Genomic DNA, 57671 nt, shown 5'->3' on the forward strand with positions numbered 1-57671 from the left:
GCTGGGCGGCCAAGTATTGGGGCTTGGTTAAATTATGGTTTAGGTACAGATAACAATAATTTACCCGGTTTTATTGTTATGGTCAGCACCAATGGGGGCGGCCAGCCGCTATATTCACGTTTATGGGGCAATGGCTTTTTGCCATCCATCCATCAGGGTGTACAGTTTAGAGGTGGTAAAGAACCAGTGCTGTATCTGAACAACCCAAAAGGGCTGAGTATGGATTTGCGCAGTGAGTTGATGCAGCATTTACGTAAACTCAATGAAGCCGAATATGCGCATTGGCACGATCAAGAAATTAAATCACGCATTGCGCAAATGGAAATGGCTGAGCGCATGCAATCATCGGTTCCGGATGTGACCGACTTTTCTGATGAACCCGACTGGGTTTTTGAGATGTATGGGCCAGATTCACGCAAACCTGGTACTTATGCGGCTAACTGTTTGTTAGCGCGCCGGTTAGCCGAGCGCAATGTTAAATTCACTCAGTTGTATCATCAAGGTTGGGACCAACATGATTATTTACCGGGTGGTATTAAAAATCAGTGTAAAAAAACGGATCAGGCGTCAGCCGCACTGGTCACGGATTTAAAACAACGTGGTTTATTAGAGGATACCCTAGTTGTTTGGGGCGGTGAGTTTGGCCGCACCAACTATTCGCAAGGTAAATTAACCGCCACTAACTATGGTCGCGATCATCATCCGGGCTGTTTTACCATGTGGATGGCAGGTGGTGGGGTCAAACCTGGCATGAGTTACGGAGAAACCGATGAGTTTGGCTATAACATAACTAAAAATCCTGTTCATGTGCATGATTTTCAAGCGACGCTTCTGCATTTAATGGGCATAGACCACGAAAAGCTAACCTATAAATACCAAGGCCGTCGTTTTCGATTAACCGATGTTCACGGCAAAATCATCAAAGATATCTTAGCTTAAATATGTTGCCGTCAGCCCAAGTTTTGCGTGGCGCTGGCGGCCAAGAAAGATTAATTATTTGTTGTGATTTGTATCTAAAATGTATATTCTATATATAAATTTATCCATTTAAAAATAAATGATATAGAGAATAAAATGCAGATAAAATCAAAATTGGCTGTGACCTTATTGGCTTTCTGGTTGCCGCTCACTGTGGTTGCCGCAAGTCAGGATAAACCCAATATTGTTTTAGTGATGACAGATGATCAGGGCGCAGGCGATATCGGCTTTAATCAAAATCCAATTATCGAAACCCCGAATTTAGATCAATTGGCTCAGCAATCCACCCGATTGACTAATTTTCATGTAGACCCGACCTGTTCGCCCACTCGAGCTGCGCTATTAACCGGTAAACATTCACTTAAGGCTGGGGTTTGGCATACGATTTTAGGACGCTATATGTTAGGGCCTGAGCACCAAACATTAGCCGAAGCTTTAAAACAAGCGGGTTATTCAACTGCTATTTTTGGTAAATGGCATTTAGGCGATAACTATCCATACCGACCGCAAGATCAAGGTTTTGATCAAGCCGTGATCCATGGCGGCGGTGGTGTTGGGCAAACGCCTGACTATTGGGGGAACACCCAGTTTGATGATGTTTATTATCGCAATGGTGAACCTGAATTTTTTTCAGGTTATGCAACCAAAGTTTGGTTTGATGAAGCGATAAAATATATTAGTCAAAAAAGACAACAACCGCATTTTGCATACATAGCATTGAATGCGCCGCATGGGCCATATCGCGCGCCTGAACCTTATATTAAACGCTATCAAGACAAAGGCTTACATTATGATGATGCTGCTTTTTACGGCATGATCAGCTACATAGATGAACAAGTCGCTCGCCTGCGTCAAACAATCAAAAACAATGGACAAGAAGATAATACTATCTTTATTTATATGACAGATAACGGCAGCTCAATGCGTGCACTGCGGGGACAAAAATTGACCACAAGGGCTGAAAAAATGCAACAGCAATATCCAAATTGGGTCCCAAACAATGGTCGCCGTGGTTTTAAAGGTGAAGTATATGAGGGCGGTCACCGGGTACCCTTTTTAATTTTTTATCCAAATGGCCAGTTGGCGGGTGGTGAAATTGATGCGTTAACCGCGCACTATGACGTGCTGCCCACTCTATTAGACATGGTTGGCGGCCCGTCCCCTGCGGCAGATGTAGATGGCCGCAGCTTAAAAACCTTGTTGCAAAAAGGACAAGATGAAAAGTTGCAAGGTCGATCTGTTATTGTGACCAATCAAAGGGTTTACCATCCGGATATCAAACGACCGACAGTGGTGATGCGTGATCAGTGGCGTTATATTGCTTTTAATAATAAAAAAGCCCTATACGATATTCAAAGTGATCCTAAGCAGCAGGTAAATTTATTAGAATCTAATGATGCAAACATTAAAGCGATTGCTGGTGAGCTTAATTATGAGCAGCAAAACTGGTTTGCGCAGTTAGCTAAACTAGGATTTAAAGACAGATATATACATGTTGGAAATTCAGCAGAAGATCCAGTGCGACTCAACGCAATGGATTGGATGGAAGTACCAGATAAACAGCCGGTTCCTTGGTTTATTGGTCATCAGCCGAATGTGCCTGAATATGACTATGTTCATTGGTTGGGCAAAGAAGATAAATTTTCGGCGCTGCCTTGGTATATCAATATTGAGCAAGCGGGTGAGTATAAAATACGTGCTTATTATCACGACAAACCGGCTGCAACCCCAGTCAATACCAGATACTGTGTCATAAAACTCGCTGACAAAGTATATTCAAGCCCTATTTATGGTCGTGCTTCATATTGTGAGGTAAAAATCAACGCCAAGGCAGGTAAACAAAAGGTAACAGCTTGGTTTACTAATGATTTAGCAACGCAAAAAGAAGAAAAAGCCGCTTTTTATTTATACCTTGATTATCAAGGTAAATAATAAATTATGTAACTTTTATAGCAACGTTAATTTGTCTGTGTTATATTTTTGTTGTTCACTGTAAACAATTTGAGGCAGGCAATGAATCTATCTAATATAAAAGTTTCGCTGTTGATCGCTGCGTTATGTGCGGGCTCTGCGGTCGCGCCAGTTAACGCAGCACCAGAGCGATCGGTTTTCCCACATAAGGTACCAACCGAAAAACCAGATATTCCATTAAGTGCGGCAATGGAGCGAATGTTTGAATATGATGCGCCTAGGCCGCAAGATAGTGAGTTTTATACCCAGTTCAAATACAGCCGTTTGCAGGGGTTTGATTATAACGGCGGTGACGGTACTATCACGCGCAGAGATCCATCTAGACCTATTTTAGTAGATGGTAAATATTATATTTATTATACCAAGCGCCATACCAAAGTTCCGCCAGTTGGGGCTGCGAATGCGGCGCAAGCGACCGATGAAATTCCGAGTACTGATTGGGATCTGGCCGACTTGTGGTATGCAACTAGTACCGATGGAGTCACTTGGGCAGAGCAGGGGGTCGCTGTACCTCGCCCAGCCAAACCGCATCCGGGCCATCGCTCGGTTGCAACGCCTGATATCTTGATCTGGAAAGGCAAGTACTATCTATATTACCAAGCGTTTAATGAGCCTAGTGGTTTAAAAGGCGACCACAGTGTGGTGACGGTTTCTTGGGCTGACTCGCCAGAGGGGCCCTGGACACCTCTTAACAAAGCAGTCATCACGCCGGGACAAAAAGGGGATTGGGATCAAAGTTTAATTCATGATCCAATGCCAATTGTTTATAACGACCAAATATATGTTTATTTTAAATCCACTTATAATAAATGGCCGGACAACCGCAAAAACTATCATGTTGCACATGGTTTGGCGATTTCTGATGATCCGCTAAAAACCTTTAAAAAACATCCATTAAACCCTGTCATTAATTCAGGTCATGAAACTTTTTATTTTCCATTTAAAAGCGGGGTTGCTGGGGTAATTATCCGAGACGGTATCGAGCGCAATACCGTTCAGTACGCAGAAGATGGAGTTAACTTTAAAATTCAGGCGAATATTTCATTGCCGCCTATCGCTGGAGGCCCCTATACACCTGATGCTTTTACCAATACAGATAATGGCCGTGGTGTAACTTGGGGGATCAGTCATTTTATTAATTTTGGTCCTAAACGCCACTCAGAGTTGTTACGTTTTGATTGTGATTTGAGCTTGGATATGCATGACCCGGCCTTTAAATCACCTAATATTTGGTTTAAACCTGAGGTTTATTTTAACTCACTCGGTTTATCTAAAAAACAATTAGAAGCACGCAAAGCAAAGGCTAAAAACGTCGCTCAAGACTCCAACCATTAACCCAAGTCATTTTTAATGATTAGCAGCTTAGGCAGTTTTGCTTAAGTTGCTGAATGCCAACCCACACCTATCTTTACCGCGCTTGCGCAAAACCCATTTGAGTTTTTTAGTCATTAATCTATCAATTTTATGTGTAATTTATTGTTGACAATTAACCGTCAATATAAGAATGTATAATAATTGTTAGTGTTGATGTTAAATTGTTAGGGTTTGAGTCGCATCAGTTATTAGTCTTTGCGAGATGTTTAAGCAACCACGATTGAAGATACAACAAGGAGCCAATGTTTTATGAAGTTTTTTAGCATAGCCACACTTAATAAAATAGCCGGGGTCACCAGTGTGGTGGCGGCCCTTGTTGTTTTTAATAGTTTTGCCAAGTCGCCAGACACCCTTTTAAAACGATTTTCAACTCAAGCGTTAATGAAAAGTTTAATTGCCGAAAACGCCGACATTCGTGTGACAGATGATGGCACTATTCGAATAAATATGCGATCAAAAACAGCGTACCAATCAGGTTTTAGTTTTAAGCCAAAACAGCCTTGGAATTGGCAGCATGATCAAGCTTTTGCCTTTGCGCTAAATATTAAAAATAATAAAGATGAGTCTATTCATTTTTATGTAACTGCCAAAGATACCAGAGGTCAAACCCATAACCGCAGTTTTGCAGTACCAGCCCAATCTGATAATGGCTATTACATGCTGTTAAAAGGCCCATCGCTTAATGTTAATACCGGCATACGCTCGGACCCGCAAGCATGGAAGACAGATTTAACTCCAATTATCTGGCGTCATGGCAGCAAAAATATTGATTTAAGCAATATCGAATCGATCACTTTTAATGTCAGGGGAGTGCCGAATGATAAAAGCATTGAGATCAAAGATGTACGCCTAATCGCTATGACAGAGCCAGATCCGGCCTATTTAAAACAATTGCTTGATAAATTTGGCCAAAACAACAAACAAGAGTTTGCCAATAAAGTCTCATCGGTTGAGCAATTGCAAAAGCTAGGTATAGATGAGCAATCTCAATTGCGCGATCAGCCTATTGCAGGGCGGTCAAAGTTTGGCGGTTGGAAAAAAGGCCCTAAACTTAAAGCAAGCGGCTATTTTAGAACAGAAAAAGTGAATGGCCAATGGTGGCTCGTTGACCCAGAAGGATATCTGTTTTTTTCTAATGGCATTGCGAATATCCGTATGGCCAATACATCAACAATTACAGGTTATGATTATGATGCTAAATATATCAAACCTAGAACGCCAGGCGATTATACACCAGAAGATTCTTTAGGTTTGAATCCTGCCCCAGCCAGCGCTTGGCCTAGCCGCTATATAAGTTCAAAGTTGCGTGCTGATATGTTTGTCGACTTACCCGAGTTGAACGATCCCTTTTCGGCCTATTATGGTTACCGACGTGAGGTGCACACAGGCGCAGTTGAAAAAGGCGAAACCTATAGCTTTTATCGTGCCAATCTGGCACGCAAATATGGTACCCATTCAGCTGAAAAAATAGACCAAATGTGGCGAAAAAACACCATAGACCGCATGCTGACATGGGGTTTTACCTCGTTTGGCAACTGGGTTGATCCCATGTTTTATCAAAGCAATCGTTTACCTTATTTTGCCAATGGATGGATCATAGGAGATTTTAAAAAGGTTAGTAGTGGCAACGACTATTGGAGCCCACTGCCAGATCCTTTTGATCCAGTTTTTGCACAAAGAGCAGCAGTCACGGTTAAACAAATTGCTGCAGAAGTTAAAAATAATCCATGGTGTATAGGGGTATTTATTGATAACGAAAAAAGTTGGGGCAAAGCAGGTCAACCAGAATCCGAATACGGTGTTGTGATCAATACACTCTCTTATAACGCAACCGAGAGTCCTACCAAAGCTGCGTTTATGCAGTATTTAAAATCAGAATATTTAACTATCGAGGCGTTAAATACGGCTTGGGACAGACAATTTGTTAGTTGGGACAAGTTGGCACTGGGTGTGCGGCTAACTGATTTTAATCAAACTATGTTAAAAGATTTTTCAGCATTAATGAGTCTGTATGCAGAAAAATATTTTGCTGTGGTTAGGGCTCAAGTGCAGCGTTTTATGCCAAATCACCTATATATGGGCGCTCGCTTTGCGGATTGGGGGATGACAGAGGAAGTGCGACGAGCGGCCGCTAAGTATGCGGATGTTGTCAGCTATAACTTTTATAAAGAAAGTATTCATGATGGTTTTTGGGGATTTTTAAAAGATTTGGATAAAGCATCGATTATTGGCGAGTTTCACAATGGCGCGTTAGATTCTGGCTTGTTAAATGCTGGGCTGATCCATGCCGAAAGTCAGGCTGATAGGGGAGCCAAATACCAAGACTATTTAAATAGTGTGTTAGATAACCCCTATTTAGTAGGTGCCCACTGGTTTCAATACATAGATTCACCGTTAACCGGACGAGCTTATGATGGAGAAAACTATAATGTTGGCTTTGTTAGTGTTACCGACATTCCTTATCGCCCCCTAGTTGAGGCAGCGAAAGAGATCAATACAAATTTATACTCACAACGTTTTGTAAAAGGAGAGACGCATGACTAGGTTATCGCTATATACAGCTGCGATATGTTCCATGGGGCTTTTAGTGGGCTGCTCTGCGCCTGAGTCTGAAGGCGCGTATAAAGATGGTTTAAAATCTCTGCTTGCTCATCAAGCGGATCTATTAGTGGATATAATGGATTTTGAGCAAGATAACGAACAAATAAAATTATTAGCACAAGGGGCTAGGTACGAATATAGCCCAGCATTTAATGGCTCTAAAGGTTCGCTAACCATTCACTTTTCGGCTGATCATTACCGCTCAATCGTTAAACTGCAACCTCAGGTGCCTTGGGATTGGAGTAGTTACCCCGAAGCCCATATTGCCTTTGAGGCCGAAAATCTTTCTGATCAATCTATCCAGCTTTATTTATCTCTTGCCGACTCGCAAGCCGTGGTGAAAGCGGATGATTTGACTGGTAGTCGAGCCTACACAGCAAACCGCAGTATTAACTTGGCAGCCGGTGAAAGAGGCCGCTATTTTGCCATTATTAAAGGTAAGTTTACGCAAACGGACGCTGGTATCCGTGAAAAACCCAAACCTTGGTCAACTGACGCAGAAATGTTTACCTGGAGAACAGGTAAAACCGATTTGGATTATCGCCAAATTACCGAGCTAGCTTTATACACGCGAGGTAACTTACAAGATAAAAGCATCCGGATTGATAACTTGAGGTTATTAAAAAATCCAACTTACCAAGATGATTATTTAGTTGGTTTGGTGGATCAGTTTGGCCAAAATGCTAAACAAGATTTTCCAATTAAAATCAGTTCGGCAGACGAGCTAAAAACAGTTGCCGAAGCCGAACTTAAGCAACTTGCTGCCGAAGGACAAATGGCAGACAGAAGCCGTTTTGGCGGCTGGAAATCTGGGCCTAAATTAGCAGCAACAGGTTATTTTAGAACTGAAAAAGTAAATGGCAAATGGTGGATGGTGGATCCTGAGGGGCATTTATTTTTTTCGCACGGGGTTGCCAATGTTCGCATGGCCAACCTAACAACACTAACTGGTGTTGATTTTAAAGATCCCAATATTCGCCAAATTGATGCTGATGAGGTGACGCCGGAAGATTCCATTGGCATTGTCCAAGTGTCTGAGCAAACACGTAAAACAAGGTACATAGCGTCTGGGTTACGCCATAAGATGTTTAATTGGCTTCCTGACTATAATGATCCGCTTGCCGACCATTATAGTTACCGGCGAAAAGTGCTTAAAGGTCCATTAACCTCAGGCGAAACTTACAGTTTTTATCGCGCCAATTTGGAGCGTAAATATGGTCAGCAATATCCAGAATCATATATAGATAAATGGCGTCAGGTGACCTTAGATCGAATGCAAAATTGGGGTTTTACTTCGTTTGGTAATTGGGTTGACCCAGGGTTTTATAATAATAAACAAGTGCCTTATTTTGCTAATGGCTGGATTATTGGAAATTATAAAACTTTAGCCTCTGAACACGATGTTTGGGCACCGATGCCAGATCCTTTTGATGCTGAATTTAAGCGCCGCGCAGAGGTCACCATTTCGGTTATCGCCGACGAAATTAAAGAGTCACCTTGGTGTGTGGGTATTTTTATTGATAACGAAAAAAGCTGGGGCATGCCAGAAGGAAATGTTGAGGAGCGATATGGCGTTATTTTAGGTGCGCTTGCAAACAATGCAGTGGATAGTCCGGCAAAAGCGGCTTTTAGTCGACAGCTTAAAAATCAATACGGGAAGATCGCGGCGCTGAATAGCGCATGGCAAAGTGACTTTGCTGATTGGTCTGAATTTGAGCAGGGCTTTCATTTAAATGCCTATTCTGATGCGGCAGTGGCCGATATTTCTAATCTGTTAGAAATGTTATCAGAGCAATATTTTAAAGTGGTGCATGATACATTAGGAACCTATTTACCCAACCATTTATATATGGGCGCTCGTATGGCTAATTTTGGTATGCCAAAAGAAACCATTAAAGCTTCAGTAAAGTATTCGGATGTACTAAGTTTTAATATATATGAAGAAGGTATGCAGAGTCACCAGTGGGACTTTTTAAAAGCGGTAGATTTACCAACAGTCATAGGTGAGTTTCATATTGGCGCAACCAGAGAAACGGGACTCTTTCATTCAGGTTTAGTGCAAGCTGATAACCAAAAAGATAGAGCACAAATGTATTATGATTATATGCAAAGTGTTGCAGGCAAAGATTATATGGTGGGGGCTCATTGGTTTCAGTATATAGATTCACCTATTACTGGCCGTGCCTTTGATGGCGAACCTTACAACGTGGGTTTCGTCTCGACCACAGATATTCCGTATCCTGAAATGGTGGCTGCCGCCAAGCGTTTTAATCGCCATTTATATCAAAACAGATTCAATCGGTAAGCCCGCCAAGGTTTAATAGCGGCAGCCAAATTCGGCTGCCTTAATTCGTGTTAAGGATTTTTTAAAGGTTAAAATAGAGATGATTTGACTGCTGGGAAATCAATCTTACCAGGCCTGGGTTTAATTTGTTCTATTCATCAGTAAATTGGGATTTATACATTTGTGCTTGTGAGTCCCAAAAAACTTTAAAGGGTCCATTAGTCGCTTTTAGCATATTCGGCTCCCCATCCTGTACTATTTGGCCCTGATCTAACACAATAACTCTGTTAGTTAAATTTACAGCCCCCATCCGGTGTGTAATGGTGAAGCATAATTTATCTTTTGATAGGGCACTAAACATTTTGTAAATTTCCGCTTCATTTTGAGGGTCAATTGACGAAGTCGGTTCATCGAGAATAATCATAGATGAATTCTTGAAAAAACATCTGCCGATAGCCGTTTTTTGCCAATTACCACCTGATAGCTCTTGACCGCCAAATAATTTTCCCAGCAGGGTGTTAGTGCTTAAATTTGGTTTTAAATCTATTTTTTTAACGATATCTAACACTTCGGTGTCATCATAATTCTCTGATAATGTAATGTTTTCACCTAGAGTAAAGTTGAATCGAGTATGATTTTGGGGAACGCTGCTAATGCACTTTCGCAATTGAATTGGGTCAAACTGTTTAATATCCGTCCCATTTATTTTTATCTGTCCTTTTGTGGCATCCCAAAATCTTGTTAACAAATAAGTTATAGTTGATTTACCAGCTCCATTATGTCCTACAATAGATACAGACTCACCTTTTGTTACTTTGAAAGATATATTTTTAAGAGTATATTTTTGCTCGTGTGGGTACTTAAAGTATACATTCTTAAACTCGACGGAATTAATAGAGTTTATTGATTGAGTCCCAATTTCAACCTTCTCTCGATAATCAATGTAAGCAAAATATTTGTTAAAATATGGCATTATTTCAGTCAATAAGTTTCCATATTGTACGATAGACTCCAACCTTCCGTGCATTAAAACCAAAGCATTGAATATGATCACAATTGAAGCGACATCCAATGCTGAAGTTTGCATGGCAATAAATATCCCGTATAAGATTATTGAAATTGTTGAAATCATTAATAATTGAAAGGGAATAGGTTTACTGAAAACTTTGATACTTGAATTGAACAATTTGGTTTGAATAATGGAAAAGGCCTTTTCGTATTTTCTTAAAATCAATTTATCAGCATTATAGATTTTAATATCCTTTTGGGTTTCTTTACTTAAGTTAAGGCTGGATAAATATTCTAACATTCTTGAGTGCTCTCCAACGCTGACTAAAGCTTTCCAGCTGTAGGACGCAACCTTTAAGTTTATCCAAGATAGAGGGATAGCTGCTAGGAACATCAGAAATGGAGCCCACCAAATTAAATTACCAAGCATAAATGTTAAAGTGATGACGACCGTGATTTCTCTTATTAAGGTAACCAAGGTTACTATGAAATTTGTTGGACGAAATTTAGACTCTTTGTTCAATGTATTAATGTCGTTCTGAAATTTGGTGTCCTCAAAAATGCTGATACCAACGAAAGATGCGGATTTTTTCATTAACTTTGTGGTCAAGCTGTATGAAAGATATTGATTAATGTTGCTTTGCAAAAAGGCTATGAGTGGATTTAGTATGGATGGGATTAATAACGCTAAACCCCAAAAGAAAAGGTGCTCGCTGATGGAAGCATCCAGACTATTAGATTCGAATAAAGATATTATTTCGGCAGTTAAATAAAGATTGATGGAAGGCATAAATCCCAGCACGATCAATACTATAATGATGCTGATTGAGTACTTAGGGCATGCAACTACTGTTTCCTTTATTGTCCTCAGTAATATATTAACTTTCATTTTTTATAATTCCATAAATAAAATAGGAGAAATATTATTGTTTTTGGCTTGCGTTAAATAATTGATTCCGCCTATCTCATTTTAGGCCCGCCGTTTTTCAAGTTAGTTGTCATCTTTAAAGCGCTTTCGGCTACTTTGTTTACTCTCTTCACGCATCTACTATGTTGGGTTCAGCGTGCTTGCTCCTAATGGTTCGCTGTTACTAACTTTACGTGCCTTTTTTAAGCAATACTGGTTTACTTCAAGCTCGCTAAATGAAGCCATTTTAATGGCAACAGCAAGTTTTGGTTATGCAAGCCACTGTTTAGATGTTATTTTTCTAGACTCCAGTGTTGCTTTGTTTTATCCGCCAAGTATACAAGGTCTTATGGCTAATGCATTCGATCTGTGCAAATTTGGCTACAGTCATCTTTATCGGTGTTAAGTATTTTTTTAAATTCACAAAACCCTTACTTTAAATGTAAAATAAATGTGTCATAATTAAGCCAAAAAGGAAAACCTAAATAAAAAGGATGCTAAATGTCCGATCCCTGTAAACCTCATCAATCTAACGGACTAATTTGCCAAAGTGTTTTATTAGATACTGCCGAAGGCATTGAAATCGAGTTTCAACCCGCCGGATTAGGCATACGTTCAATTGCATTTGTTATTGACCTCGGCGTGCGCCTTGTTATTTTTATTCTATTAGCTTTATTAGTCGGATTTTTCGGCGATTTTGGCACAGGTTTAATGTTAATTGGTGTATTTTTATTAGAGTGGTTTTACCCAATTATATTTGAATATTATTGGGGCGCGACACCGGGTAAAAAGCTCACTGGCCTTAAAGTTATTTATGCGAACGGATTGCCGTTAACTTTGCCTGGGGCTATGACTCGGAATCTTTTTAGAACGATAGATTTTTTACCCTTTGCGTATTGTCTGGGTGCAATCAGTATGCTGACTAGCAAACAGTTTCAGCGTATTGGTGATTGGGTCGCAGGGACCATGGTGGTCTACCAAAACGAAAACAAAACATATCACCCAGCAGAAAGTCAGCAGCAATTTAGCTCTGATTTTGTCCTTTCAACCGAAGAACAAGTCGCTGTGATACGTTTTGCAGAGCGCGAACCCTTATTATCAAAAAGCCGCAGTAAGGAACTCGCCGCTATTTTATCGCCGCTTTTCAAATCTAATTTGTCTGCCAGCGAATGCCTTAAAGCAATGGCCAACCGTTACTTAGGTAAATAATGAAACAAACTCAATTTATCTCAATTCGGCAAGCCCATTGGCAAAAGTTAGAAGCTTTTTTTAATGGTGAGGCGTCAGCCGAAAAACTTGATTTACCGGCTTTATTGCGTGCAGTGACCCATGATCTGGCCGTGGCTAAAAGCCGCGGATATAGTCCAGCCATTATAGACCGCTTAAATACTTTGATTACAAGCGCACAAGCTCATATGTATCGCCCTAAACAGCGTATTGGATATCAATTAATTCGATTTTTGCGGTTGGGTTTTCCGCTTTCTGTGCAAAATTTAAAACAGGCCTGTGTTATTAATCATATATTATTTTATGGTTTTGCATTGCTTGCCGCTGGCCTTGTTGCCTATCAACCACAAATGATTTATTCCTTTGTTGATAATGCTCAATTGCGCACTATGGAGCATATGTACAATCCAGACGCCAATTGGCGACAGATCGAAAGAGCCTCATCAGGCGATTTCCAAATGTTTGGCTTTTACATATTTAACAATATAAAAATTGCCTTTCAGACATTTGCCGGTGGTTTGTTGTTGGGTGTTGGAGCTTTGTTTTATTTGTTGTTTAACGGTTTTTATTTTGGTGCGCTTAGTGCTCATATGGTGAATATAGGGTATCAGTCGACTTTTTTTTCGTTTGTGATCACTCACGGTGCATTTGAGTTAACTGCCATCGTTTTATCAGCCGCGGCCGGCACGCATATCGGCTATAGCTTATTAAATCCAGGTCGATTAAGCCGCCACATTGCCGTTAAACAAGCTGCGTTAAGGGCCTTTCCTGTTTTATTGGGAGCCTTTGTATTTTTAGTGATTGCCGCGTTTATTGAAGCATTTTGGTCTTCCAGCCAAGCTTTGCCACAGGGTGTTAAATACGCAGTAGGCACCTTATGTTGGATTGGTGTGGCTATTTATTTTTGCCGGGGCCTTAAATATGCAACTAGATAAGTTAAGGATAGAATTACGGCCCCGAACGGGATGGCAAGCAGTAGATTTGGGCTGCCGCATGGCGGTGTTTTGGTTCCGACCGCTATTTTTTATTTGGCTGCTGGTGAGTTTACCTATTTTTATTGCCATTGTTTGGCTATCCCCGCTTTGGGCGATTATTTTAGTTTGGTTATTAAAACCTTTGTTTGAGCGAGCTCAGCTTTATTATTTAAGTCGGGCGGTATTTTCGGCTGAACCTAGTGTAACAGAAACACTTAAAAATTGGCCGGGTCAGTGTAAAAACGGCGGGCTGTCCAGCTGCACTTTAACGCGAATTTTATTTTCTCGCAGCTATCGGCTGGCGGTTTTTCAATTAGAGCAGCTAAAAGGTTCCGCGCGTAAAAATCGCTTGCGGATATTCCACAGAGACAACGACGACCAGTCCGCTTGGTGGGGCGTGGTGTGTTATATATGGGAGTGGATACTCTTTGCGGGTTTACTGTCGCTGTTTGGCTGGTTAACCCCGCAAGGAGTCGCGCCATTTGATTTTTATCAATTGTTTTATTCTGAATATTGGCAGTTGATTTCGGCGACGCTTATCTATGTTTGTTTTGCGTTGGTTTCTCCTTTTTATTTAGCTGGTGGCTTTAGCCTTTATTTAAACCGGCGAGTCATGCTTGAAGCTTGGGATATTGAGTTAGCTTTTAAAAAAATACGTCAACGCCTAGTCTCAAAAGTCAGTGTGTTTGTGATGTGTGCGTTTTGTTTTACCGGTGTTTCTACAACTTTTTCTCCGGTGCATGCGAACCCACCAAAAGTAAATATAAACCTCAGTGCGCCCAAAGGGGTTAAAAACACTGATGTTGCAGAGCAAACCAAACGGATGCAAACAAAGCTTGCGAATACGCAAAAATTAATCGATCAGGTTTATCAAAAAGAGCCGTTTAAAAATGTAAAAACCACTAAACATTTAGTTTGGGTGGGGCCAGATTTAAGTGTTTCTAGCGATTTTGATTTAAGTTTTTTGGCCGAGTTTATTAAGTCTATTAGCTTGTTTATTGAAATAATGCTCTGGGCAATTTTTATTATTGGTTTTTTTGCCTTGGTATTTTATCTCCGCAAACATCTCTTTTTTTGGCGCAAATTTAAAAAAGTAGATCTGGCTGAAAAAGTGCAAATGCCTGATTTTATTGTCGATGATAGATCTGAATATGCCATAACTAATTGTCACCAGTTTATCCAGTTAGTTGAAACAGCGATAGCAAATGCCGATTTTAGATTCGCTCTGTCGTTAATTATCCGTTTTAGTTTGCACCAAATGAGTCAAGCTTATCGCGTTCGTTTGAGTCGCTCGATGACGGAGCAAGAGTGCCTAAATAGTCTTAAACAAGAGGTCCCCACAGCGATTTATGAACATATAGCGGCGGTTTTTAAGCTATGGATACAACTCGCTTGGGCGCATAGATCCGCGCAGCATGACGAAGTGCAATCGCTTTATCAAAAAAGTATCGAGCTCTTTGTGCATTCAAAAAAAGCGGAGGCAAAATAATGCGGATACTAGCCCATTGGCGTTGGTTCATCAGTGTATTTTTGCTCTTGCTGATTGCCTGGTTTTGTTATCAAAACTTTGTTTGGAAACAAAAAAAAATCGTTTTAGGGCTCCCCGACGATGTGATGCAGCAGCCATTTTTGGCATTACAAGGTTTTGCCGAGTTAAATAATCAAGATTTGCTCGTGTCGACTGAGTATCCGCTACTTTTTTCTCAGCAAGCCGAAAGACAGCTAGTACCGAACAAAAATGGCGTTTTAATCATAGGGCATAGTGACCAGTTGATCACAGCTCGGCAAGCTGAGGCTATTTTAGCTTGGGTCGAACAGGGCGGCCATTTAATTTTTGCCACCGATGCGGCTATGTATCGACAATTAAGAGATATTTATGACCCGCTTTGGTTAAAATTCCAGATCAGGCTGAGTTTTCCTACATCGGCTGAATTTCAGCGCAGACAGGAGAATAAGCAACTTGAAACAAAAGAAACACTCGAGCCACAAGATAACACAGAAGCAGAGCAAAAAAATGAAGCAGAAGCGAACAGTGAAGTTGTAAAATCACCTGAATACCAAAGCCAAATAAACACAGCTGATGGCCAAGTCTTTTACGTAAACTTGAACAAAAGTTACCGCATTCAGATCCCACAAGAGACAGAAATCATAAATTACAGTGCTGATCGACATGGTTATACTTTTGTTCAATTCAAACGCCAACAAGGTTTGGTTAGTTTGCTGACCCATATAGATCTTTGGAACAATATCCAGCTAGCGGACGCCAATAATGGTTATTTTTATCAATGGTTAACAACGTCATCAACAGATATTTTATTGATGCATTCGGTTGCCAAAGAGACTTGGTTAGTCCGTTTGAGTAAATGGTCGCCCATGTTAATCGCCTGTCTTATCCTTTACATTTTATTTTTTGTTTGGCGGCAAGCTGTGCGTTTTGGACCCGCTTACCAGCTGGATGAAACCAGTGTTCAATTTTTTAATCAACATATTGAAGCGGCCGGTGATTATTATTGGCAACATGGGCAAAGCGATCGTTTAATAGATGCCCTGCAAAGCGAAGTGTTAGAGTTGGCTCAGCGGCGCTGGCCGGGGTTTGCAAGTTGGCCCGAACAAACACGTATTTTGCATTTGCATGAGCAAACTGAATTACCGCAAGCTGATATTCAGGCGGCACTCAATACAGCTAAACACAAAAGTGAAGATAGCTTTACGCTACAGGTGCAAGTGCTACAAAAAATAAGGAAAATAATATGAATGAAACCGCATTAAGTGAATCTGATCTCGCGCAGGCAAGTGAATGGATAACACAATTAAAGCAGTCAGTCACACGCACCTTAATTGGCCAAGAAGCTGTGGTCGATCAAGTGATAAAATGTTTATTGGCGGGCGGGCACTTGTTATTAGAAGGTGTGCCGGGTTTAGGTAAAACCCTGTTGGTGCGTGCACTCGCTCAATCTATATCGGTGAATCATCATAGGATCCAGTTTACGCCCGACTTAATGCCTGCCGATGTCACTGGTCATTCGTTATTAGATATGAAATCTGGCCAATATCAAGTGCGTAAAGGGCCCGCTTTTACTAATTTATTGTTGGCTGATGAGATCAACCGAGCGCCAGCAAAAACGCAAGCCGCACTGTTAGAAGTCATGCAAGAGCAGCAAATCACCATTGATGGAAATAGTTATGTTTTGCCGTCTCCGTTTATGGTGTTAGCAACACAAAACCCAATTGATAACGAAGGGACCTATCCGTTGCCAGAAGCCGAACTTGACCGTTTTATGATGAAAGTAGTCATAACTTATCCGAGTTTAGCAGACGAAATCAGGCTATCGTTAATGAACACCGGCTTGCAAAAAAATACCAGTTTTAGCAAAAAGATTGATCCTGTCTTAACGGGTGAACAAGTTCAAACGCTAAAACATTGGGCGAGCCAAGTGATTGCCGATGACAAAATTGTAGAGTACGCCGTGGCTATCGTGCGGGCAACGCGTCAATGGAATGGCTTTGAATTTGGTGCAGGGGTTAGAGCCAGCATTGCACTGATAAAAGCAGCTAAGGTCAATGCGTTAGCACGCGGGCAAAATTTTGTTAGCCCAGATGAAGTGAAACAAAGTGTTATTGATGTGCTACGCCATAGAGTTAGGGTTTCGGCTGAACGGGAAATCGAAGGGGTTACCGCTGAACAATTGCTGCATGAGCTAATAAGCAGCATAGAAGTGCCAAGACAATGAAGTTAATCAGTGTTCGTCCTACTTGCCAGGCCCTTATTTGGATCTCAGTTTTAATTGGTTACGCAATTGTTTGGCCAATACTGCAAGAGGCTCAGATCATTCAAGGGGACGATGCAATTTATTATGCGGTGTTTGTCATTTTTATTTTGTTATTTTGCATTGATGTCATGCTTGCTTTAAAACGCCCGCCTGCCATTTGCATAAGTCGAGCGCACGAAACCAATATTTCTTTGGGTGTTGAGCAGGTTATTCAATTAACCGTTGAAAATAAATCAGATACTTTTATAACCCTTGATTTGGTTGATGATGTTCCGCCGCTTTGGCGGCAGCTCGGCCGTCAGTTGACGGTTAAAATAGCGGCTCAAAGTAGCGCACGAATAGGGTATAAGGTGTTAGCGACCAGACGCGGTCGGTATACGCTAGATGCCACTTTTGTCCGATTAGATTCAAAGTTTAGTTTTGTTCAAATATGTTGGCGTTATCCGCTTAAAACTGAGGTTAAGGTCTTTCCAAACTTTTCTGCAATCGCCCATGTAGAGGGGTTAAATGGGCGTCTAAATTTAACTCAGGCCGGCCTTAAAAAGTTTAATAAACGCGGCAGTGGCATGGATTTTCACCAACTAAGAGAATACCGCCAAGGTGATACCTTACGGCAATTAGATTGGGCCGCGACGGGGCGCTTTAATAAATTGATCTCGCGCGAATATCAGGAAGAAAAAAATCAAAATATTAGCATTTTGTTAGATGCGGGCAAACGCATGTGTGTTAAAGATGGACAAATGAGTTATTTTGATCGCGCACTTAACGCCTTGATCTTATTAAGTTATACGGTTTTAAAAAATAGCGATCAATTAAGTTTTATGAGTTTTGGCGAATCAACCCGCTGGCTTGGTAAAATAAAAGGGGTGAAACAAGTCAGCCAGATTCTAAATCACTTTTTTGATTTGTATCCGAGTTCTGCCGCGAGTGATTATTTAATGGCAGCGCAAGCTTTGCTAAATAAGCAGCACAAACGCAGTTTAGTGTTATTGGTGACCTGTTTACGGGATGAAGATTTTTCCGACCTCAGTGAAGCTTGTCGGCTGTTGCAGAAAAAGCATATGGTTGCCGTGATCAGTGTTCGTGAAACCCTTTATCAAGAGATGCGAGCAGCGCCTGTCGCCAGCTTTGAGCAAGCCATTTCGCACAGTTCGGCGGCATTGATGCAGCAAAAAATAAATAAACAGATAAACCTGTTACGGCACCAAGGCGTGATCTGCTTTCAAGTGAATAGCACAGAAATAAGCAGTCACATTTTGAATACGTATTTATCTATTAAAAAGAGTGGTTTGTTATAAGCCTGCTGTTCATGGCAGGCTTATATTCAGTCTATTAAGCCGATTTAAGAAAAATAGCTTTGTAGCTAGTGTAAAGCGAGGCGAACATAACTGGCATTAAAATTAAAAAGCCCAAACCGACTGGGATCATAGCTAAAAACATCAAAATAATCATGATTAAGCTGTAAATAAAAAATGGTATTATGTTTTTTAAACAGCCGATAAAACTAAGTTTTAATGCGTTAAAAATGGAGGTTTTATGAAAGATAATCAACGCGGGGGCAAACCAAACCGCCATCATCATTGGAATATAAAATGCCGTTGCGATAAGGCCAGACAATAAAAATTGCTGCGGGTCTATGTTTGCAAACGCTTCAGGGTTTTCATTTCCCATCATAAGATCTAAATATACAGGACCGATGCTAGCAACCATAATGACACTGCTGATAATGCTTAATAATAGAGACAGTAAAATAAGCTTGCCCGCTGCTAATTTAAAACCACTAAATAAATATGAAACTTTAAATTTTTCGCCTTTATCAACCTGTTGGCTTCCATAAACCAAACCTGCACCCCACACATAGGTGGTTAACATCATAAAAATACTGCCGATGAGCGGGATAATATTAATGGCTATCATAATAATAAAACCTAACAAGCAGGTCAGTATCCAACCGCCCGGAGAGGCTTTAAACAACGAGAACGCACTTTTAATCCATTGCCAACCTTGGCCAGCTGACTTTTTTTGTGGATCTGTGAATTGGAGATCTTTTTGTTCGAGAGGTACATCAAGATCGGCTTCTGGTGCTTGGTAGGGGTTATTGACGTTTTCCATTAAACTTCCTTTTATTGTTAACAAAACCTTATTTTGGCAGGCAATTATTAATAGCGCAATAATTGTTGGTTAATAAATTGTAATTTATTCATGTTTAAAGGATTGACCAAAATACGCTTAGCGTACAAAGCGCTTACAGCATATTTGCGGTTAAAAATTGCGGTTATTACCGATTGACTGGTTTTATATATTGAGTTTGTTTCGCAGAGACAGGATTATTAGACCTGAGTTTGGAGTTTTAATTTGTGAGAATATTATTAAGTTTATTATTGGCTGCGAGTTTTAGTGTGAGTGCAGCAAAACCCAATATTGTGTTTATCTTAGTTGATGATCTAGGCTGGGGCGATGTTAGTTATAACGGAAGCCAGTGGGTCGAAACCCCAAATATTGACCGATTGGCCGCGAACGGTCAAATTTTTGATAACGCCTACATGTATCCAACCTGTTCGCCATCACGCGCGGCATTAGCGACTGGTAAACATGCGTTTCGAACTCAAGTTTATAATGTGCCCGTTTTAGAACGGGGTAATGCAAAAACCAATTTATTTTCACGTTGGACCGTTGAGAAAAAACACAAGTTTTATTCACAAGTTTTGGCAGAGCACGGCTACACCCTTGGCCACTTTGGTAAATGGCATTTGGTGGGACCTAACCCAGATTTAGAAAAAGATTACCCGTTTGCTAAAAAACTGAGCCAACCAGACAATGGTGATATGAGTTGGCTGCCAGCGCATCAAAGTGACAAATATAAAGCCTATTATCCACGCGGCCGCGGCTATTCGGTTAACCTTGGTGGTACTTGGTGGGGCGATCCAGCACGTGGTTATGACAAAGGGTATAAATCTGCCAGCGGCGGTTATCATGCTCCTTTTAAAAACCCTTTTATAACTGATAAACCATCGGATGATTGGTTAACCGATCGGATGACGGATGAAGCCATTCAATTTATGCAAGCCAATAAAAATAAGCCGTTTTTTGTTAACTTGCATTATTATTCTGTACACAGACCCAGTGTTGCACGTAGCCCTGAACTACTCAAAAAGTATCAAAATAAAACAATCGACCCTATTACAGGTAAAGACGCGAGCAAACAAAAAGAACTTGCGGCTTATGGGACTTTAGTTGAAAACATGGACGACAATGTGGGGCGTTTGATTGACTATTTAAATGCATCTGGTTTACGTGAGAATACCTTGGTTATTTTTACGTCGGATAACGGGTTTAATGGGTTCCAATCAAAAGATAAACGTTTTAGAGGTGCAAAAGGTGATATTTACGAAGGGGGGATCAAAGTGCCTTTGCTTGTAAACTGGCCGCAAAAAATCCCAGCAGGTCGCACTGATGCGCTGGTATCCGTAGTGGATTATTTTGCCACCTTTGCAGATGTTGCCGGTATACAAGATAGTGCAGTCGAAGAGACAGACGGGCGCAGTTTTTGGCCATTGGCGCAAGGCAAAAAATTGGCTGACCGAGCCATTTATTGGCATTTGGCCAGCGCCTATAAGCAGCCGCCTTTGTCTGTGATTAGAGAAGGCAATTGGAAGCTTATTCAGTTTTTAAATTCAGGCAAAGTTGAGTTGTATGATTTACAAAACGATCAGCGCGAGCAACACAATCTGGCTGAAAAAAACACCGCCCAAGCGGATAAGTTATTGGCTAAACTTGTGCACTGGCGTAAAAGTAATAAAGTGCCACTGCCACCGGCATCTAAATTAGCCTATTAATTGTTACCCCAGATATTTTCGATCCGCCCCCAGTGCCGTTAAACAGTGCCGGTAAATAATGTGCTGGGGGAACATTTTTGATTTAAACTTTGCAAAAGTGTAAAAATAGTATATTTTTCTTCTATTCTTATGTGCAATGGTGAATTCAAAAGTGAAAAACCTATATTTTTTGAGTGTGCTTGCCGTGATGTTACCCGCATGCGCAAGCTTAGATAAACCGGTAGAATCAGTACAGCTTTATCAAACAGTGACATTGGATATTGAAGGTCCGAATGTTACAGAACAAGATCAAGTTAACCCCTTTACTGATTATAGAGTCATGGTGGAATTTACCCATGCCGAAAAACAAGTTTTAGTGCGTGGTTATTTTGCCGGTGACGGTCAGGCAGCTGAGTCGAGCGCCTCGGAGGGTGATCTCTGGCAGGTTAATTTTAGTCCAGATCTGCCGGGGCAGTGGAACTATCAGGTGCATTTTGATACTGGTAAAGATATTGCGCTCAGTTCAGATTTAACGCAAGGTGAAGAAACTGACTTTGACGGCGAAACAGGTCAATTGCAAGTGGATAGCCGCGCAGTAGGCTTGGGTCGTTTAACGGTGCAAGATGGTTATTTTTACCCGTTAGGGCAAACCCAGCCAAAATTAAAAGTGGGGGCTAATAGCCCAGAAAATCTATTTGGTTATACAGATTTTGATGGCACTTATCGGGTACAGCCGAATAAGGAAGATGAAGGCAAAGCGCAAGATACACATTTGCATACGTTTGAACCTCATGCAAGAGACTGGCATAAAGGTGATATAAGCTGGCAAGGAAAAGGTAAAAATTTAATTGGAGCATTAAACTATTTAACCGCTGAGCAAATGAATGCCGTTTATTTTATCACTATGAATATTAAAGGAGACGGCAAAGATACTTGGCCGTATCTTGATCATAAAACCTTAGACAGATTTGATGTGAGTAAATTGGCTCAATGGCAAAAAGTGTTTGAGCATATGCAAAACAAAGGTTTGATCATGCATGTCGTATTGCAAGAAACTGAAAATGAAACACTGTTAGATGATGGTGATACGGGTTATTATCGTAAATTGTACCTAAATGAAATGATTGCTAGGTTTGCTCATTTTCGTGGCGTAATTTGGAATATTGGCGAAGAAAACGGTCCGGTTAAATGGTCGCCAGTCGGCCAAACGCCCGAGCAGGTGATAACAATGGCGCGCTATATTAAAGCACAAGACCCGTACAAGAATCCTGTATTAGTGCATAGTCATGCGTCGCAAAAACACAAACAAGAAACCTTGACTGGTTTATTAGGCGAAGCCAGTATTGATGGCATCTCATTACAGGTAGACCAACCCGCTCGTGTAACACAAGATATTCAATATTGGCAAAAAGCGTCAAAAGAGGCAGGGCATTTATGGGCGATTTCGATGGATGAAATAGGTATCTGGCATACTGGCGCTCGACCGGACAAAGATAATCCGAGCCACCAAGATATGCGAACTCAAGTGTTATGGCCTGCCATGTTCAACCGAGTAAGTGGCATTGAATGGTATTTTGGTTACCGCTACGCACACAACGATCTGGATGCAGAAGATTGGCGTTCTCGCAGTTTGTTGTGGCAGCAAACTGCAAAAGCAAAAGCCTTTTTTGAAGACGCTCAATTATATTCGTTAACAAGCACTTGTAGCGAAGCAAAAGACAAGAGTTTTTATTGTTTAACCGACCAAAGTGGTCGCCGAGCTTTGTTATATTTGCCAAATTGGGAAAAAGCGACTTTCAAATCGAATTTGAGTGGTCGCTTCAAAGTGAGGTTTTTTAACCCATTGTCGGGCCAGTGGCACGCTCGAGAACAATTGTTGACGATAACACCAGGCCAGATGGTAAGATTAACGGATTACCCAGATAACAAACAAGCAGACTGGGCTATTGAGTTAATTCGACATTAAGGCCGCGATGAATTATGTAGCACATTTGTACTTGGCTCAGCCAACGCCTGAATCTTATTTTGGCAACCTGCTGGGAGACTTTCAGCGAGGGGTACAAATTAATGATTTAAATAATCAGGTGTATTTAGGATTAAAAAATCATTTGTATGTTGATCGTTTCACCGATCAACATGCAATCGTCAGAGAGGCAAAGTTTTACTTTGCCCCGCATCGTAGGCGTTTTGCTGGAATTGCGTTAGATGTGCTTTATGATCATTTTTTAATTAAACATTGGCAGTTGTATAGCGAGCAAAAATTTGTTCTGTTTAAACGACAAAGTTATGTTTACCTAGATAGTCAGCTTCCGCAAATGCCAGTGACCATGCAAAAGGTTGTCGAATCAATAGTGGCGCATGATTGGTTTGCCAGTTACGAAAGCCAAGACGGTGTTTACAGGGCGCTGGATAATATTAGCCGTCGGATCCGTTTTAAAAATAAATTCGCCGGTAGCGGTGAGGATATCGAGCTGCATTACAAAAATTTTGAGCAGGGATTTTTACAGTTTTTTCCTAATTTGAAACAGGCTGTCGCTGATTGGGGCCCAGAGGTAAAAAATGCTAGCAATTTACTGATAAAATGATGTTCTCTGTTATACTGATGCTTAAATTCATCAATTGGAGTCTGTAGTGATCGCTGAATTTGCACGCTGGTACCTAGCCATATTTTTTACCTTTGTTGCCTGTTTTTATACAATTAGAATTATTAGCTTGCAGCAAAAAAGTAATACTCGTTATGTTCATGCTGGCGATAAATATTCGGCAAGTTGGTTTAACCACCTTTGTTTTAGAGTGTTTCGTATCAGCATTTGGGCAGTTTGTGTCGTTCGTTTTTTTTACCCTGATATAGATAGTTATCTAGGCATCTTACCTAATTTATATCAAAGCGAATGGATCTTAACCGGATTAATCCTGCTCACTATCGGCTTTGTTAGCACTATGTACGGACATTATGCGCTTGGTCCTTTATGGCGCTCTGGTATGGATAAAAACTCACCCAACCAACTACAAACGAATGGGATTTACGCTTATTCACGCAACCCTATGTATCTGTCTATTGCGTTTGCTCAGCTTGGTTTCTTTTTAGCGCTACCATCAGCGTTTTCGCTAATATGTTTGATTTTTGGTTGGATCATCTTGTATCGACAAACCTTATTGGAAGAAGCTTTTTTACAACGCCGCTTTAACGAGCAATACAGCCAGTATAAACAAACAGTTCGGCGCTGGATTTGATTTGTTGCTTTTTTATACAAAAAAAATTATGATTAGTTTATTAAACAAGCGGACCACTCGTTTAAGGACTAATCATGAACCGCCTGATACTGATCATAATATGCAGCTTGCTATTCGCTTGTCGTTCTACCATCAATGTCCCTCAAACCGAACAATGGTTAAATTTTCAATCAAACCAAGTTCGCCAAAATGCTCACAAAATTAACACTGACTTTCCTATTGTATACGCGCGTTTTTTAACGTTAAAACAATTAGCCGGTGAGCAACAAGTTTCATCGTTAGTACCTTTAGCGGATGCCGTTAGACACGACTACCAAAGTTACCAAGAGATCGCACAAAAACAGCAGAGTTCACGGCGGGATACCGAGCGTTTGTGGCAAGGTAAACAAGCGATTTCAAACCAAGATCAGCATTTTGAAAAAATAAGCGCCTTTAAAAAAACCTCAAAAGAAAATTTTGAGCGCCTCTATCAGTTACAAAAAAACTACCTCAAAAATAGTCAGCAATTGCATAAGCAAATAAACCAAACAAAATTCTCCCGTTATGCGCGGCAATTGCCCAGCGGTTTGTTTCAGGCAAAACAACAGTTATCGAGACTGCAAGCAGAAGAAAATTATTTGGCGTTTAACCGAGCCGGTATCCAGCTATACCAACAAAAGCTAATGCAGCCGATCAGCAACTTTGCTCAGATTATTGAATTGCTTGATGTTCAACGGCAAGTGCAGCCGCTAAAAAACAAATTTACGCCGTTACCAAACAACAAACGACATTTAAGTCAGTCAAATGTTGCGTTAGCACATGCATTATTGAAAGAAAAAATATCAAGTGATATCTATAAAATAGCTAGCGAATTTGCGTTGCAACAAAAACAAGGTGACAAAGCGATTGTTAATTTACAGCCGATCGAAGCAGGGCCTTACAATGCATTAACACAAGTATTATCAGTGCAGCAGCAAAACCAAGTGAATGATATTTTTGCAAAACAAAAACAAAAATTGTTGGTTCAGATCTTGGCTGATAATACAGCAGCGCGCTCTAAAATAATGACTGAAAGTATTTCAGACAGAGATAAGTTAACTCGGTTAGTATTAGAGGAGAAAAAATTTAATCGTTATCATCAGCCCATTTTAATGGATGCATCAGTTAAACAATATCTCAGTCAAACGCAAGCAGAGCGCTTATCTCTTTTACGAGCTGTCACGCCAAACCTGTTGCAAGAGATAGAAAAAGCCGAAAGACCACAAACATTGCTTAGTTTATTGGCAGGCCTAGCAACACAAAGCGATCAGTCTCAGCCTCTGTATCAAGATCTTAAACAAACTCAAACTCAAAAATTGCAGCAATTATTGGCCTTTAAACCTGCGTATAGCGCCGCGCAGCTTGACCTAAACAGCTTTACTGCTGAAGACTTGTCGTTTGAAACCGAATTAACTGCGCTTTATCTAGGTGATTTTAAAGCGGCTCGGTTGACAGCGACTGGGCAAGCAACGGCATTATTGTTCGAGCAGTATTTAACAGCGTTTGGACGGCATTGCCATGCTTATTTACCTGCAAATAGAGTGCCTATGACAGTGCGTAAATGCTCAATGGAAACTGTTGGCCGCAATATTTATGGGAATGAAGTCAGTCGTACTTGCAGTAGTTGGGTTGACGTCCCTACAGGTTTATATGCAGATCCTATTTTGTATCAAAAGAGTAAACATCTGGCAGCCGGTTTAGGTATTAAAATGCTAACAAACGCATTAAAAGACCCGTTTGCAACCCGAAATATGATTGACGATGCGCTTGATATGAAAGGTGAAATGGATCTCTTGGTGCAAAAAAACAAATGTAATAATCTAGGGTTAAAACGTTTTGAAGACAATTTTTATCGTTTTGTAAGTAAAAAATCACCATTAACATTAACTGGCAACTATCGATTGGCTGATTTACAAGCGATTTACCAGCAACCCCTCCCAGCAAAGAATATTAATTTTCACCATTTATTGGATGATTTGATCAGTGAAAATGCGCGCGGGTGGATGCTCAACCGTTATGAAAAAAATAGTGTGGCGAACATCAATCTTCTTTCAACTGACCCCCAAGGCCGTGCCAACCAGTTAACCGCGGGTTATTATTTTAGTGCTTTGAATAAGCGTTATAGTGGGTCCGTTCGCTTAACCTTTACACAAGGAAGGCCGAATTGTTTATATTTTTCTGATGCCCCAAATACCTGCCGCAATCCGTCGAGAAAAATTGTCAATGATTATGAAAAAGGGCGTTATTTAAAATAACAAACGTATGATTTTAGTGGCGGATATGCGACCATCAAGTTGAACGTTAAATATACACATGGAGGAAACATGTCACAGAAAAAATTTGCCCTGATTTTATCCGGTTGTGGTGTTTATGATGGCGCCGAAATTAACGAAGTTGTGTTAACCCGTTTGGCGTTAGAAGAAAACCAGATCCAGTATCAATGTTTTGCACCCGATTGTGAGCAGGCCGAAGTGGTTAATCATCTAACCGGCAAAGTTGAAAAGGGGGAGCGAAACCAGTTGGTAGAAGCTGCCCGCATTTGCCGCGGCGATGTTTTGCCGTTATCTGATTTATCTGTAAACGAATTTAATGCATTAATAGTCCCTGGCGGATTTGGTGTGGCAAAAAACTTGTCGGATTTTGCGTATGCCGGTGAAGACTATCGTATTCAAAGTGATGTTTTGACTATTTTAAAAGCCTTTAAAGATGCGGACAAACCAGTTGGTTATATGTGTATCGCCCCCGTATTGTTGCCGCTGGTTTATGGCGATGGCATTAAACTGACTTTGGGTGAAGATTCTGATGCCGCCAATATTGCAACTCGCCGAGGCGGTGAGCATGTCAGCTGTAAAGTTGATCAAATTGTCATCGATAAAACTCATAAAGCAGTTTCAACCCCTGCTTATATGTTGGCCGAAAACTTACTCGAAGCCCAAGCGGGTATCAATAAACTGGTTAAAGCTGTTATCGATCTGGTTAAAGTTTAACAACAAAAAAATTAACTTATTGCAAAATACCTATTGCCTATAGGAATTTCATCGGTATGTGACCTTTGAACCGATTGGCGATAGGGATTTTATTATGCAGCTAGGTGATTTAGATAAAACATTTTTAGATTATTACCATCAGAAGGCAAAGTTGACGGAGTATGTGCAGCAAAATACTCGTTAACGACGGCTCAATATCAGCAAATATCAGCATATGCACAGTCAACTTCAATTAATTTATTTAATGGGAGAACCTCTAAATAAATATTTGTAAAACGTAAAAAGTTGTAAAAAAAGTAAATTTTCTAACAGTTTGTTTATATCAAATATAGAATTTATTGTTTATATATGATTTAATTACGCTAATCTTTTATTAGGTTTTTGCTAAATTCTGTTAGGAATTATTTATGACAATAATAAAATCTGTTGGCCGTCTCGTTTCGCTTTGCAGCTTGACGGCTGCTTCATTTACCAGTTCGATTCAGGCGTCGCCCCTAAACGATTGGGAAAATCCAGCAGTTACTCAGATTAATCGTTTACCTGCGCGTGCCACTTCGTACTCTTTTGCTGATAAAAATCTTGCTGTTCAACGTGATCGCGAACAGTCACGAATGCTCAAATTAAATGGGCAATGGAAGTTTAGCTATGCCGACGATGATGAAAAACGTCCGCTAAACTTTTTTCAAGCCGACTTTGATAGTTCGGGTTGGTCCAATATCGAAGTACCTGGCAACTGGGAATTACAAGGCTTTGGTCAACCTATCTATACCAACTCGACCTATCCATTTCCGGTTGAATTACCAAAAATTCTTCGCGATAACCCAGTGGGTTCTTATTTAAAATCATTTGACTTACCGGAAGCTTGGCAAGACGAGCGTATTATCTTGCACTTTGGCGGTGTTTCTTCGGCTTTTTATCTCTGGGTAAATGGTGAAAAAGTTGGTTATAGCCAAGGCAGTGCATTACCTGCCGAATTTGATATCAGTGACTATGTTACTCCTGGCCAAAATCAAATTGCTGTGCAAGTATTCCGCTGGAGCGACGGCAGTTATTTAGAAGATCAAGATCACTGGCGATTAAGCGGTATCCATCGTGAAGTCCTTTTATTAGCTGAACCTAAAGTGGCGATTAGAGATTTTGCGGTTCGCACTAGATTTACCGATGGTTATGACAAAGCGATTCTTGAAGTTAAAACCGATATTACTAATCCAGAAAAAATCAATACTAAAGGTTGGCAGGTTAAAGTTGATTTATACGACGACAAACTGCAAAAAATCAACTTGCCTGAACTTGTTAAGCCAGTTGACAAGTTATCTGTTTTAAAATATCCACAACGCGATAATGTAGCGTTTGCCGATTTTTCGGTCGAAATCAAGAATCCACGTTTATGGACATCTGAAACACCTGAGTTATATACCATGGTGATGTCGCTGACAGATGCTGGTGGTCAATTAATAGAGTCTCGTTCAACTCGAGTTGGTTTTAGAGACGTTAAAATCAACCAAAAAGGTCAATTATTAATTAATGGTCAAAGCATTAAATTAATTGGTGTTAATCGTCACGATCACCATGCGACTAAAGGTAAAGCATTAAGCCGACAGGATATTTTAGAAGATGTTTTGCTATTAAAACAATACAACTTTAATTCAGTTCGTACATCTCATTATCCAAACGATCCATATTTATATGAATTAGCTGACGAGTATGGTTTATATGTTATGGACGAAGCGAACGTTGAAAGCCATGGGGTTGGCGGTAAACTTGCTAACTTAACGAGCTGGACTCAGCCCATTATGGAACGTATTGTAAATATGGTTGAGCGGGACAAAAACTATCCTTCTATCATTTCGTGGTCGCTTGGGAATGAATCCGGAACTGGGCCTGGTTTTGCCGCTGCTGCTGGTTGGATCAAAGATTATGACCCAACACGCTTTATCCATTACGAGGGTGCGCAAGGTGATCCGACACACCCTGAATATAAACCGTTAGATGGTCGTTTTGCCGGTCCACATGAATTTGCAAAACGCCATACTGATTTAGCTAACCCAACGGATCCACCCTTTGTTGATGTGATCAGCCGTATGTATCCAAGCTTAGAGCAACTTCAAGGATTAGCGGATAGCCCGTATATCAAACGTCCTATTCTAATGTGTGAATATGCTCATGCGATGGGTAACTCTGTTGGTCATTTAGCGGAATATTGGGACATGGTGTGGGCGAATGACAACCTGATTGGCGGTTACATTTGGGATTGGATTGACCAAGGCATAGTTAAAAAAGCTCCGAATGGCAAAACCTTTTTAGCTTATGGTGGTGATTTTGGTGATAAGCCAAACGATAGTAACTTCTGTATTAATGGTATAGTTGATTCATATCGTCAACCGAAACCTGCATTGATGGAAGCCAAATACGTATTTCAGCCGGTTAAGTTTACTGCCGAGGATGCTGAAGATGGAGAAATTAACATTTTAAATCGCCAGTTTTTTGCTGATTTATCGGCATACGAGCTACGTTGGTCATTGCAAGAAGATGGAAAAATTATTGAACAAGGTCGCATCACTGATTTAGCGGTGGCTGCAGGTCAGACCGAATCAATAGATATTGATTTTGATGAACCTGAACTCAAAGCCGGTGCACATTACTTTTTACGACTCAGCTTAAACCAAAAATCTGAAACGCTATGGGCACCTGCCGGATATCAAGTTGCGGTTGAAGAGTTTAAGTTGCCTTGGTTTGAAGAGGCCGATGAAGATGATACAGAAATTAAAATGACGGTGGCTGATTCTGCCAACAAGCTTACCGTTTCAAACGAAAACTTTACTGTTGAATTTGATAAACAATTAGGTTTATTAAACCGTTATAGTGTCGCTGGTTTTAAAGGTGAATTGCCAATCATCGATGGTCCGCTAAAACCTCAATTCTGGCGTGCCCAAACTGATAATGATCGTTTAGGTTGGAAAACACATGAAACCTTAGGGTTCTGGCAAAGCGCAGCGGATAAATTAGTGTTAACTGATTTTGAAGTTGAGCAAGACGAGTATCAAGTGGTGGTGTCAACTGAGTTTAAACTGGATGACAAAATTGAGTTAGAAATTGAATACAGCATAAATGGAAATGGCGAAATCGAAGTTGATTACGAACTCGAAGCCGACCCATCATTGCCTAGTTTGCCTCGTATTGGTCTGACGGCTCAACTGACTAAAAAGGTGGTTAATTTAAGTTATTTTGGTAAAGGGCCATTTGAAAATTATGTCGACCGTAACCAAGGCGCAATGACAGGTGTTTATTCGGGACGCCTTGCCGACTTTATCGAACCCTATGTTAGACCTCAGGAGCAAGGGTTAAGAACAGGGACTTATTGGTTTAATTTGATTGACTGGACGGGACGAGGAATGCGTGTAACGGCAGAAAAAACACTCAGTTTTAGTGTGTTACCTTGGTCCACACAAGCGCTAGATCAGGCAACTCATACCTATCAGTTAAATGATAAACAAGCTTATCACATGAATATTGACTTTAAACAAGCGGGTGTTGGGGGTACCGACTCTTGGAGCGCAAAAGCTGCGCCGATTGAAAAGTACCAGATCCCGGCTGACGAATACGAATTTTCGTTTACCTTATCACCGGTTGCTTTTGAGTGAGTTAAATGATGAAAAAACTATTATCGCTAATGTTAGGCGCAGCGGTCTCCCTTTCGGGCGCCGCGAGCGCGGCAGAACAGTCACAACCAAACGTGGTTTTGATTTTAATTGACGATTTAAGCCACTATGGCATGACAACCTATGGCGCAAATCGTATTCGTTCAGTAAAAGGTGAATTTGAAGATATTACTTTTTCAACGCCAAATATCGATAAACTGGCTGAAACTGGCCTTAGAATGGAAAATGCTTTTACTCATCCGCTATGCGAAAATACTCGAATCGCATTAATGAGTGGCAAGCAGAATGACCGCAATTATTTAAAGCCTAAATCCCAGCATCATTCAGATATTACCTTTGGTGATGTTTTTCAACGCGCAGGTTATGCAACTGGTATGTACGGAAAATGGAAACAAACCCGTGGTACCTCAAATATTCCAGGTAAACAATATATTAGTGAGTTTGGTTGGGATGATTATGTCGCTTTTGATGTAGTGACCGAAGGGCAGCGTTTTATCAACCCCAACCTCGTCATAAACGGGGAGATTGCTAATTATCAAGGTCGCACAGATTTAGATCCTGAAACAGGACGACGTTGGTATGGCCCGGATATATACAACAGAGCGGCACTTAATTTTATCGAACAAAATAAAGACAAGCCTTTCTTTTTGTATTATCCAATGGCTTTAGTGCATGATGACCATAAACCGACCCCAGATACTAAACCAAACAGTATCTTTGACAACTATGATGAAGCAACGCATAACCGAAATGGTCATAAGGGCGATGAGCCTAAATATTTAGGTGACATGATTGAATATACAGATAAGCTTATCGGCAAAGTAGTAAACAAGCTGAATCAGCTTAATCTACGTGAAGAAACCTTGATTATTGTAATGGGAGATAACGGCACCAAAGAAATTTTCCATCATGTATTACCCGATGGAAGTGTCTATCCATCTCGTAAAGGTGGAAACGCTGACCCTGGTATCCATGTCGGTATGGTGGTTAACCAACCTGGTACGGTACCTGCAGGTGATGGCCAAGTGCGTAGCTATGATGGTTTAACCTATTTAACAGATGTTTTTCCAACCATTGCTGAAGCTGCAGGTATAAAAATACCGTCTGAAACCCGTTTAGATGGCAAGAGCTTTTGGGCGCAAGCAACCGGGCAAAGTCGTGAAGAACACAGAGACCATATTTACAGCTGGTATATGGGCAATGGCCTCTATCATGAAGTTAAAGATCCGCGTAAAATCAGTTTTGCATTTGATAAAAACTTTAAATACTACGGCCCAAGTGTCTATTTTCCGCAAGGTAGATTTTTTGATCTAAAAAATGACCCATACGAAAAAGCAGGCGACCGTTATGTTGAACTTAGATTCAGTGTACGCCGCTATTCAGGCTTGAATATGCAAAACCTGACACCAGAGCAATACGAAGCCATGTTGAGGTTGAAAAAGGTAGTTGAGTCTCGTCAAATTAAACCTGTTGAATCGGTAGAGATTATTGCTGATATATCTGAATTAAAAGTGGGTGAAACTTTTGATTTGGATGCAGAAGTGACGCCTATCAATGCAACACGTGATGGGGTTATTTGGCATTCGAGCAATCCGCAGATTGCAACTGTTAATAAATTTGGCGAGGTTACTGCGCATCAAGCAGGTGAGGTGACCATTAGCCTTTATTCATGGAGTGATGCAAGGCCATTAGCTGACAATAAATCGCCTGAGTTTTTAACAGATGGCATTCAAGACTCAATTACACTGGAGGTTGTTCGTTAAAAACAGTCTGATTGCAGTGTCCAGCGAGCAGTTAATGCGGCTCGCTGGCACAATAACAGCCTTTGACCTCAGTTAAAATACTTGCACCTTGTTTTTGCAAGTGCTGGCCAGTTTTAAGAAAACTCTCAACTAACCCTTGCCCAGGTGAGCACCAGGCACCCGCTGCATAAGGGCCAAAATAGGCTAACCTTCCATTATCATCAAATACCGCAACAGCTGGGGTTGATGGGATAATTTTTGCTAGTGTGGAGTCATTTGTTAATTCAATAGTTTGGTTAATATAATTGTTCTGATCAGCAAGTGCAGCAACCGAATTGATATGCCGACTGGCAATCCAGTTACATTGGCAGCCACCTGCGCGGATATGAAAAATGCGTCGGTTACGCTCAGTCGATATTAAATTAGCAAAATTTTGATCAAATTCTGGCTGTAAAATGGCTTGACCAAGTTGCCCGTGCGGATCAAATTCCACTAAACGTTTATTAAAACTGAACCAGAGCAAGAGCAATAATGCGGCTAACCAAATCGCACTGGTTGAATAAATTAATATTTTTTTATACGGCAAATTTTTTCATGTCCTGATTAAAACGTTGAATATCAGCATCTAATTGTTTTATTTCAACTTGAGCTTGCTCGGCGTCTGCTTGCAATGAGGCTGAAGTTTGCAATAAGGTGTGGGTTGAATCAGATATCTCGTTTGCGACCTGAGTTTGTTGATTGGCCGCTACTGCAACCGACGACATGTTCTCATCAACTTTTTTTATAATATTTGCAACCTGCAGCATAGATTCGCTGGCTAATTGGGCGCCATTGACCACTTGACCGGTGCGATCAAGGCAAATTTGCATCTGGTCAACGGATGCATCTGCATCTGTCATCAACTGATGAGTGATATCGCTAATTTGATCAGCGTTCTCTCGAGTTCGCCCGGCGAGCAAGCGAACCTCGTCGGCTACCACAGAAAACCCTCTGCCGTGTTCTCCAGCCCTAGCAGATTCTATCGCAGCATTTAGCGCCAGTAAATTCACTTGATCAGAAATGTTTTTGATCGCATCCATCACAATCTCAATTTGTTTACACTGACTGGCAAGCGACTGCATACTCGTTGACGTTTTGGTGAGATCTGTTTCTAACTGAGTCATATCATTATTGGTCGTCTGCATGATTTGTTTAGCACTTTCACTACGCTCACTCGCTGTTGAGGTTAAAGAGTTAACGGTTTGCGTGCGTGATTCTACTGCCTGATTTGCGGCAGACATTTGCTCGGCTGCGGCGGCAATTTTTTCAATTTGCAAAACACTTTGATCAATTGAGTTTTGGCTGTTTTGTGAAAGTTTGGTTACTCTTTGACTGACCCCTAAAGCATGATTTGCAACCGTCTGTGTATCTTCCACAAAATCTCTAACGGATCCTATTAAGCGGTTAAAATCAGTTAAATCTGGATTATTATTGGTTATGGCGACCGATAAGTTAAAATGGCCAGACTGGGCCAATATTTTATTGATTGTTTCTTTTAACGATAGCGCAGCAACTGCTTCATTGTGAGTTTTACGTGCGCCATACATCAAAACTCCGGCTTCGGCTAATGCAAAAGCCGCATGTATCACTAAAATGTATATCTGTAGATGTCCCTGCTCAAGTATATAGGTATGGGAGCCTTGCTGTTGTAATATATAAAATACAATATGATGAATGGCGACAAAGCCGGCTGCCGTGCCTATGACCTTCCAATCCCGATAAAACGATAAAAATGCCAATACCACAAAAATTTCAAAGTGTATCTCAGTGAGACCCATGGTTTGTTGAATATGCAAGGCTGCAAATACTTGGCTGGCGACTGCCAAAGTATGTCGGGTTATCGGGTTAAAGGGTTCAGTAAAAGTGAATGCGACTGGCAATAATAATATAAATATGCCAATGCCAAACGCTTCAAACCAAGTATTTGTAAAAAAAGCGATCACAATAGATATGATAAATTGAGTGAATAACACCCCAATAAATATTTTATTGCTGCGGGCAATCCAAGGGTATTGCATAACTTACCTCATAAAAAGTGTGCAATCCGGTGCGTATTATTTGTTTAATTAGAATGGGTATCAAACGGGCGTTTAAACTAAAGAGATCATTTAATTTTTAATGTTAGAAAACACTTATCAAAACGTCTAGTCAAGTACTGGGTTCAATTCACATAAATGAGATTTTTCATCGCTTGTTCAGTACCGGCTTTAAGCTAATGATCTGGTCAGCCAACGTAACGATTTGCTCTGTTTGGTGGCTAATAATAACTAGGGCGGCGTTTTGTTCATAACAGTAGTTAATCAATAACTCTAGGATCGTTCGGCTATGACATTCATCTAATCTGGAGGTCACTTCATCCGCGACTATGATTTTGGGTTTTAATAAAAATACCCGCAAAAGCGCAAATCGTTGCAATTCGCCTCCACTTAAGCTGGATTTGTCTCTTTGCAGCAGGCTAACATCCAGTTTAAGTTTTTCCATTCCGTTCAGGACTGATGAAAATTTAATTTGATGTAGTTTACAAACATCTTTAAATAACAGCTTAAGCGGGATGCCGGGTGCAAATACTGCGGTCGGTTCTTGGTAAATTTTTTGTATTTCAAGTTTACCAACTTGATTATCAACACTGCGATGTCCGCGGCTGGGCCGTTTTAGACCGCAGATTAGATCACCTAAGGTACTTTTACCGACCCCGCTTATGCCCTGTATTAACGTTATTTGAGCACACTTAAGTGTTAAATTGACATTGTTAAGAATTGTTTTACCAGAGATGGAATACTGAATATCCTTCATCTCAAGCAGGACTTCATTCACTGAACCAAATTTTTTGTGTATCGACGGAGGTTTAGTTGCAGCGATGAGTTGCTCTAGATAGGGCAGTCTCGGGCAGGTGAAAAGTTGTTTTGTTTGTGCAAAAGCAAGCTGGCGACCCTGTTGAATTATTAAGAGTTTGCCGCCTAACCGCTGGCAGAGCGCTAAATCATGGGTGATTGTCAGTAGTGCAGCTTGCTGACTGGTGTGTTTAATTTGTTTAAAAAGTTGTTCCACCGCTGTTTTATCAAGCCCTTTACTTGGCTCGTCAAGGATCATAACAGGCGTATTGGCACAGCTGATGATCGCGTAGGTCAAGCGTTGAGCCATGCCACCAGATAGTTGATGTGGGTATTTGTTTTGACAATCCATTAAAGATAGTGTGGCTAACCGCTGTATACTTTGTTTCGATGCGGTTTGTTTATCTTGGTTTAATACAAACCTACCTACTTCGATAATTTGTGAAGCGGCCTTTTTTAACGGGTTCAGTGCGTTCCAAGGCTCTTGGGGCAAAAGGACCAGAGTTTTGCCCCACAAAGCCTGAAGTTTTTTACGGTCTGCCAAATCAAATATACGGCCGTTAATGGTGAGTGTGCCAGTAACGGTCAGGTTTACTGCCAACGTACCCATTAACGCTTGCGCGAGTAAGCTTTTTCCAGCGCCTGTGTGGCCTAAAACTGTCACAGGCTCTTGATCCGAAAAACTAAAATTGAGTGGACCTAATAAAGCTCTGCGGTCTGAAAGGTGCGCACGAGTCGTTAGGTTTTCGTCGCTATAAATCGTTAACTTATCTATTTTCAATTGCATGATTGTTTTTTCCGGCAAGCAAGTTAAGAGATAATACGACAGTAAAGAGTACAACTAGGGGTTGGCAAAGTAACCAAGGGGCTTCTTCATAATAGGGAAATAATTCAACAATCATCAAGCCGAGTTCTGCTGTGGGTGGTTTCAAACCGACATAAACAAAACCTATCGACGCCATCATTAAGATTGCGTTCGCTGCGCCATATGCTGACAGAGTGAAGAGGCTGGGTTTTAACTCAGGTAACAAGTGGCGCTTTAAAATGTAAACATGGTTAAACCCTAACAACTGCGAGGATTCAACCGCAGGGCTGTTTAAAATAGCCTTACTACTGGCTTTAATAACCCGATAGTATTCAAGCGATAATACAATAGATATTGCCAAATAGATCATTACAAAAGAACCAGGTATCACAGCAGCAAACAAGAGCACTAAAATCAAACCTGGCAATGCCATTAAACTATTAATAAGCGCATCTAAGAGAGTCTCTGTTCTTCCGCGGCACCAGGCGGCGAATATGGCTAAGCCAGTACCAATAATACAGGAAGTAACAACAGATAATCCCGCCAACCAAAAAGACAGACGCAGACCTGCTGCAAGACGTACATACATACTTCTGCCGTATTGGTCGGTACCGAGCGGCTGCTCGAAAGAAGGCGTATTTAATATTTTATTTAGATCCTGACTGCCAACTGTTTGTTGCTGGATAACAGGTTGCGTCATTGCAAATACTGCCAACAATAAAAGAAGTATCGATGCGAAGCGTTGGCTTTTTGAAAAGTTGTTAAACATCTTATATATCTTTATTTAACCTAGGATCCAAATGTTGGCAGAGCAGATCGACTAGGGTATTAATGAATACAAATGCTAGAGCTAGAGTGAGCGCTGTGCCTTGCAGCATAGGAATATCTCGGGCAAAAACGGCGTGTGATAGGGCATGGCCGATACCAGGCCAAGCAAAGAGACTTTCGATCATAATTACGCCTTCAACCAAACCGATAAGTTGGATGCCAAATAATGACAACATAGGAACAGAAATATTGCGCAAACCATGCGAGAAAAACAATGTTTTGCCCGCTAGTCCTTTGATTTGTGCAAACTGATAATATTCGGATGAAAATACCGTTAATAGTTGGTCACGAACAAACTGATTAGACACGGCAGCCAAAGATAAAGCGAGTGTTAGTGCGGGTAAAAAAAGATATTCCGCGCCACCAAAGCCAGCCACAGGAAAGCAATTTAATTTGATTGCAAATAGCATAATAAGCAATAAACCCAAACTAAAAACGGGTTGAGCACGGATCACCGCAGCGACTACTAAGCAAGCGTTGTCAAATCCTCCACCGGCATATTTAGCTCGCAGGGCGCCAATAGGGATACTGATACATACGCTCAGTAGCAATGCTGTGACTGCTAGCTGTCCTGTATAAGCCAATTGGTGCGCTAATTCTTTGGTTATTGGCGCTCCGCTAACTAAGCTATTGCCTAAATTAAGCTGGCACAAATCCCATAGCCAGTTGAGATATTGTTGATAAACTGGCTCATCAAGGGCAAGCTCAGAGTGCACGGCGCTAGCAGCGGCACTGCTGACTGCGTCATCACCATAACGACCAGCAGCTACTTTATAAGCAATATCGCCAGGTAGCGCACGAACAAGAAAAAAAGTAAAACTACCAATGGCAATGGGCAAAAAAGCCAACTGCCAGGCTCGATGATATAAAATTTTATTCATTATCTTGCAAAGACATTCGGGATATTAAAAAAGAACGCTCAAAGGGATCAAATTCAAATTGCTGGATAGAATTGCTGACCGCACTGGATTGTAGATAATAGGCGATTGGGATCAATGGAATATCTTGTTGGATTAAGCTTGCGGTTTGTTGAGCTAAATTAAAAAATTCTTGATTGTCATTAAGTGTTCGCATTTTGTTTAACGTTGTAAATACCTCAGCATTGGTATAATTCATTGGCCCCCAGTCACCACCATCACTGTGGCTAAATTCGTTTAAAATTAAACCAAAAGGATCGCCAATAGTACCAAAGTTACGGGCAATTAATGCCATTTCTAAACTGCCGTCAGCATGACCTGAAGGGATGGCACTGCTATTTTCCATGAGGACCTGAACTAATATACCTAGTTCTCGCCATTGGGCTTGTAAAACTGTGGCTAACACTATCAATTCAGGGCGGTTTGCGTAGGTTATTAAGTTCAATGAGAGTGGTTCGCCGTTTTTATACCAGAGGTGGTCGTCAGCTAACTGCCAGCCTGCGGATTTTAAATATTTTTGTGCAGCCATGACGTTGGAATACTCGGGTTCAAGTTTGGCTAAATGCCAATTTTTTAAAATCGGCCCAAAAATTTGGTTTGCAGCGCTGCCTGGTGCTTTTAAAATCTGACTGGCGATTGCTTGTCTATCGATTGCTAAACTCAGTGCTTTGCGAACGTTTGGATCAGCAAGATGAGGATGAGCCAAATTGAGTTTAACCATGATAGTTCGAGGTATTTCTGTTCGATGAACCTGCACATTTTTATAAGTTTTTAATGACGTTAAAGTGGCCGGATCTAAATTGTAAACTATTTTAGCTTGCCCTGTTCTAACCATCATAGCCCGACTTTCAGAGCGATGTCCGGTAATATATTCAACCGATTTAATCCGTGCGGTTTGACCCCAAAAATCGGAAAATTTTGTCACTTTAATTTGATGAGGTGGAGCAAATTCACTTATTTGATAAGGGCCTGTGGCAATCAGTTCTTTAACTGAACCTGGTTTGTCGTATGATTCTCGAGCCAAAATGGCTGTGCTATAGTTGCTTAACACGGATGGCAGAGCAGGGTAGCTGTCTTTTAGATAAATGTGGATCTGGTCGTTGTTTTCGCTTTTGATTTGAACAATGCCTGCATGTTGAATAGGGCCGGGTTTATTTAGCGCTACTTTTAAGGCATTGGTAACATCATTTGCTGTCAATAGCCGGCCATTATGAAACTGCACGTTTTTGCGTAGCTTGAATGTCCACACAGTGCCATCTTTTGAACTAAACCATTCAGTGGCCAACGATGGAACTAATTCTCCGCTAGGATTAACATCGACTAAGGTTTGTATAACTTCCAAGCGGCTAAACATAAAACCAGAAATTGACGGATCTAAGGTGATGGCTTCAAACGGGCCGCTGATACGAATAGAAGATTTCTCTTGGGGCTGAGTGCAAGCCGTAAATAAAAATACAGCAGCGCAAACGGCTATCACTAATTTTATAAAAGTCATAGTAATATCGGCTTTATTGATGTTAAGCAGATAATACCGGAAATTGAGTTAAATTATTATCGGTAATTAAAAATAAAAAACTGCTTTACCTATGATCATATGTGGCTGAATGGGGCCCATTTGTAAAGTATCTAACCCATTATTTTCATCGTCTGCGAGCCAAACAATGCCGTTAGAATCTATGTACTTAATTTGTTGATGGACAATGCCGTATCTTGCATGTCGAACTTTCACAAGATCATTAATCGCGAGGCGTTTAACTAAAAAGAATCGGCTAAATACAACATACTGGTCGGTTTCTGTTTGCACACAGCGATTTGAGCCAAACATTTTGATCACGCTAATCCCTAACATAAGTCCTCTCCGTTGTTTTATTCTTTAGATCTGAGCAAAAGACTGCATGTAAATAGACCGAATCCTACCACACAAGGCAGTAACCAAACCGCGCCATAGAGTGGAGCCGATGCCGATATACTTGTTTCTGCTAGCGTATTATCATTAAATAACTTAGCCAAAAAAGTAGCGATTAAAATAGCGGAAAAATAAATCACTTTTTTGTTCATGTTTAATCCTCTTATTAATAATTAATGTAGAACTCGGCGAAATTGATTCTGGTATTGTTCTAATAAAGATTCCAAACAGTGCTCACACGTTGGATATTTTTGAGCAAACTCTAATAGTGGGATCAGTGTTAGTTTTAACGCTTGTATGGCGTTCACCTGTTGTTGGTTACTCGCTTTTTTATTGCGACTAACGGCTAACATAGTTTGATGGGGTATTATTAAACAATCACGCGCTTTTTCGATGTCGCCCGTGCGTTGAAAAACTTGTGCCAGATTATGAAAACCACAGATCCACCCTTGAACAGCTTCAATTGATTCTGGTTTATTTTCTTTTTGAATTTCTAACTGTCGAATGGCTCTATGATAAAAAAGCGCAGCTTTGGCAAAATTATTGTCGCTATAATGAACATTGCCTTGCTGCATTAACTTTTGCCAGCGATTCATATATACCTCAATCTAAATGATAATTAGTATCATTATCGATTAATTATATGGCTTTGTAAAATGTTTTTTATAAAAAATTAGTCTGTGATGCCGGCCTGCTATGATTTATGGAGCCGTCATTTTATAGCCTAGTTACTGGAGGCTAGGAGATAAAAAAGGCCGTGGAGACGGCCTTATTGATAGCGCAGGAATAGAAGCTTGTTATAAATGTTGTTTTAAAAAACTTTCGATTTTTTTCAGGACGACAAAGCGGCTCGCGTTATTATTATTAATTGAATGACCTTCTTGATCGAGCTGAATCAATTCTACCTTTTTCCCTGCATCGAGCAGTGCGTCATAGATATTTTCAGATTGCACTGGCGGTACGATGAGATCATCTTTAGCGTGAAATAATAAAACCGGCACGTTAAAGTTTTCGATATGATTAATGGGAGAAATCTTTGCAACCTCTTTTTCAGAAGAGATATGTTTGGTGATGGTAGATTTCCAGTAGTAGGTTATTTCATGATCTTCACCATGCCGTTCTTCTAGATATGATAGCATTTCGACAAGGTCTGAAACGCCATTGATTGATACCACACAGCGGTAGATATCACTATTAAGGGCCGCCCCTAACAAAGCTGCATAACCGCCATAACTCCATCCGACCATGCAGACACGCTCAGGATCTGCATTATGTTTTGTGACCGCAAAATTAACTGCATCATTTAAATCCGATTGCATTTTTTGACCCCATTCGCCGTAACCTTTATTAGCGAATCGAAAGCCAAACCCAGATGAACCTCTAAATTGAGGTTGAATGACCATATAACCACGGTTCGCCAAAAATTGCGCCATATAATCAAAACCAAAAGTGTCATGGCTACGCGGTCCGCCATGCGGCATGACAATCAGAGGGCGTTTACCGGATTTTTCGTGTTTGGGTCGTGTTAATAAGGTTGGAATTTTTAAACCATCACTGGCGTTATAAAAAAGAATGCTCACCGGATTAATTAAATCCATGCCAATTTGCGGTCTATCTGCAACTATATGTTGTGCTTTACCGTTGGACAGTAACACATAGTCACCAGCAAACTCGTTGCCTTCGATATGCAAAATAATATGTTTCCAGTCTTGGCTGTGATCAACAATACGTACGCTATTTTGTGGAAATTGTTTTTGAATGTTTCTAATGTTTTTAGAAAGATTGGCATCAAAAAATTCGTAAGTCGGTTTAAATCCCTCATAGGCAACCCCGTAAACCACACGTTGAGCATTGCTCATTACATGGCTAACCCCTTTGCCGGCTTTGACAAAACGAGGTTGAGAGAAGGTGCCGTCGTGTAGCGACATCGTATAATAAGTTCTGCGGTCATTGTGTGCGCGTAAAACAACTAAAGATTTAAAATCGGGTGTCAGTCCAACAAACGCGTGGCTGCGAAGGCGTGTTTGATCATAAAAAATCAGTTTCCATTCACCGTCTACTAAAGCTTCTATCGAATGAACCCCTTTTTGGCTATTAAATTGTTCACGTGCGATCAGCTCGCCTTTGTTATTAACAAAATAATCCCTAGTGTCGTAGGTGCCGCGTTCAATGGTTTTGGGTTTTCGCTTTTTAGTTAAATCAATTTGCAGTAAATTATAGGTGGGATCTTCAAACGCGCCGCCAACATAAGCGGGCATATAAGCATAATTTTTATCTTCTGATAACCCTAATAATCGTCCTAGACCTGTTTGCCCTTTATAAATGCCATAACCCGGTACTAATAAAGGTCTAACTTCGCCGCTTTTTATCTCATAAATATAAGCTGAACTATAGTGATCTTTGCCATCTATATAATCTAAAAAGTTCCGAAATTCTGACACGACAAAGATGATTCTATTATTGTCTATAAAATAAATGTCTTTCGGATCTAAATCACCAATATTAATTGAACCGGCTCTTTTTCCTGTTTCTAAGCTATTAACAACATACCTATTTTGGCCGTTTTTTGCATGTCTAAATGCTAGGTATTTAGCGTCAGGCGAGATCCGAAACATATCAGTTTCTGGCAGGTAACTGTATGCTGCGACGGGTGGGGTTATCGCAGCTTTAAGCGGCAGAGCCGCAAAAATGATAAATAAAGCTGTAAATAAAAAACATGTTTTTTTTGATACCATGTGACATCCTGTATTTTTCGTTCTGATTTATTTATAAGTGTGCTTGTAAAAAACTTTCGACTTTTTTCAAAACCACATAGCGGCTGGCATTGTTATTTAAAATCGAGTGTCCTTCATCTTCTAGTTCAATAAATTCGACCGTTTTATCCATATCCTCCAATTCATCATAGATGTCTTCGGATTGCTCAAAAGGGACCACAGTATCGTCTTCACCATGAAATAAAAGCACTGGGATATTAATATCAGCAACAAAGTTGATTGGCGATAATTGGTCAAGATCATCCTCACTATAGCGGTCATTTTGAATGGCTTGTTGCCAGTACTCTGTGATTTCATGGTCTTCACCATGTTTATCTTCTTCATAGGCTAACATGGCGGTTAAATCAGAAACGCCGTTGATAGAAATAGCACATTTGTACAAGCCACTATTAAAAGCAGCGGCCGATAGGGCTGCATAGCCGCCATAGCTCCAGCCCATGATGCAGACTTTGTTTGCATCGGCATTAAAGTGATCAACGGCATAGGGTATAGCATCATTTAAATCGCTTTGCATTTTGCGACCCCATTCACCATAACCCAAGTTAATAAACCGAGCACCAAATCCTGTTGAGCCTCTAAACTGGGGTTGAATGACTAAATACCCTCGGCTAGCTAAAAATTGAGCGATATCATCAAAACCAAACTTATCGTTTGTCTCAGGGCCGCCATGAGGCAAAACGATTAAGGGGTATTTTTTATCAGATTTTTTGACAGGTTCAGTGATCAGAGCTGGAATGGTTAAACCATCGGCTGCTTTATACTCACCAATAGAGACTGGGTTAATCAGTTGAGAAGGAATTTTGGGGCGACTCGCACTCAGATGAACAGCCTGTTTACCGGAAATTAAAATATAGTCACCAGCAAACTCATTGCCCTCTAGATAAAAAATAAGCTTGCTCCAATCTTGAGAATAGTCGGTGAGATAAACGCTGTTTGATTGAAACTCGGCTTGCAACCCAGCAATAGTCTGACTTATTTTTTTATCAAAAAATTCATAACTAGGTTTTAATCCGCCATATTCAACACCATAAACAACGCGTTTCAGGTCGGTCAGCACCCTAGTGATGGTGCGGCCTTTTTTGGCAAAATAAGGGGTCGAAATAGTGCCGTCTTTTAATGACATAGTATAATAGGCGGAGTTATCTTGATGCCCAGCAATAAATACGAGCGATTGATAGTCTTTGGTAAGACCAACAAAAGAGTGGGTGCGATATTGGGTTTCTAATTCAAAAATACTTATCCAGCGCCCATCATGCATGGCTTCGATAATATGCAGATTTCGCTTTTGGTTAAAACGCTCCCGCGCTAGTGGCTCTCCTTTATCATTGATAAAAAAATCAATGGTATCACGGGTGCCACCGGCGTGACGTCTGGGCATACGTTTTTGATTTAGGTTGACTTTAAGCAAGTCAAAACGGGGTGTTTCATGGCGCTCGCCAACATAGGCTGGCATATAGGCATAGGCTTTATCGGGTGAGATGCCAATTAAACGGCCCAAGCCAGTTTGACCTGGATAAATTCCATAACCGGGAATTAATAGCTGCCTAAGTTCTTTATTTTTTATATTGTAAATAAAAGCTGTGCTAATATTTTCTCGCCCTTCAAAACCATAAATTGAGCGATATTCAGACGCCACTAACAGAATTTGGTTGTCATCAATAAAATAAGCGTTTTTAGGGTTTAACTCGCCAATATTAATACCACCCACCACTTTACCGGTTTTTAAATCTTTGACTAAGATAAAGTTATCATCATTTTTGACGTATCTAAAACTTATGTATTTAGCCGATGGGGACAAACGAACCATACTGGTTTCTGGTAAATAACTGTAAGCAGAAACAGGTGGTGTGTTGGCAGCTACAAAAAAAGTACCTAAGGGAAGAAACAGAAGTAAAACGCGAAATAGATATTTTAACACTGTGAGTACATCCTTTTACAAAATATTTAAGATATGTTTTATTTTATTCTATTTTTTTTAAATTGCAAAAGGTCCAACTGAAGAGGTGATATGTCAGATTTTAATCAACTAAGGTCAACACATGCGCAAATCGGTAAAGTCACTTGGATTGGGATACGTCCACAAAGGCGAGCGCCTTTGCAACCGATGACGGACGTGTGGATAAGCGAGCTTGGCGGTCTCGACGGAGATCATTATTACGCGCCGCGTCATAACAAACGCCAAGTGACCCTGATTCAGGCTGAACATCTTGCAGTAATGGCGGCGCTATTAAATGTACCAGAAGTCACGCCACAGCAGTTGCGGCGTAATATTGTGGTAGCCGGTATCAATTTACTGGCGTTTAAAGACAGCGAGTTTTTAATTGGTGAGGTTGTATTAAGAGGGACCGGCCTCTGTCATCCTTGTCGCCGGATGGATGAAGCTTTTGGGCCGGGCGGCTACAATGCGGTGCGCGGGCATGGTGGTATCACAGCAACCGTGGTTAGAGGTGGCCGAATTCAGTTACAGGATGAGGTAAAAGCACTCTAAATATTATTTTTTTGATATTTATTGGCAAAAACCGCCAGATAAGGACAAATATTTAATATTTTTATTCATGATCTGTGTATTTTAAAAAAATGTTATCAATATAATGTCAGCTATTGTTAAGAAGCATTTTTTGTGAGGCTGAGATATGAATAAAAGTGAATTGCCTGATCCTTTTGAACAAGCACGAGTTGAGTCGGGTGTCGGTTATATGAATGATCAAGATGACCCTGTGCAAATTTTATTGCGCTTAAAAGATGTTCGAAAATCGGCTCACAATTGGAAAACATTTCAATCCGGTGCCAAACCCGGCCGTATCGTAGTGCCGTCTGAAGTGAATATTAGAGAGACACGGCAAATTCCTTTTGAAGTTGATCCGCCTGAGCACGGTGGTTTTAGAAAACTATTGGACCCTTGGTTTAAACGACCACTCAATGATGACTACCAACAAAAACTGCAAGCGCAAATTGATGAGCTACTGGATGAGGTTTTAAATAAAGACTCGGTTGAAACCGTCTCTGAGTTTTCACTTAAATTACAATCACGTGCGCTTACTTTATTATTAAACACCCCGTATGAAGAATCAGAGGTTTGGATTGGCTGGGGCACCCATGTATTTAGAAGTGAAGGGGTTGCTTTGGATGGTGATAAAGCCAATATTCTGTACGATTATATTGACGAACAGATTGAACGCGCCGCGGCAAAGCCAGGCGATGACTTATATTCGGTGTTATTAAACTCAGAAGTCAACGGCAAAAAATTAACTAAAGAAGAAGTTAAGGGCGTAATGATACTGACCTTTGCCGGTGGCCGAGACACAGTCATTAATGCGGTCACTAACTCAATTGCCTATTTTGGCGAGCATCCTGAATCACTCGCGCGTTTAAAAGCTGAACCTGAAATTACCGGCAAAGCGGTTGAAGAACTGATCCGTTATTTTGCGCCACTGACTCATATGGGGCGCGTCGCGACCCAAGATACCCAAGTGTGTGAGCATGCGGTTAAAGCAGATACCAGAGTGTCTTTATGTTGGGCTTCAGCGAACCGAGATGCAAGTGTGTTCGAAAAACCAAATGAAGTTGTTTTAGACCGAAAAGTGAACCCGCATATTAGTTTTGGTTTTGGTACACATAACTGTTTGGGCGCAACCCATGCCAGAACCATAATGAATTTATTATTAAAGAGTTTGGCACAAAAAGTGAGCTCAATTGAAATTTTAGAGTGCAAAGAAAATATTGAAGATCTTGAGCAGTTCAAGCGAAAAGTCGGTTTTGATAGTTTAACTGTTAAATTTAAGAACGCATAAGAGGATATTAAAATGGCAAAAGTTACTTTTATTACGGCAGATGATGAACAAATCACTTTAGAAGGAGATTCAGGTTCGGTAATGGAACTGGCAGTACAAAATGATGTGGCTGGTATTGATGGTGATTGTGGTGGCGTTTGCTCATGCGCAACTTGTCATGTTCATGTAGCGCCAGAACATTTGGCAAAAGTGGGTAGTGCCAGTGAAATCGAGCAAGATATGTTAGAGCTAGATGATAATGCAAACGAGTATAGCCGTTTGTGTTGCCAAATTGAGCTGAACGAGCAAATTGATGGCGTGATTTTACGCGTTGCACAATAAGTTAAAATAGGATCTACGATGACAACGAAAAATCAACAAACCTGTGTGGTAATTGGTGCCAGTCATGGCGGAGTGAACTTTGCGTTTGCGCTTCGTAAAGAAGGTTGGCAAGGTGACATTATTTTGTTTGATGTAGATCCGGTTTTGCCATATCACAGACCGCCGTTGTCAAAAGCTTATTTAAGCAGCTCTGATAAGATAGAAAAGCATGCTTTAAAAGCCGAAGAAGCCTACCAAAAAAATGATATTCAACTTCGCCTAGGTGTGCGTGTTGCAGCGATTAACCGAAGCGAACAATCAGTTACCTTGGATAATGGTCAGGTGCAAAATTACGACAAATTGGTGATTGCCAGTGGTGCTAGGCCGTTAATGCCGCCGATTGAAGGTATGCAAACGGTTAATCATTTATATCCGCTGCGTACGGCCGCAGATGTAGAAAATATCCGCAATGCCTTTTTACAAAGTCGACGAAAAAAAGTGGTTGTGATTGGCGGCGGTTATATTGGACTTGAAACCGCAGCTTCATTAAACAAGATGGGGGCTGAGGTGACTGTGTTAGAGCGGGAATCTCGTTTATTGGCTCGTGTAACCGCACCTTATATGTCGGATTATTTTAAACACTTGCATGAGTCGCAGGGTGTTTCAGTTTGCACTGGGCAAAATGTTACCAAGATAGAAACTGAGAACAATAATAATCGAGTGATTTGTGCAGACGGAAAAGCATTTGATGCAGATGTGATCATTGTAGGGGTTGGCATTCGTGTTAATTTAGAGTTGGCGGAAGACGCAGGTTTGAAAATTGAAAACGGTATTTCTGTTGATGAAACTGCTTGTACAACTGATGAAAATATCTACGCGATTGGCGATTGTAGTTGGTTTTTCAATCAACATTATCAAACTCATATTCGCCTTGAGTCTGTGCAAAATGCGGTTGATCAAGCAAAAGTTGCGGCTAAGGCCATTGTTGGTAAAACGGTCAGCTACGACGCGCTGCCTTGGTTTTGGTCAGATCAGTACGATGTTAAGTTGCAAATGGTAGGTTTATCAACCGGATATGATGACTTTGTGGTGCGCAACGAAAAAGATAGCAAAAACAAGTTTTCGGTTTGGTATTTTAACGGCGACAGGCTACTGTCAGTGGATGCTGTGAACAACGCTAAAGCTTACGTGCTGGCAACTAAACTCATCAAGTCGGGTGCCATAATTGATAAGGGTAAGCTCGCTGACCCGGACGTTGAATTTAAAACCGAAAATTTACTTATAAACTAAAATATAAATATTTGAGTATTTTTTAAAGAATCATTGTCAATTGTTTACTTTGGATACAATAGTTATAACTGTATTTTAAAAACCAACTAAACAATAAAGTAGAGCAATATGATTTTTAAAAATAAAAACCTCAAATTAAATATAGGCCTCACAGCCTTAGCTGTCATTAGCATCTTGGGTTGCTCTAATGCAACCCAAAACACCCGCTCTTCATATTCTGCAAGCGATACCAGCCTTGATAGCAGTGCTATGCAGCAAGCTAAACCAGCGCCAGAACGCAAGGTGAAACCTAATATTCTTTGGATTTTAACTGATGATCAGAGGGCTGATTCAATTGCAGCGGTCAATAAAGCGTTGCGAGGCACGCCCGAAAGTGAACTAGGTTATGTTGAATCGCCCAATTTAGATGCATTAGCAGAAGAAGGCGTTTTGTTTCCACTGGCTTACAATCAGTCGCCCGGTTGCTCTCCCTCTCGCTATTCAATGGCCACTGGTCAGTATCCTCATCATAGCGGACGTTATGGTTTTGAATATTCTCACCGCCAAAATGAGCATGCAAAGCCGACCATCCCTGAAGTATTGCGTGCCAACGGATATCAAACTATGTTGGCTGGTAAAGCAGGTTTACGTATTAAAAACGCGCCAAATAAAGGGGGAAGCCCATTAATTTATGATCACGAAGTTGAACGCTATGCACTAGAGCGAGCTGGCATAGGTGATTGGGGAAAAAAAGTTGTGACCAACTGGGAAACGAGAAAAACAGTCTCTATCACAGAAAACTTATATTTTCCCGACGGTTCTGTTGATGCTTTTGTTTATTTCAAAGATGGAAAATATCTAAATAAAGCAAACCCAGTTGATAAAAAGCTCGATATTATTCGTTCATATACGCGTAATTCAGAAACTTTGATCGTTGCTGGAGAAAGCCCGATGCCAGAAGATAAAACTTTGGACGGTCGTATTTTAGAAGCGTTTCAAAACTACTTGGCTAACGCGAATCAAACATATACTTCAATGTTGGGTGATAAAATTGTTGGTCCAAAAGACGATAACCCTGTGATGATTAGTTTAAGTTTCCATTTTCCTCATACACCTGTTTTGCCACCCAAAAGTTTTCAAGACAGGTTTGAACAGTTCGATTATAAGATCCCTGAGTTTTCTAAAGAAGAGTTAGCTAAATTGCCACCGCAACTGGTTAAACTCTATAAGATCATGCAGATTGATGGGTTAACAAAAGCCGAAAAATTACGAACGATACAGGATTATTATGCGTTTACAGCTTATGGTGATCGCTTAATTGGTAAAGCTATTGCAGACTTTAAAGCATATAACGAACGAGTAAATCGGCCTTATTTGATTATTGCTACCGTTGGTGATCATGGTTGGCACCTAGGTGAACAGGGGATTGAAGCTAAGTTTGCACCTTGGAATAAATCAAATCATGGTGCCATGATAGTGGTCGACTCATCAGGTGAGTACTTTCCTAAAAATACAGTTCATAAAGAATTTGTTGAGTATGTAGATATAGCGCCAACTATTTATGCAGCCGCTGGGGTTGATGTGAATAACTCGCTACCCCATTTAGATGGTTTTGATTTATCTGATGTCATCCGCAAGCCTGAATTAAAGCGCGACTATGTGCTGGGTGAGATGAATCAAATAATTGGTGATAGAGCTTATCTACGTTCAAAACGTTTTGGTTTTTCAATGAAAGTACGCCCAAAAAATGGCAAACCGGGTGAAACACATAAACCAGGTGAAAATATTGATTGGGCGTTGAATGCTTCAAATAAAGAAGTAGAGCTCGCCCTATATGATATGAAGTGTGATCCGAACGAGCGAAATAATGTGGCTTATGACCCTGCTTATCGTGAAATAGCCGAAATTTTACGGAAGAAAGCGCAAAATATCTTTTTAGGTGATGGCCGCTTAGAAATCGATTGGAAAAAAGACAACATCAGCCATGTTTCAAATTTTGCACCTGGTGCACATGATCGTAGATTAGACGAATTAGCGGGTATTAAATTGCCTAGCTGTATGAATTAATAATTAACACCTGTGAGCTTAGAATACTTGCCGTCATGGCAAGTATTCTGGACCTTAAAAATCAAAGTTAAATATTATACCAAAATAGATATATTTAACACTTGTTGTAAGCCTTGCCTTTTTTCTAAACTAAATCCAATCAAATACTAACATGAATGTTACAGATGTAGCAGGTCGTCAGGTTTATTTATTATGTATCTATTAGGGTTGGATATAGGGAGTTCGTCAACTAAAGCGAGCATCCTGGATAGTCAGAGTGGTCAATGTATTGCTTCCACCCATTATCCGAAAACTGAATTGAGTATTACGTCGGAACAGGCAGGTTTTGCCGAGCAAGATCCAGAAGTTTGGTGGCAGTGCGTGCAAGCGGCTTGCAAGGCGCTGTTTGCATTGGATCATGTGGATGCCAGCTTAATAAAAGCGATAGGTATATCGTATCAAATGCATGGTTTGGTTTGTGTTGATAAGGCGCAACAGGTCTTAAGACCTTCTATTATCTGGTGTGACAGTCGGGCAGTTAATATTGGCCAGCAGGCGTTTGCTCAATTAGGCGAGCAAAGATGTTTGCAAACCCTTTTAAACTCGCCAGGTAATTTTACCGCATCCAAACTTAAATGGGTTAAAGAAAACCAACCTGAGATATTTGAAAAAATAGATAAGTTTATGCTCCCGGGTGATTTTATTGCCATGAAATTAACCGGCGAAGTGACGACGACAGCCTCAGGGCTAAGCGAAGGCACCTTATGGGATTTCGAAAAACAAGATATCGCTGAGCATTTAATGCAGCATTACGGCTTTGATGCAAACTTAATCCCAACTATTGTGCCTAGTTTTGGTGCGCAAGGGCAAATATCGGCACAATCTGCCAATCTATTGGGATTATCGCCAGATGTGCAAGTCTGTTATCGCGCAGGTGATCAACCGAATAATGCCCTGTCGCTTAATGTTATGCGTGATGGAGAAATCGCCGCAACCGCTGGAACGTCCGGTGTTATTTATGCGGTGACAGATAAAAATGCATACGACCCTAAATCAAGGGTTAATACTTTCAAACATGTTAGCGAACCCAGTCAAGCCGACAGCAACGGCGTTTTATTGTGTGTCAATGGGACTGGACGTTTATATAGCTGGATACGCAGTTTATTAGCAGAGACTGGGCAAAACCCAGACTATGAGTCTCTCAACACATTAGCGGCTGGGGTGCCCATTGGCAGCGAAGGGTTAGTTGTGCACCCTTTCGGTAATGGCGCTGAGCGTGTATTAGAAAACCAAAACCCGGGTGGTCAATTCCATCATTTGGATTTTAACCGCCATCAACTTGGCCATCTAATGCGTGCGAGCCAAGAAGGCATAGTGTTCGCGCTTAAATATGGTTTTGATGTGTTGAAAAACATGGGGGTTCAAGGTGAAGTGATCCGAGCCGGTAAAGGTAATATGTTTTTAAGCCCTGTTTTTCGTGAAGCGTTTGTCAATACTTGCCAAATCCCCGTCGAATTATATCAAACAGATGGTGCCGAAGGCGCCGCCCGAGGTGCTGGTTTGGGCTTAGGCGTTTTTAAAAATAGAGATGAAATGGTTGCCGGTCTTAAACTTAACGAGTGTATTGAACCGGCAAGCGACAAAGTGGTCGCGTATCAAAATGCATATCAACAATGGTTAAATAAAATGGCTTAACGCCAAGCGCACATTACAGAGGTGATTATGAGCATAATAACAGGTGATAAAGAGTTTTTTCCAACGGTTGGAAAGATCGAATATGAAGGTCGGGATTCGGATAATCCGTTTGCTTTTAAATGGTATGATGCGGATCGTGTGGTTGCTGGTAAAACATTAAAAGAATGGCTGAGATTTTCGGGTTGTTATTGGCATACTTTTTGTGGCAAAGGCCATGATCCTTTTGGCCCGGGACCACAAAGATTTGCTTGGGATAATTATGCCGATGCTAAAGGTCGAGCAACTGCAAAAATGGACGCTGCGTTTGAATTTTTTACTAAAATGGGCTTGGGTTATTATTGTTTTCACGACGTCGATCTAATTGACGAAGAAAACTCATCAGTTGAAGAATTTGGTAAAAAGCTAGATTTTATTACAGATTATGCTCAACAAAAACAACAGGCGTCTGGCATAAAACTCTTATGGGGTACGGCAAATCTTTTTTCTAACCCGAGATATATGAATGGTGCTGGTACCAACCCGCATTTTCCAACACTGGCACGCGCGGCAGCCCAATTAAAGCTGGCTATCGACGCAACCATCAAACTTGGCGGCGAAAATTATGTATTTTGGGGCGGCCGTGAAGGCTATGTGACCTTATTAAATACAAATATGAAACAAGAGTTAGATAATTTTGCTCAGTGGTTACACACTGCAAAAGACTATGCGCGCAAGCAGGGTTTCACTGGTAACTTCTTTATTGAACCAAAACCAATGGAGCCCACTAAACATCAATATGATTTTGATACAGCAACAGTTGCTCATTTTGTAAACAAATATGGCTTGCAAGATGACTTTAAAGTAAATATCGAAGTTAACCACGCAACTTTAGCAAATCATACTTTCCAGCATGAGTTGCAAGTGGCAGCTGATAATAACATGTTAGGATCTATAGATGCCAACCGTGGTGATTATCAAAACGCTTGGGATACTGACCAATTCCCAAATAACATTAACGAAGCGGTTGAAGCTATGTTGGTTTATTTAGAAGCCGGTGGGTTGCAAGGTGGTGGAGTGAATTTTGATGCTAAAACGCGTCGTGAATCAACCGATATGGAAGATATCTTTTTGGGTCATATTGGTGGCATGGATACGTTTGCTCGAGGTTTGATTATTGCTGATGAAATTTTAAATAAATCGGACTATAAAAAATTACGAGAAGCGCGCTATGCGACTTTCCAAAGCGGACAAGGCAAGGCTTTTACTGAAGGTAAATTAGATTTAGCTGAACTTGCTAAAATTGGTATTGAAGTGGGTGAACCAGAGCAAATATCTGGCAAACAGGAACTATTTGAAAATATCATTAACCGCTACATTTAAGACTCTCCAAAGCAGGCTATCCGGTTATTGGTTAGCCTGTCTTTCCCTCTCTGCAAATTTTTAAACAACAATCGTTCATATACTATACTGCAACTGATCATACCGCTGTCAGTTAATATGTGCACCAGTTAACACTTTGGGTCTGCTTTGTCACAAATTAATTTTTAAGATGATCATTTTAAATACACGGACGTAACAATACCGACGGCGTATCGCATGTGCGAGCGTTTAATAAAAGAGAATTGGAGATACTCATGAAATATTCTATACCACTAATGTGTACCTTAGGTTTGACAGGCTGCGCGTTAGACTTTAATGACGATGATGATAAAGAGTTTGTTGAGTTCAACCCAAGCATGACCTTTAATGTCGCCTTGTCGGGTAGTCAAGAAGTACCGGCAGTGATGACAGACGACACGGCAACAGCCAAAATAGAATATGATGAAGATGCAATGGAGTTTAGAGCGACGTTAGATGTTAGCAATGTTGAGGATTTCCAGGCGGCGCATATACATCAAGGTTATGTGGGCACGAACGGCGACGTCGCATTTGCGTTTGCAGAATCAGACTCCTCAGGTATATATCACATTGAAGCAACAGATATTGATCAAGCCGCTGTTGATGAATTAATGCAAGGGGGCTGGTACGTCAATGTTCACACCGCAGACAATCCATCCGGTGAATTACGTGGTCAAGTTTTATCAGATAAATTCACTTTAATCACTTTCGAGCTCTCTGGCCACCAAGAAGTCCCTATGGTTGAAACTGATGCGATGGGGTATGGGTATGCAACCTTCAATCAAGATAACATGGCGTTAGATTTAAAAGTGAAAACCATGAATGCTGAAACGGCCAGCATGGCACACATTCATACAGGCCGAATCGGCAGCAATGGCGACGTTTTAGTCGGTTTGTCGCAGGGGGCTGATGCGTCGGTTTGGATGACACCGGACAATACAACGCTTGATCAAAGTACACTAGAGGTTCTGTTATCTGGGGGGCATTACGTAAATGTACATACGCCAGAAAATCCATCTGGCGAGATTAGAGGTCAGATATTGACCGACAATATGGCGATTGTTACTTTCCCTCTGAGCGGCGATCAGTCAGTCCCTTCGGTTGATACAGATGCATCTGGTCAAGCTTACGCTTTAGTGAATACAGATAACTATGATATTGAAGTTAAAGTCAATACCATGGGGGTGGATGATGCAACCGCCGCTCATATTCATGCTGGCCGAGTCGGTCAAACCGGTGATGTTGTGGTGGGTTTGATGCAGTCTGGTGATGATGCCAATGTTTGGATGAGTGAATCTGATGCAAGCATTGATGAAAGCACATTCCAAACTCTGGTTTCAGGTGGACATTATGTTAACGTCCACACACCAGCACATCCTAGCGGTGAAATTCGCGGTCAGGTTCTGACCTCTAACTATACCCTGTTGACCTTTCCAATTGATGGTGCTCAGCAAGAAACCCCAGTTACCACAGAAGCAATGGGTGATGGTTATGCGCTCATTAATATGCAAAACAACGAATTGGAATTAAGAGCAGTAACCCAGGGTTTTGCAAGTACAGATCCAGCGACTATGGCGCATATTCACAGCGGAATTGCTGGCGTCAGCGGTCCTGTTGTAGTGTCATTAGAGCAGGACGCGAACGTTTGGACGACACCGGCAAATACTGTTTTAGAAAACGATGTTCTAAATCAACTGTTAGATGGTGGTCACTATGTAAATGTACATACCGCATTGTACCCAGCGGGTTTAATCCGAGGCCAGATCAGCGAATAGGTCCACCTAATCGCATCAAGCCCATCCTTGTGATGGGCTTTTTTATTCTACTTAGCTAAACTTTGCTCTAGTCATACCATCACTGAAACTGGATCCCAAAAACTAAAGTTTAAAACTTGCCAAATAGGTAAATGCTAAGATATATTGTTCTTTGATCATCTCACCTGCCGGGACGACCCGGACGGCAAAGGCGTCGGGATCCATGCTGGACGGCCAGTAACTTCTTTTATAAATTTATTTAGGAGAACTGGATATGTCCGAATGTCGAGCTTTTAGCAGTATACCTGTCATAGATATTAGTGGTTTATACTCTGATAATTTAAAAACACGTCAGCGAGTTGCAGATAAAATCGCGGTCGCTGCACAAGATGTTGGTTTTTTTTACATCAGAGAACATCAAATTTCTCAACAGCTCATCGATAATTTAATTGAGCAAGCGCAGGGCTTTTTTGCTCAACCGCTAAGTGAAAAAATGCGCTGGCATATTGCACAATCTGAAAACCATAGTGGTTATGTTCCAGAAGGCGAAGAACAATTCGAAGAAGGGAAAATCGATCACAAAGAAGCGTATGATATCAATTATGATTTAACTGATTTAAGCTTCCAGCGACCTATGTTGGGGCCGACTCAATGGCCTGATAACGCTGATTTTAAATTTCATATAAAAAACTATTATCAAGCAGCGCGTGAACTTTCTAATCGTTTGTTTTCAGCTTTTGCGCTTGCACTTGGTTTAGAAGAAAATACCTTTGTTGCTAATTTAAAACATCCGCCAAACCAACTTAGGTTAATCCACTACCCGTATGACCCATCTGCGCAGGATAAAGAGGGCATAGGCGCACATACAGACTATGAATGTTTTACTCTATTACTGCCCACAACAGATGGCCTGGAGGTTATGAATGACCAAGGGGAGTGGATTGATGCACCTTTTATTCCTGGCACTATCGTTGTTAATATTGGCGACATGCTTGAAATTCTGAGTCACGGCAGATTTTTAGCGACTTCGCATAGGGTGCGCAAAGTAAAACAAGAAAGATATTCATTCCCGATGTTTTGCTCATTAGACTATGACACCCTGGTCGCGCCTTTATTACCACCAGCCGAAGGTGTTCAACCTGGTCAATATCAAGCACTAAAATGCGGCGATCATTTATATGCACAAACGATACAAACCTTTAATTATTTAAAAAAACAATGGCGATCTGGAACGCTAACCATGCCTGATGCGGCAAGATCTACCGCGAGTTTTGGACAATTGGCAAAAACTTTATAAAAAAGGTATCTAACATGCATCTAAAAGAATTATTTAACACTGATATCCCAGGTCAACAAAGTGTTCCTGCGTGGATGAAAGGCGCGTTTAGGCGGCGCTGCATTAGCTTTGCGAATGGTTTGAGCGATCAAACAACTCGTGTTTTCTGGCTGCAATCGGATGGTTTAACGATAGATATACGTTTGCCAGAATTACATCAGCAATTGGCTGATGACGAGAGTTACGCGGCAAAATTAGACTACGAAGCATGGTTTGCCCATTCTTGCTGGGACCAACAAGCTTTAAGCTGGCAAAATGGGGAGGCTTTTCAATTGGTCAACCGATGGCCGGAAAGTGCAATATTAAACCGAGTCGGTAATTGCATGATTGAGTTTGCCCCAAGTGGCGCCTATGTTGAAGACTGGCGACTGCTAAGCGATCAGCGTGGTCCTCTAATCGGTTTAGAGCTATTAACAGAAACAAATTTAGAAACAGGTGAAAGCCGACCGCGCAGTGGTGCTTTAATCATAAATGGACAAATGGCTGGATTAGTCATTGGTAGAGCAAACCCTTTACATCATTGTTCGGCAAGTCGACTGATTGACTACTATAATAACTTGGAGAAGCACTCGGATAAAACGAATTTATTGGCTTTTGAAACCTCAATAGCAGTCGGTAACATAGATACAGGTTATACGGTCAGTCATAGCTTAGACGTCGACCGTTTAGGGATGCCATTGATCGAGCTAAATGGTTTTTATTTGGCTGATGAAGATGGGTTTTGCATCCAACAATTACAAGAAAATGGACAAACAATTGAGCGCTTGTTTAAAATCGATTGTTATTATCGTGATTTTAATTTTTCTCCGTTAAGCAAATCAACAGAGCAGGCGGAACATTGGTATAAGTTGAATGAAGGTACTTTGGCCAGATATACCGAAAAGCTTTGCTGACCGATAACAGGTATAGGACGCGTATTTGGCTGATCAAAACAGGTTTTACCACATAGATTTATTGAGGTTTTGTGCCGCTATTAGTGTACTTATGTACCATTATACTTTTAGAGGAACCGCCGCAGATAATTTGTCGGAGCGGGCGTTTCCACTATTGGCTGAAATATTTAAATACGGCTATCTTGGTGTAGATCTGTTTTTTATGATCAGCGGATTTGTAATTTTAATGTCGCTGCAAAATAAATCAGTCAGCCAGTTTGCTCTCGCCCGCGCTATTCGCTTGTATCCGCCTTTTTGGGTATGCGTTAGCATAACAAGCCTATTCATTTACCTATCGAGTGATATACGTTTTGCTTTTGATCTCAGTCAATATTTGTTTAACATGACAATGCTTGCTGGTGTTTTTTATGTGCCATATATTGACGGCGTTTACTGGACTTTATTAATTGAACTTAAGTTTTATGTACTGGTTGCGTGTGTATTGGCGATTTTTGGACAAAGAGTAAAACAAGGCTTTTTATACGCTTGGTTATTTTATACAGGGCTCGCAATTTATTTTGA

43 protein-coding genes (2 of these 43 running past the window's edge) are annotated in these 57671 nt (G+C 40.8%); 30 read left to right on the top strand and 13 right to left on the bottom strand.

Annotated elements, in window-relative coordinates:
* From C727_RS0117415 to C727_RS0117435, 5 genes are all read left to right on the top strand, one after another.
* Positions 1-939, top strand: the 3' portion of a protein-coding gene (locus C727_RS0117415; RefSeq protein ID WP_017446950.1) for a DUF1501 domain-containing protein. Its footprint begins 507 nt before the window's first position; the window shows 939 of its 1446 coding nt (coding positions 508-1446); the start codon falls outside the window, past its left edge; it ends in the stop codon at positions 937-939.
* 135 nt (positions 940-1074) lie between these two features.
* On the top strand, positions 1075-2910 hold the full coding sequence (locus tag C727_RS0117420) for an arylsulfatase (RefSeq protein ID WP_017446951.1): 1836 nt from the start codon (positions 1075-1077) through the stop codon (positions 2908-2910).
* Positions 2911-2991: 81 nt separating this feature from the next.
* Positions 2992-4284: a glycoside hydrolase family 117 protein gene (locus C727_RS0117425; RefSeq protein WP_017446952.1), complete on the top strand. Its 1293-nt coding sequence runs from the start codon at positions 2992-2994 to the stop codon at positions 4282-4284.
* Positions 4285-4572: 288 nt separating this feature from the next.
* Positions 4573-6867 carry a beta-galactosidase gene (locus C727_RS0117430; RefSeq protein WP_017446953.1) on the top strand — a complete coding sequence of 765 codons (2295 nt, stop codon included), beginning with the start codon at positions 4573-4575 and terminating at the stop codon, positions 6865-6867.
* Positions 6860-9229: a hypothetical protein gene (locus tag C727_RS0117435; protein WP_017446954.1), complete on the top strand. Its 2370-nt coding sequence runs from the start codon at positions 6860-6862 to the stop codon at positions 9227-9229. The genes C727_RS0117430 and C727_RS0117435 overlap by 8 nt, the downstream gene beginning before the upstream one ends.
* 130 nt (positions 9230-9359) lie before the next feature.
* Here the strand turns inward: C727_RS0117435 and C727_RS0117440 are convergent, their stop codons facing one another.
* Positions 9360-11105 (bottom strand): ABC transporter ATP-binding protein, encoded by a 1746-nt coding sequence (locus tag C727_RS0117440; RefSeq protein ID WP_017446955.1) that lies wholly within the window; start codon positions 11103-11105, stop codon positions 9360-9362.
* Between the two features lie 519 nt (positions 11106-11624).
* On the opposite strand from C727_RS0117440, the gene C727_RS0117450 reads away from it, so the two are divergent.
* Genes C727_RS0117450 through C727_RS0117475 form a run of 6 tightly spaced genes read left to right on the top strand, consistent with a single transcriptional unit; the run spans position 11625 to position 18392 of the window.
* Positions 11625-12332 (top strand): RDD family protein, encoded by a 708-nt coding sequence (locus C727_RS0117450; RefSeq protein WP_017446957.1) that lies wholly within the window; start codon positions 11625-11627, stop codon positions 12330-12332.
* Positions 12332-13285 carry a stage II sporulation protein M gene (locus C727_RS0117455; protein WP_017446958.1) on the top strand — a complete coding sequence of 318 codons (954 nt, stop codon included), beginning with the start codon at positions 12332-12334 and terminating at the stop codon, positions 13283-13285. Before C727_RS0117450 ends, C727_RS0117455 begins: the two co-directional genes overlap by 1 nt.
* On the top strand, positions 13272-14813 hold the full coding sequence (locus tag C727_RS19230; RefSeq protein ID WP_017446959.1) for a hypothetical protein: 1542 nt from the start codon (positions 13272-13274) through the stop codon (positions 14811-14813). Before C727_RS0117455 ends, C727_RS19230 begins: the two co-directional genes overlap by 14 nt.
* Positions 14813-16078, top strand: a complete 1266-nt coding sequence (locus C727_RS0117465) for a DUF4350 domain-containing protein (RefSeq protein WP_017446960.1) — start codon at positions 14813-14815, stop codon at positions 16076-16078. Before C727_RS19230 ends, C727_RS0117465 begins: the two co-directional genes overlap by 1 nt.
* Complete coding sequence (locus C727_RS0117470; RefSeq protein ID WP_017446961.1) at positions 16075-17055, top strand: AAA family ATPase; 981 nt, start codon at positions 16075-16077, stop codon at positions 17053-17055. Before C727_RS0117465 ends, C727_RS0117470 begins: the two co-directional genes overlap by 4 nt.
* The gene (locus C727_RS0117475) at positions 17052-18392 is read left to right on the top strand and encodes a DUF58 domain-containing protein (protein WP_017446962.1); all 1341 of its coding nucleotides are present in this window, start codon (positions 17052-17054) and stop codon (positions 18390-18392) included. Before C727_RS0117470 ends, C727_RS0117475 begins: the two co-directional genes overlap by 4 nt.
* Positions 18393-18426: 34 nt before the next feature.
* On the opposite strand, the gene C727_RS18895 is transcribed toward C727_RS0117475, so the two are convergent.
* Entirely contained in the window at positions 18427-19206 is a 780-nt protein-coding gene (locus C727_RS18895) for a BPSS1780 family membrane protein (RefSeq protein WP_017446963.1), read from the bottom strand.
* Between the two features lie 245 nt (positions 19207-19451).
* Here C727_RS18895 and C727_RS0117485 point away from each other — a divergent pair, with 245 nt between their 5' ends.
* From C727_RS0117485 to C727_RS0117525, 8 genes are all read left to right on the top strand, one after another.
* Entirely contained in the window at positions 19452-20930 is a 1479-nt protein-coding gene (locus C727_RS0117485) for a sulfatase (protein WP_017446964.1), read from the top strand.
* Positions 20931-21081: 151 nt separating this feature from the next.
* The gene (locus tag C727_RS0117490) at positions 21082-22875 is read left to right on the top strand and encodes a DUF5060 domain-containing protein (protein WP_017446965.1); all 1794 of its coding nucleotides are present in this window, start codon (positions 21082-21084) and stop codon (positions 22873-22875) included.
* Positions 22876-22882: 7 nt separating this feature from the next.
* Complete coding sequence (locus C727_RS0117495; RefSeq protein ID WP_017446966.1) at positions 22883-23494, top strand: acyl carrier protein phosphodiesterase; 612 nt, start codon at positions 22883-22885, stop codon at positions 23492-23494.
* A gap of 46 nt (positions 23495-23540) precedes the next feature.
* Positions 23541-24143 (top strand): methyltransferase family protein, encoded by a 603-nt coding sequence (locus C727_RS0117500; RefSeq protein WP_017446967.1) that lies wholly within the window; start codon positions 23541-23543, stop codon positions 24141-24143.
* Between the two features lie 74 nt (positions 24144-24217).
* Complete coding sequence (locus C727_RS0117505) at positions 24218-26416, top strand: hypothetical protein (RefSeq protein ID WP_017446968.1); 2199 nt, start codon at positions 24218-24220, stop codon at positions 26414-26416.
* Positions 26417-26485: 69 nt separating this feature from the next.
* Positions 26486-27148: an isoprenoid biosynthesis glyoxalase ElbB gene (gene elbB / locus C727_RS0117510; protein ID WP_017446969.1), complete on the top strand. Its 663-nt coding sequence runs from the start codon at positions 26486-26488 to the stop codon at positions 27146-27148.
* Between the two features lie 407 nt (positions 27149-27555).
* Positions 27556-30789, top strand: a complete 3234-nt coding sequence (locus tag C727_RS0117520; protein WP_017446971.1) for a glycoside hydrolase family 2 — start codon at positions 27556-27558, stop codon at positions 30787-30789.
* Between the two features lie 5 nt (positions 30790-30794).
* Positions 30795-32570, top strand: coding sequence for a sulfatase-like hydrolase/transferase (locus C727_RS0117525; RefSeq protein WP_155949301.1), 1776 nt, complete (start codon positions 30795-30797; stop codon positions 32568-32570).
* Positions 32571-32601: 31 nt separating this feature from the next.
* Here C727_RS0117525 and C727_RS0117530 read toward each other — a convergent pair whose 3' ends face one another.
* The 11 genes from C727_RS0117530 to C727_RS0117580 form a co-directional block, all read right to left on the bottom strand.
* Positions 32602-33135 (bottom strand): DUF6436 domain-containing protein, encoded by a 534-nt coding sequence (locus C727_RS0117530; protein ID WP_017446973.1) that lies wholly within the window; start codon positions 33133-33135, stop codon positions 32602-32604.
* Positions 33125-34606, bottom strand: a complete 1482-nt coding sequence (locus tag C727_RS19905; RefSeq protein WP_017446974.1) for a methyl-accepting chemotaxis protein — start codon at positions 34604-34606, stop codon at positions 33125-33127. The genes C727_RS0117530 and C727_RS19905 overlap by 11 nt, the downstream gene beginning before the upstream one ends.
* Positions 34607-34772: 166 nt before the next feature.
* Positions 34773-36206 (bottom strand): ATP-binding cassette domain-containing protein, encoded by a 1434-nt coding sequence (locus tag C727_RS0117540; RefSeq protein WP_017446975.1) that lies wholly within the window; start codon positions 36204-36206, stop codon positions 34773-34775.
* Complete coding sequence (locus tag C727_RS0117545) at positions 36187-36924, bottom strand: ABC transporter permease (RefSeq protein WP_237742356.1); 738 nt, start codon at positions 36922-36924, stop codon at positions 36187-36189. Before C727_RS0117545 ends, C727_RS0117540 begins: the two co-directional genes overlap by 20 nt.
* Positions 36925-36994: 70 nt before the next feature.
* Entirely contained in the window at positions 36995-37933 is a 939-nt protein-coding gene (locus C727_RS0117550; protein ID WP_017446977.1) for an ABC transporter permease, read from the bottom strand.
* Positions 37926-39464: an ABC transporter substrate-binding protein gene (locus tag C727_RS0117555; protein ID WP_017446978.1), complete on the bottom strand. Its 1539-nt coding sequence runs from the start codon at positions 39462-39464 to the stop codon at positions 37926-37928. The genes C727_RS0117550 and C727_RS0117555 overlap by 8 nt, the downstream gene beginning before the upstream one ends.
* 66 nt (positions 39465-39530) lie before the next feature.
* Positions 39531-39818, bottom strand: coding sequence for a hypothetical protein (locus C727_RS0117560; RefSeq protein WP_017446979.1), 288 nt, complete (start codon positions 39816-39818; stop codon positions 39531-39533).
* A 17-nt stretch (positions 39819-39835) separates the two neighbouring features.
* Positions 39836-40027, bottom strand: a complete 192-nt coding sequence (locus tag C727_RS0117565) for a hypothetical protein (RefSeq protein ID WP_017446980.1) — start codon at positions 40025-40027, stop codon at positions 39836-39838.
* Between the two features lie 21 nt (positions 40028-40048).
* On the bottom strand, positions 40049-40471 hold the full coding sequence (locus C727_RS0117570) for a hypothetical protein (RefSeq protein WP_017446981.1): 423 nt from the start codon (positions 40469-40471) through the stop codon (positions 40049-40051).
* Positions 40472-40672: 201 nt separating this feature from the next.
* Positions 40673-42610 carry an alpha/beta hydrolase family protein gene (locus C727_RS18900; RefSeq protein ID WP_017446982.1) on the bottom strand — a complete coding sequence of 646 codons (1938 nt, stop codon included), beginning with the start codon at positions 42608-42610 and terminating at the stop codon, positions 40673-40675.
* Positions 42611-42641: 31 nt separating this feature from the next.
* Positions 42642-44567 (bottom strand): alpha/beta hydrolase family protein, encoded by a 1926-nt coding sequence (locus C727_RS0117580; RefSeq protein WP_017446983.1) that lies wholly within the window; start codon positions 44565-44567, stop codon positions 42642-42644.
* Positions 44568-44657: 90 nt separating this feature from the next.
* Here C727_RS0117580 and C727_RS0117585 point away from each other — a divergent pair, with 90 nt between their 5' ends.
* From C727_RS0117585 to C727_RS0117640, 11 genes are all read left to right on the top strand, one after another.
* On the top strand, positions 44658-45137 hold the full coding sequence (locus C727_RS0117585) for an MOSC domain-containing protein (RefSeq protein ID WP_017446984.1): 480 nt from the start codon (positions 44658-44660) through the stop codon (positions 45135-45137).
* 145 nt (positions 45138-45282) lie between these two features.
* On the top strand, positions 45283-46440 hold the full coding sequence (locus tag C727_RS0117590; RefSeq protein ID WP_017446985.1) for a cytochrome P450: 1158 nt from the start codon (positions 45283-45285) through the stop codon (positions 46438-46440).
* A gap of 12 nt (positions 46441-46452) precedes the next feature.
* Positions 46453-46761, top strand: a complete 309-nt coding sequence (locus tag C727_RS0117595; protein WP_017446986.1) for a 2Fe-2S iron-sulfur cluster-binding protein — start codon at positions 46453-46455, stop codon at positions 46759-46761.
* Positions 46762-46779: 18 nt separating this feature from the next.
* Positions 46780-48030 carry an NAD(P)/FAD-dependent oxidoreductase gene (locus C727_RS0117600; protein ID WP_017446987.1) on the top strand — a complete coding sequence of 417 codons (1251 nt, stop codon included), beginning with the start codon at positions 46780-46782 and terminating at the stop codon, positions 48028-48030.
* Positions 48031-48138: 108 nt separating this feature from the next.
* Complete coding sequence (locus C727_RS0117605; RefSeq protein ID WP_017446988.1) at positions 48139-50076, top strand: sulfatase-like hydrolase/transferase; 1938 nt, start codon at positions 48139-48141, stop codon at positions 50074-50076.
* A 192-nt stretch (positions 50077-50268) separates the two neighbouring features.
* The gene (locus C727_RS0117610; protein ID WP_017446989.1) at positions 50269-51750 is read left to right on the top strand and encodes a xylulokinase; all 1482 of its coding nucleotides are present in this window, start codon (positions 50269-50271) and stop codon (positions 51748-51750) included.
* Between the two features lie 27 nt (positions 51751-51777).
* Entirely contained in the window at positions 51778-53109 is a 1332-nt protein-coding gene (gene xylA, locus C727_RS0117615; protein WP_017446990.1) for a xylose isomerase, read from the top strand.
* Between the two features lie 254 nt (positions 53110-53363).
* Positions 53364-54902 (top strand): CHRD domain-containing protein, encoded by a 1539-nt coding sequence (locus tag C727_RS18905; protein ID WP_155949302.1) that lies wholly within the window; start codon positions 53364-53366, stop codon positions 54900-54902.
* Positions 54903-55155: 253 nt separating this feature from the next.
* Positions 55156-56178 carry an isopenicillin N synthase family dioxygenase gene (locus C727_RS0117630; protein ID WP_017446993.1) on the top strand — a complete coding sequence of 341 codons (1023 nt, stop codon included), beginning with the start codon at positions 55156-55158 and terminating at the stop codon, positions 56176-56178.
* A gap of 14 nt (positions 56179-56192) precedes the next feature.
* The gene (locus C727_RS0117635; RefSeq protein ID WP_017446994.1) at positions 56193-57110 is read left to right on the top strand and encodes a hypothetical protein; all 918 of its coding nucleotides are present in this window, start codon (positions 56193-56195) and stop codon (positions 57108-57110) included.
* 91 nt (positions 57111-57201) lie between these two features.
* Positions 57202-57671, top strand: partial view of an acyltransferase family protein gene (locus C727_RS0117640; protein ID WP_237742357.1) — the 5' end (the start) only. It continues 523 nt past the right edge of the window; 470 of the gene's 993 nt are visible here — the first part of the coding sequence; it begins with the start codon at positions 57202-57204; its stop codon lies beyond the right edge, outside the window.

The sequence above is a fragment of the Gayadomonas joobiniege G7 genome, from assembly GCF_000300815.1.
Taxonomy (GTDB): domain Bacteria; phylum Pseudomonadota; class Gammaproteobacteria; order Enterobacterales; family Alteromonadaceae; genus Catenovulum; species Catenovulum joobiniege.

Coding starts and splice junctions, on each gene's coding strand:
- C727_RS0117630 (WP_017446993.1), top strand. CDS start 55,156: ATGTCCGAATGTCGAGCTTTTAGCAGTATACCTGTCATAGATATTAGT.
- C727_RS0117570 (WP_017446981.1), bottom strand. CDS start 40,471: ATGAATCGCTGGCAAAAGTTAATGCAGCAAGGCAATGTTCATTATAGC.
- C727_RS18900 (WP_017446982.1), bottom strand. CDS start 42,610: ATGGTATCAAAAAAAACATGTTTTTTATTTACAGCTTTATTTATCATT.
- C727_RS0117585 (WP_017446984.1), top strand. CDS start 44,658: ATGTCAGATTTTAATCAACTAAGGTCAACACATGCGCAAATCGGTAAA.
- C727_RS0117495 (WP_017446966.1), top strand. CDS start 22,883: ATGAATTATGTAGCACATTTGTACTTGGCTCAGCCAACGCCTGAATCT.
- C727_RS0117565 (WP_017446980.1), bottom strand. CDS start 40,027: ATGAACAAAAAAGTGATTTATTTTTCCGCTATTTTAATCGCTACTTTT.
- C727_RS0117545 (WP_237742356.1), bottom strand. CDS start 36,924: ATGACGCAACCTGTTATCCAGCAACAAACAGTTGGCAGTCAGGATCTA.
- C727_RS0117560 (WP_017446979.1), bottom strand. CDS start 39,818: ATGTTAGGGATTAGCGTGATCAAAATGTTTGGCTCAAATCGCTGTGTG.
- C727_RS0117610 (WP_017446989.1), top strand. CDS start 50,269: ATGTATCTATTAGGGTTGGATATAGGGAGTTCGTCAACTAAAGCGAGC.
- C727_RS0117635 (WP_017446994.1), top strand. CDS start 56,193: ATGCATCTAAAAGAATTATTTAACACTGATATCCCAGGTCAACAAAGT.
- C727_RS0117455 (WP_017446958.1), top strand. CDS start 12,332: ATGAAACAAACTCAATTTATCTCAATTCGGCAAGCCCATTGGCAAAAG.
- C727_RS0117425 (WP_017446952.1), top strand. CDS start 2,992: ATGAATCTATCTAATATAAAAGTTTCGCTGTTGATCGCTGCGTTATGT.
- C727_RS19230 (WP_017446959.1), top strand. CDS start 13,272: ATGCAACTAGATAAGTTAAGGATAGAATTACGGCCCCGAACGGGATGG.
- elbB (WP_017446969.1), top strand. CDS start 26,486: ATGTCACAGAAAAAATTTGCCCTGATTTTATCCGGTTGTGGTGTTTAT.
- C727_RS0117540 (WP_017446975.1), bottom strand. CDS start 36,206: ATGCAATTGAAAATAGATAAGTTAACGATTTATAGCGACGAAAACCTA.
- C727_RS0117590 (WP_017446985.1), top strand. CDS start 45,283: ATGAATAAAAGTGAATTGCCTGATCCTTTTGAACAAGCACGAGTTGAG.
- C727_RS0117605 (WP_017446988.1), top strand. CDS start 48,139: ATGATTTTTAAAAATAAAAACCTCAAATTAAATATAGGCCTCACAGCC.
- C727_RS0117595 (WP_017446986.1), top strand. CDS start 46,453: ATGGCAAAAGTTACTTTTATTACGGCAGATGATGAACAAATCACTTTA.
- C727_RS0117555 (WP_017446978.1), bottom strand. CDS start 39,464: ATGACTTTTATAAAATTAGTGATAGCCGTTTGCGCTGCTGTATTTTTA.
- C727_RS0117420 (WP_017446951.1), top strand. CDS start 1,075: ATGCAGATAAAATCAAAATTGGCTGTGACCTTATTGGCTTTCTGGTTG.
- C727_RS0117465 (WP_017446960.1), top strand. CDS start 14,813: ATGCGGATACTAGCCCATTGGCGTTGGTTCATCAGTGTATTTTTGCTC.
- C727_RS18895 (WP_017446963.1), bottom strand. CDS start 19,206: ATGGAAAACGTCAATAACCCCTACCAAGCACCAGAAGCCGATCTTGAT.
- C727_RS0117470 (WP_017446961.1), top strand. CDS start 16,075: ATGAATGAAACCGCATTAAGTGAATCTGATCTCGCGCAGGCAAGTGAA.
- C727_RS0117520 (WP_017446971.1), top strand. CDS start 27,556: ATGACAATAATAAAATCTGTTGGCCGTCTCGTTTCGCTTTGCAGCTTG.
- C727_RS0117600 (WP_017446987.1), top strand. CDS start 46,780: ATGACAACGAAAAATCAACAAACCTGTGTGGTAATTGGTGCCAGTCAT.
- C727_RS0117440 (WP_017446955.1), bottom strand. CDS start 11,105: ATGAAAGTTAATATATTACTGAGGACAATAAAGGAAACAGTAGTTGCA.
- C727_RS0117505 (WP_017446968.1), top strand. CDS start 24,218: ATGAACCGCCTGATACTGATCATAATATGCAGCTTGCTATTCGCTTGT.
- xylA (WP_017446990.1), top strand. CDS start 51,778: ATGAGCATAATAACAGGTGATAAAGAGTTTTTTCCAACGGTTGGAAAG.
- C727_RS0117550 (WP_017446977.1), bottom strand. CDS start 37,933: ATGAATAAAATTTTATATCATCGAGCCTGGCAGTTGGCTTTTTTGCCC.
- C727_RS0117525 (WP_155949301.1), top strand. CDS start 30,795: ATGATGAAAAAACTATTATCGCTAATGTTAGGCGCAGCGGTCTCCCTT.
- C727_RS0117435 (WP_017446954.1), top strand. CDS start 6,860: ATGACTAGGTTATCGCTATATACAGCTGCGATATGTTCCATGGGGCTT.
- C727_RS0117450 (WP_017446957.1), top strand. CDS start 11,625: ATGTCCGATCCCTGTAAACCTCATCAATCTAACGGACTAATTTGCCAA.
- C727_RS18905 (WP_155949302.1), top strand. CDS start 53,364: ATGAAATATTCTATACCACTAATGTGTACCTTAGGTTTGACAGGCTGC.
- C727_RS0117430 (WP_017446953.1), top strand. CDS start 4,573: ATGAAGTTTTTTAGCATAGCCACACTTAATAAAATAGCCGGGGTCACC.
- C727_RS0117475 (WP_017446962.1), top strand. CDS start 17,052: ATGAAGTTAATCAGTGTTCGTCCTACTTGCCAGGCCCTTATTTGGATC.
- C727_RS19905 (WP_017446974.1), bottom strand. CDS start 34,606: ATGCAATACCCTTGGATTGCCCGCAGCAATAAAATATTTATTGGGGTG.